The 56,898-nt window shown below is 63.6% G+C and carries 52 protein-coding genes (2 of these 52 cut by a window edge); 33 read left to right on the top strand and 19 right to left on the bottom strand.

All coding sequences use genetic code 11. The annotated features are described in order from the left end of the window. From urtD to ureG, 13 genes are all read left to right on the top strand, one after another. Positions 1 to 358: the end of an urea ABC transporter ATP-binding protein UrtD gene (urtD, locus tag NOV72_RS15580; RefSeq protein ID WP_245933060.1), read on the top strand. Its footprint begins 527 nt before the window's first position; the window shows 358 of its 885 coding nt (coding positions 528-885); its start codon lies off the left edge, out of view; it ends in the stop codon at positions 356 to 358. Between the two features lie 746 nt (positions 359 to 1,104). Then, on the top strand, positions 1,105 to 1,797 hold the full coding sequence (gene urtE / locus NOV72_RS15575) for an urea ABC transporter ATP-binding subunit UrtE (RefSeq protein WP_106855492.1): 693 nt from the start codon (positions 1,105 to 1,107) through the stop codon (positions 1,795 to 1,797). A gap of 29 nt (positions 1,798 to 1,826) precedes the next feature. After that, the gene (locus NOV72_RS15570) at positions 1,827 to 2,687 is read left to right on the top strand and encodes an urease accessory protein UreD (RefSeq protein ID WP_106855491.1); all 861 of its coding nucleotides are present in this window, start codon (positions 1,827 to 1,829) and stop codon (positions 2,685 to 2,687) included. Between the two features lie 172 nt (positions 2,688 to 2,859). Continuing rightward, the gene (locus tag NOV72_RS15565; protein ID WP_106855490.1) at positions 2,860 to 3,657 is read left to right on the top strand and encodes a transporter substrate-binding domain-containing protein; all 798 of its coding nucleotides are present in this window, start codon (positions 2,860 to 2,862) and stop codon (positions 3,655 to 3,657) included. A 15-nt stretch (positions 3,658 to 3,672) separates the two neighbouring features. Next, complete coding sequence (locus tag NOV72_RS15560; protein WP_106855489.1) at positions 3,673 to 4,350, top strand: amino acid ABC transporter permease; 678 nt, start codon at positions 3,673 to 3,675, stop codon at positions 4,348 to 4,350. Next, positions 4,347 to 4,997, top strand: a complete 651-nt coding sequence (locus NOV72_RS15555) for an amino acid ABC transporter permease (RefSeq protein WP_106855488.1) — start codon at positions 4,347 to 4,349, stop codon at positions 4,995 to 4,997. The genes NOV72_RS15560 and NOV72_RS15555 overlap by 4 nt, the downstream gene beginning before the upstream one ends. Beyond that, positions 4,984 to 5,703, top strand: a complete 720-nt coding sequence (locus NOV72_RS15550; RefSeq protein WP_106855487.1) for an amino acid ABC transporter ATP-binding protein — start codon at positions 4,984 to 4,986, stop codon at positions 5,701 to 5,703. The genes NOV72_RS15555 and NOV72_RS15550 overlap by 14 nt, the downstream gene beginning before the upstream one ends. A 75-nt stretch (positions 5,704 to 5,778) precedes the next feature. Then, the gene (locus NOV72_RS15545) at positions 5,779 to 6,081 is read left to right on the top strand and encodes an urease subunit gamma (RefSeq protein WP_008342482.1); all 303 of its coding nucleotides are present in this window, start codon (positions 5,779 to 5,781) and stop codon (positions 6,079 to 6,081) included. A 4-nt stretch (positions 6,082 to 6,085) separates the two neighbouring features. After that, positions 6,086 to 6,391: an urease subunit beta gene (locus NOV72_RS15540; RefSeq protein ID WP_061121130.1), complete on the top strand. Its 306-nt coding sequence runs from the start codon at positions 6,086 to 6,088 to the stop codon at positions 6,389 to 6,391. Positions 6,392 to 6,407: 16 nt separating this feature from the next. Next, positions 6,408 to 8,114 carry an urease subunit alpha gene (gene ureC / locus NOV72_RS15535; protein WP_106855486.1) on the top strand — a complete coding sequence of 569 codons (1,707 nt, stop codon included), beginning with the start codon at positions 6,408 to 6,410 and terminating at the stop codon, positions 8,112 to 8,114. 6 nt (positions 8,115 to 8,120) lie between these two features. Next, positions 8,121 to 8,699, top strand: coding sequence for an urease accessory protein UreE (gene ureE / locus NOV72_RS15530; RefSeq protein ID WP_106855485.1), 579 nt, complete (start codon positions 8,121 to 8,123; stop codon positions 8,697 to 8,699). Continuing rightward, positions 8,686 to 9,366: an urease accessory protein UreF gene (locus NOV72_RS15525; RefSeq protein ID WP_106855484.1), complete on the top strand. Its 681-nt coding sequence runs from the start codon at positions 8,686 to 8,688 to the stop codon at positions 9,364 to 9,366. Before ureE ends, NOV72_RS15525 begins: the two co-directional genes overlap by 14 nt. An 11-nt stretch (positions 9,367 to 9,377) precedes the next feature. Next, entirely contained in the window at positions 9,378 to 10,028 is a 651-nt protein-coding gene (gene ureG / locus NOV72_RS15520; RefSeq protein WP_034472760.1) for an urease accessory protein UreG, read from the top strand. A gap of 4 nt (positions 10,029 to 10,032) precedes the next feature. Here ureG and NOV72_RS15515 read toward each other — a convergent pair whose 3' ends face one another. From NOV72_RS15515 to NOV72_RS15490, 5 genes are all read right to left on the bottom strand, one after another. Then, positions 10,033 to 10,836 (bottom strand): FkbM family methyltransferase, encoded by an 804-nt coding sequence (locus NOV72_RS15515; protein ID WP_106855483.1) that lies wholly within the window; start codon positions 10,834 to 10,836, stop codon positions 10,033 to 10,035. A 197-nt stretch (positions 10,837 to 11,033) separates the two neighbouring features. After that, positions 11,034 to 12,356: a lipid IV(A) 3-deoxy-D-manno-octulosonic acid transferase gene (waaA, locus tag NOV72_RS15510; protein ID WP_106855544.1), complete on the bottom strand. Its 1,323-nt coding sequence runs from the start codon at positions 12,354 to 12,356 to the stop codon at positions 11,034 to 11,036. Between the two features lie 32 nt (positions 12,357 to 12,388). After that, the gene (kdoO, locus tag NOV72_RS15505; protein WP_106855482.1) at positions 12,389 to 13,273 is read right to left on the bottom strand and encodes a Kdo hydroxylase KdoO; all 885 of its coding nucleotides are present in this window, start codon (positions 13,271 to 13,273) and stop codon (positions 12,389 to 12,391) included. 61 nt (positions 13,274 to 13,334) lie between these two features. Then, a complete protein-coding gene (gene waaC / locus NOV72_RS15500) occupies positions 13,335 to 14,330 on the bottom strand; it encodes a lipopolysaccharide heptosyltransferase I (RefSeq protein ID WP_106855481.1) in 996 nt (331 codons plus the stop codon). A 1,201-nt stretch (positions 14,331 to 15,531) separates the two neighbouring features. After that, positions 15,532 to 16,932 carry a phosphomannomutase/phosphoglucomutase gene (locus NOV72_RS15490; RefSeq protein ID WP_106855479.1) on the bottom strand — a complete coding sequence of 467 codons (1,401 nt, stop codon included), beginning with the start codon at positions 16,930 to 16,932 and terminating at the stop codon, positions 15,532 to 15,534. Between the two features lie 431 nt (positions 16,933 to 17,363). Between NOV72_RS15490 and NOV72_RS15485 the strand changes: the two genes are divergently transcribed. The 5 genes from NOV72_RS15485 (at position 17,364) to NOV72_RS15465 (ending at position 22,855) form a co-directional block, all read left to right on the top strand. Beyond that, positions 17,364 to 18,626, top strand: a complete 1,263-nt coding sequence (locus NOV72_RS15485) for an oligosaccharide flippase family protein (RefSeq protein ID WP_106855478.1) — start codon at positions 17,364 to 17,366, stop codon at positions 18,624 to 18,626. After that, positions 18,623 to 19,429: a glycosyltransferase gene (locus NOV72_RS15480; RefSeq protein ID WP_106855477.1), complete on the top strand. Its 807-nt coding sequence runs from the start codon at positions 18,623 to 18,625 to the stop codon at positions 19,427 to 19,429. Before NOV72_RS15485 ends, NOV72_RS15480 begins: the two co-directional genes overlap by 4 nt. A gap of 48 nt (positions 19,430 to 19,477) precedes the next feature. Next, positions 19,478 to 20,617 (top strand): glycosyltransferase family 4 protein, encoded by a 1,140-nt coding sequence (locus tag NOV72_RS15475; RefSeq protein WP_106855476.1) that lies wholly within the window; start codon positions 19,478 to 19,480, stop codon positions 20,615 to 20,617. 24 nt (positions 20,618 to 20,641) lie between these two features. Then, on the top strand, positions 20,642 to 21,676 hold the full coding sequence (gene galE, locus NOV72_RS15470; protein WP_106855475.1) for a UDP-glucose 4-epimerase GalE: 1,035 nt from the start codon (positions 20,642 to 20,644) through the stop codon (positions 21,674 to 21,676). A gap of 69 nt (positions 21,677 to 21,745) precedes the next feature. Continuing rightward, positions 21,746 to 22,855 carry an MraY family glycosyltransferase gene (locus tag NOV72_RS15465; RefSeq protein ID WP_106855474.1) on the top strand — a complete coding sequence of 370 codons (1,110 nt, stop codon included), beginning with the start codon at positions 21,746 to 21,748 and terminating at the stop codon, positions 22,853 to 22,855. A gap of 52 nt (positions 22,856 to 22,907) precedes the next feature. Here NOV72_RS15465 and NOV72_RS15460 read toward each other — a convergent pair whose 3' ends face one another. Beyond that, positions 22,908 to 23,603: a dienelactone hydrolase family protein gene (locus NOV72_RS15460; RefSeq protein ID WP_106855543.1), complete on the bottom strand. Its 696-nt coding sequence runs from the start codon at positions 23,601 to 23,603 to the stop codon at positions 22,908 to 22,910. 659 nt (positions 23,604 to 24,262) lie between these two features. Between NOV72_RS15460 and NOV72_RS15455 the strand changes: the two genes are divergently transcribed. Next, complete coding sequence (locus tag NOV72_RS15455) at positions 24,263 to 25,669, top strand: hypothetical protein (RefSeq protein WP_106855473.1); 1,407 nt, start codon at positions 24,263 to 24,265, stop codon at positions 25,667 to 25,669. Between the two features lie 10 nt (positions 25,670 to 25,679). On the opposite strand, the gene NOV72_RS15450 is transcribed toward NOV72_RS15455, so the two are convergent. Further along, positions 25,680 to 26,138, bottom strand: a complete 459-nt coding sequence (locus NOV72_RS15450) for a hypothetical protein (RefSeq protein WP_106855542.1) — start codon at positions 26,136 to 26,138, stop codon at positions 25,680 to 25,682. A 184-nt stretch (positions 26,139 to 26,322) separates the two neighbouring features. Here NOV72_RS15450 and NOV72_RS15445 point away from each other — a divergent pair, with 184 nt between their 5' ends. Then, entirely contained in the window at positions 26,323 to 26,613 is a 291-nt protein-coding gene (locus tag NOV72_RS15445) for a hypothetical protein (protein WP_106855472.1), read from the top strand. A gap of 16 nt (positions 26,614 to 26,629) precedes the next feature. Here the strand turns inward: NOV72_RS15445 and NOV72_RS15440 are convergent, their stop codons facing one another. The 5 genes from NOV72_RS15440 to NOV72_RS15420 form a co-directional block, all read right to left on the bottom strand. Then, a complete protein-coding gene (locus NOV72_RS15440; protein ID WP_106855471.1) occupies positions 26,630 to 28,858 on the bottom strand; it encodes a polysaccharide biosynthesis tyrosine autokinase in 2,229 nt (742 codons plus the stop codon). Between the two features lie 88 nt (positions 28,859 to 28,946). Beyond that, positions 28,947 to 30,101 (bottom strand): polysaccharide biosynthesis/export family protein, encoded by a 1,155-nt coding sequence (locus NOV72_RS15435; protein WP_106855470.1) that lies wholly within the window; start codon positions 30,099 to 30,101, stop codon positions 28,947 to 28,949. 50 nt (positions 30,102 to 30,151) lie between these two features. Next, positions 30,152 to 31,531: an undecaprenyl-phosphate glucose phosphotransferase gene (locus NOV72_RS15430; protein ID WP_106855469.1), complete on the bottom strand. Its 1,380-nt coding sequence runs from the start codon at positions 31,529 to 31,531 to the stop codon at positions 30,152 to 30,154. Between the two features lie 136 nt (positions 31,532 to 31,667). Beyond that, positions 31,668 to 33,197: a mannose-1-phosphate guanylyltransferase/mannose-6-phosphate isomerase gene (locus tag NOV72_RS15425; RefSeq protein WP_106855468.1), complete on the bottom strand. Its 1,530-nt coding sequence runs from the start codon at positions 33,195 to 33,197 to the stop codon at positions 31,668 to 31,670. A gap of 142 nt (positions 33,198 to 33,339) precedes the next feature. Then, positions 33,340 to 34,338: a GlxA family transcriptional regulator gene (locus NOV72_RS15420; protein ID WP_106855541.1), complete on the bottom strand. Its 999-nt coding sequence runs from the start codon at positions 34,336 to 34,338 to the stop codon at positions 33,340 to 33,342. Positions 34,339 to 35,435: 1,097 nt separating this feature from the next. Here NOV72_RS15420 and NOV72_RS15415 point away from each other — a divergent pair. The 4 genes from NOV72_RS15415 (at position 35,436) to NOV72_RS15400 (ending at position 38,912) form a co-directional block, all read left to right on the top strand. Further along, positions 35,436 to 35,888 carry a GDP-mannose mannosyl hydrolase gene (locus NOV72_RS15415; RefSeq protein ID WP_106855467.1) on the top strand — a complete coding sequence of 151 codons (453 nt, stop codon included), beginning with the start codon at positions 35,436 to 35,438 and terminating at the stop codon, positions 35,886 to 35,888. 289 nt (positions 35,889 to 36,177) lie between these two features. Next, positions 36,178 to 37,236: a GlxA family transcriptional regulator gene (locus tag NOV72_RS15410; RefSeq protein WP_106855466.1), complete on the top strand. Its 1,059-nt coding sequence runs from the start codon at positions 36,178 to 36,180 to the stop codon at positions 37,234 to 37,236. Positions 37,237 to 37,275: 39 nt separating this feature from the next. Continuing rightward, positions 37,276 to 37,863 carry a phosphatase PAP2 family protein gene (locus NOV72_RS15405; protein ID WP_106855465.1) on the top strand — a complete coding sequence of 196 codons (588 nt, stop codon included), beginning with the start codon at positions 37,276 to 37,278 and terminating at the stop codon, positions 37,861 to 37,863. A 125-nt stretch (positions 37,864 to 37,988) separates the two neighbouring features. After that, positions 37,989 to 38,912, top strand: coding sequence for a LysR family transcriptional regulator (locus tag NOV72_RS15400; protein ID WP_106855464.1), 924 nt, complete (start codon positions 37,989 to 37,991; stop codon positions 38,910 to 38,912). On the opposite strand, the gene NOV72_RS15395 is transcribed toward NOV72_RS15400, so the two are convergent. The 5 genes from NOV72_RS15395 to NOV72_RS15375 all read right to left on the bottom strand — a co-directional run bounded on the left by NOV72_RS15395 (position 38,845) and on the right by NOV72_RS15375 (position 44,892). After that, on the bottom strand, positions 38,845 to 39,939 hold the full coding sequence (locus tag NOV72_RS15395; protein ID WP_106855463.1) for a glycosyltransferase family 9 protein: 1,095 nt from the start codon (positions 39,937 to 39,939) through the stop codon (positions 38,845 to 38,847). The genes NOV72_RS15400 and NOV72_RS15395 overlap by 68 nt on opposite strands. A 15-nt stretch (positions 39,940 to 39,954) precedes the next feature. Continuing rightward, positions 39,955 to 41,850 (bottom strand): polysaccharide biosynthesis protein, encoded by a 1,896-nt coding sequence (locus tag NOV72_RS15390; RefSeq protein ID WP_106855540.1) that lies wholly within the window; start codon positions 41,848 to 41,850, stop codon positions 39,955 to 39,957. 12 nt (positions 41,851 to 41,862) lie between these two features. After that, on the bottom strand, positions 41,863 to 42,888 hold the full coding sequence (locus NOV72_RS15385; protein WP_106855462.1) for an MraY family glycosyltransferase: 1,026 nt from the start codon (positions 42,886 to 42,888) through the stop codon (positions 41,863 to 41,865). A gap of 181 nt (positions 42,889 to 43,069) precedes the next feature. Continuing rightward, positions 43,070 to 44,041, bottom strand: a complete 972-nt coding sequence (locus tag NOV72_RS15380; protein ID WP_106855461.1) for a UDP-glucose 4-epimerase family protein — start codon at positions 44,039 to 44,041, stop codon at positions 43,070 to 43,072. Further along, positions 44,038 to 44,892 carry a glycosyltransferase family 2 protein gene (locus NOV72_RS15375; protein WP_106855460.1) on the bottom strand — a complete coding sequence of 285 codons (855 nt, stop codon included), beginning with the start codon at positions 44,890 to 44,892 and terminating at the stop codon, positions 44,038 to 44,040. The genes NOV72_RS15380 and NOV72_RS15375 overlap by 4 nt, the downstream gene beginning before the upstream one ends. A 256-nt stretch (positions 44,893 to 45,148) precedes the next feature. Here NOV72_RS15375 and NOV72_RS15370 point away from each other — a divergent pair, with 256 nt between their 5' ends. The 3 genes from NOV72_RS15370 to NOV72_RS15360 are packed head-to-tail and all read left to right on the top strand — an operon-like array spanning position 45,149 to position 48,627. After that, positions 45,149 to 46,570, top strand: coding sequence for a UbiA family prenyltransferase (locus NOV72_RS15370; protein WP_106855459.1), 1,422 nt, complete (start codon positions 45,149 to 45,151; stop codon positions 46,568 to 46,570). A gap of 3 nt (positions 46,571 to 46,573) precedes the next feature. Further along, a complete protein-coding gene (locus NOV72_RS15365; protein WP_106855458.1) occupies positions 46,574 to 47,890 on the top strand; it encodes an FAD-binding oxidoreductase in 1,317 nt (438 codons plus the stop codon). Next, a complete protein-coding gene (locus tag NOV72_RS15360; RefSeq protein WP_106855457.1) occupies positions 47,887 to 48,627 on the top strand; it encodes an SDR family oxidoreductase in 741 nt (246 codons plus the stop codon). Before NOV72_RS15365 ends, NOV72_RS15360 begins: the two co-directional genes overlap by 4 nt. Here NOV72_RS15360 and NOV72_RS15355 read toward each other — a convergent pair. Further along, positions 48,608 to 49,021 carry a GtrA family protein gene (locus tag NOV72_RS15355; protein WP_106855456.1) on the bottom strand — a complete coding sequence of 138 codons (414 nt, stop codon included), beginning with the start codon at positions 49,019 to 49,021 and terminating at the stop codon, positions 48,608 to 48,610. The genes NOV72_RS15360 and NOV72_RS15355 overlap by 20 nt on opposite strands. 448 nt (positions 49,022 to 49,469) lie before the next feature. Between NOV72_RS15355 and NOV72_RS15350 the strand changes: the two genes are divergently transcribed. Beyond that, positions 49,470 to 50,324: a methyltransferase domain-containing protein gene (locus NOV72_RS15350; protein WP_106855455.1), complete on the top strand. Its 855-nt coding sequence runs from the start codon at positions 49,470 to 49,472 to the stop codon at positions 50,322 to 50,324. A gap of 5 nt (positions 50,325 to 50,329) precedes the next feature. Here the strand turns inward: NOV72_RS15350 and NOV72_RS15345 are convergent, their stop codons facing one another. Beyond that, positions 50,330 to 51,802: a hypothetical protein gene (locus tag NOV72_RS15345; RefSeq protein WP_146150008.1), complete on the bottom strand. Its 1,473-nt coding sequence runs from the start codon at positions 51,800 to 51,802 to the stop codon at positions 50,330 to 50,332. Between the two features lie 590 nt (positions 51,803 to 52,392). On the opposite strand from NOV72_RS15345, the gene NOV72_RS15340 reads away from it, so the two are divergent. The 5 genes from NOV72_RS15340 to NOV72_RS15320 form a co-directional block, all read left to right on the top strand. Then, positions 52,393 to 53,220: an ABC transporter permease gene (locus NOV72_RS15340; protein ID WP_106855453.1), complete on the top strand. Its 828-nt coding sequence runs from the start codon at positions 52,393 to 52,395 to the stop codon at positions 53,218 to 53,220. A gap of 103 nt (positions 53,221 to 53,323) precedes the next feature. Further along, positions 53,324 to 54,745: a mannose-1-phosphate guanylyltransferase/mannose-6-phosphate isomerase gene (locus tag NOV72_RS15335; RefSeq protein WP_106855452.1), complete on the top strand. Its 1,422-nt coding sequence runs from the start codon at positions 53,324 to 53,326 to the stop codon at positions 54,743 to 54,745. Between the two features lie 3 nt (positions 54,746 to 54,748). Then, positions 54,749 to 55,384: an acyltransferase gene (locus tag NOV72_RS15330; RefSeq protein WP_281261814.1), complete on the top strand. Its 636-nt coding sequence runs from the start codon at positions 54,749 to 54,751 to the stop codon at positions 55,382 to 55,384. A gap of 43 nt (positions 55,385 to 55,427) precedes the next feature. After that, complete coding sequence (locus NOV72_RS15325) at positions 55,428 to 56,660, top strand: glycosyltransferase family 4 protein (protein WP_245933059.1); 1,233 nt, start codon at positions 55,428 to 55,430, stop codon at positions 56,658 to 56,660. A gap of 110 nt (positions 56,661 to 56,770) precedes the next feature. After that, positions 56,771 to 56,898, top strand: the 5' portion of a protein-coding gene (locus NOV72_RS15320) for an ABC transporter ATP-binding protein (protein WP_106855450.1). 1,183 nt of this gene lie beyond the right edge of the window; only the first 128 of its 1,311 coding nucleotides appear in the window; its start codon is at positions 56,771 to 56,773; the stop codon falls past the right edge of the window.

The raw sequence follows: 56,898 nt of genomic DNA, 5'->3' as shown, positions 1-56,898 counted from the left end.
GCTGGAGCTGATTCGTTTGCAGCATCATGCGACGCGACTGGCGGGCGAGCTATCGCATGGACAGAAGCAGCGGCTCGAGATCGGCATGTTGCTGATGCAGCAGCCGGCACTTTTGCTGCTCGACGAGCCTGCGGCTGGCATGACCGATCACGAAACGATGGAGCTCGCGGAGCTTTTGAACAAGCTGCGTGGATCGTGTTCGATGATGGTCGTCGAGCATGATATGGAATTCGTTGCCGCGCTTGCCGGCGATAGCGGCAAGGTTACGGTGATGGCTGAAGGAAGTGTTCTTGCCGAAGGCACGCTGGATGACGTCAAACGGGACGAGGCCGTTATTGAGTCTTATCTGGGGCGGTGACGGTTTTTTTTGGTGTTTGGATGTTCGTGGAATCCTGTTTTCTTAGTGGTCTATTAGCACTGCCCCTGTGCGGGGCGGCAGTCACTTTCTTTGCTGCTGCAAAGAAAGTAACCAAAGAAACAGCTTTCCCCATCCTAAGCACTTCACACCGGCCGCGGCACAGGCGATTGGCTGAATGGAACGGCAGTAGTGAGTGCCTCCACAAAACTCGCGCGGCTTGGACCGCACACGGTCCGCCGCACCATACGTTTTAGGGCACGGGTTCAGCACGAAAGAGTTCCGGCACAGCGCTACGCGCTGCCGTCGGGTATGCAAGGGAAGCCAACGAAAGACGAACGCAGTGAGATGGAGCTGTTAGCAAGAAAGCACACGCGGACCCGATTGACCCGTCGGCCGCGAAGCGGGCTGGAGCTATTGGTGCTGAACCAGTTCGTTATGTGGCGAGTGATGGCGGACCGTGCGCGGTCCAAGCCCCGTGAGTTTTGTGAGGGCACTCGCTACTCTGCGGGCCATTAGGCCAATCGCCTGTGCCGCGGCCGGCGTGAAGCACTTTGGATGGGAGAAGCTGCTTTCTTTGGTTACTTTCTTTGCAGCAGCAAAGAAAGTGACTGCCGCCCCGCACAGGGGCAGTGCTAATAAACCACTAAGAAAACGGGATCCGGCGAAAAACCCTGGCAAGTGACCGCCGCCCCGCACAGGGGCAACACCAATAGACCGAAACGACCACACGATTCCACGAAAAAAGAATGCTACAAGTCGAAAACCTGAACCAATACTACGGCGGCAGCCACATCCTCCGCGATGTGAAGATGACCGTCCCCGACGGTGAGCTAACCGTCCTGCTCGGCCGCAACGGCGTCGGCAAAACGACGCTCCTGCGCTGCCTGATGGGCGTCGTCCCGACCAAAAGCGGCACGATCAACTGGCGCGGCAACAAGATATCCTCGATGCCAACCCACGCAAGAGTCGCAAACGGCCTCGCTTACGTGCCACAAGGCCGCGACATCTTCGGCCGTCTCACCGTCGAAGAAAACCTGCTGGTCGGCGCGGCGAGCCGCAAGGCGCCTTCCAAGATTCCGGACCACATCTACGCGCTGTTCCCGGTCCTCAAGGACATGAAAAACCGCCGAGGCGGCGACCTGTCCGGCGGTCAGCAACAGCAACTCGCCATCGGCCGCGCGCTGATGAGCGAGCCGCAACTGCTCATCCTCGATGAACCGACCGAAGGCATCCAGCCATCGATCATTCGCGACATCGGCCGCACGCTCCGGCAACTCGTCGATGAAATGGGCATGACGGTGCTGCTCGTCGAGCAGTATTACGACTTCGCGCGCGAGCTCGCCGACCGCTACTGGGTCATGAGCCGCGGTGAAATCGTCGCGGGCGGCGCGGGCTCGGAAATGGACGCGCATGGAGTGCGCGAACTGATCGCCGTATGATCTAGGCTCCGCTCCGAAACGCATCGCTCATGCACCACGAATCGCACGCAACACTCGCCGATCCACACATCTGGCGCGGCTCGCTCGAACTCGGCTATGCGCGTCAGCATGGCCGCACCGTGTGCGTTCATCGCAAGCACGAAGGGCCGTTGAGGCTGCAGCGGCCGCTCTATCCCGAGGGCGATATCTGTCACTCGGTGATCGTGCATCCGCCAGGCGGCGTGGCGGGCGGCGATCGACTGTCCATCGACGTTCGTCTGCAGGAACATACGCACGCCGTCATCACGACGCCCGGCGCGACCAAGTGGTACAAAGCCAACGGCAAGCTCGCGACACAACGCATCGACATCGGTCTCGCGGCGCACGCGAAGCTCGACTGGCTTCCGCAGAACAACATCGTGTTCGAGTCGTCGAATATCGAACTCGAATTCAATCTCACGCTCGACGAAGGCGCGAGCGCGATCGGCTGGGACGCGATGCTGCTCGGCCGCGCCGCCGCGGGCGAGAAATGGACGCAAGGACACATCAAGGCGATATCGCGCATCGCCCGGCGCGACGGCGCGACGCTCTGGTTCGAGCGCACGCTGCTCGATGCCACCGATCCGCTGCGCGACGCCGCGCAAGGACTCGCAGGCTTCCCCGCCTACGGCACGCTCTGGGCGATCGGGCCCGCGTGCGATGACGCACTCGCCGAAGCCCTCACCGCGCAACTGCCCTTCGACGATGAACTGCGCGCCGGCGCGTCGTGCGTCGCGCCGGGCGTGCTGATCGTGCGCGCAATCAGCCGCTCGATGGAGCCGCTGCAAAACACGCTCGCCGATTGCTGGTCGCGTCTTCGTCCCGTCGTGCATGGCGTCGATGCGCGGCCTTTGCGTTTGTGGACTACCTAGTACGCACCAGCGGAGCGCATTCGTCTGCACTTCCGTTGTGCGCGATGAACCGCGCGAAACCGGCAAACGCAGGCGATACAACGAAAAGACATCGGTGGCACGACTCTCGCTTTAAGCCTCGGCTCAAGAGCCGCGCCGTCCAACGCGGCCGCCCAAGACCGAAGGATCATCGATGTTCACCACGCTCACCGCTTTCTCCCGCGCGCGACGCACCGCGCTCGTCGCGCTGCTGTTTTCCCTGACGCCGTTCGCCGCGCACGCCGACGCCCTCGACACCATCGCGAAGAACGGCACGCTGCGCGTGGCCGTGCCGGAGGACTATCCGCCCTTCGGCTCGGTCGGCGCCGACATGAAGCCGCAAGGCTACGACGTCGACATGGCCGCGCTGCTCGCCAAGTCGATGAACGTGAAGCTCGAACTCGTGCCCGTCAACAGCGCGAACCGCATTCCGTATCTCACGACCAACAAGGTCGATCTCGTGATCTCGTCGCTCGGCAAGACGCCGGAACGCGAGAAGGTGCTCGATTTCTCGACCGCTTATGCGCCGTATTTCCAGGGCGTGTTCGGCCCCGCCGACATCAAGGTGGGCGGTCCCGCCGATCTCGCCGGCAAGACCGTCGGCGCGACGCGCGGCGCGCTGGAAGAAATCGCGCTGTCGCAGATGGCGCCGAACGCGACCATCAAGCGCTTCGAGGACAACAACGCGACCATCTCCGCGTTTCTCTCGGGACAGGTGCAACTGATCGCGGCGGGCAACATCGTCGCGGCCGCGATCCTCGCGAAGAATCCGCCGCGCCGGCCCGAAGCGAAGTTCATCATCAAGGATTCGCCGTGCTTCGTCGGCTTGAACAAGAACGAGCCGCGCCTGATGACCAAGGTCGACGACGCCATCGCGCAGGCGAAGAAGGACGGCACGCTCAACACGATGTCGAAGAAGTGGTTCAACCAGCCGCTGCCCGCGAGCCTTTGAAGAGCGCGGCAACGTATGGCCTATGAACTTCAATTCGCCGATCTCGCGCAATACGCGGGCATGTTCGCGAGCGGCGCGGCGACGACGCTCGCCTTGACCGCCGTTTCGACGGCGCTCGGGGTGTCGGTCGGCGTGCTCGGCGCCGCCGCGCGCGACAGCCGGCGTGCGTGGCTGAGCGCGATCGTCGGCGGCTATGTCGAGGCGGTCCGCAACACGCCGTTCATCGTGCAACTGTTCTTCGTGTTCTTCGGCCTGCCCGCGCTCGGCATTCATTTGAGCGAATACGTCGCGGCCATTCTCGCGATGACGCTCAACCTCGGCGCGTATTCGATCGAGATCATCCGCGCGGGCATCGCCGCCGTGCCGAAGGGACATCACGAAGCGGCGGCTTCGCTCGCGATGTCGCGCGGCGAGACGTTTCGCCATGTCGTGCTGCCGCAAGCGCTCGCGAAAGTGTTTCCCGCGCTCACGAGCCAGATCGTCATCACGATGCTCGGCTCGGCCGTGGTATCGCAGATTTCCGTGCCCGACCTCACGTATGCCGCGAGCTATATCCAGTCGCGCAACTTCCGCGCATTCGAAACGTGCTTCTTCATCACCGCGGCCTATCTCGCGATGGCGCTCGTGCTGCGCACCGCGTTGAACGCGGCGGGCAAGCGCTTTCTGATGAACAGCCGGAGCGCCGCGCGATGATCGAATTCACGCTCGCGCAGATCTTCGAGAACCTGTTGCTCGCGGCGCGCTGGACCGTCGTGCTGTCGATCGTATCGTTCGTGCTGGGCGGCATCGCCGGCTTTCTGCTGCTCGTGATGCGCGTGTCGAAATCGCACGCGCTGCGTACGCTCGTGAAGCTCTATATCCAGATCTTTCAGGGCACGCCGCTCCTGATGCAACTGTTCCTCGTGTTCTTCGGCTTGCCGCTGCTCGGTATCGACGTCTCGCCGTGGCTCGCGGCGACCGTCGGTCTCACGCTCTTCACCAGCGCCTATCTCGCGGAAATCTGGCGCGGCTCGGTCGAAGCGGTGCCGAAGGGGCAATGGGAAGCATCGTCGAGTCTTGCGATGAGCTACTTCGAGCAGCTTCGACACGTGATCCTGCCGCAGGCAACGCGCATCGCCGTCGGTCCGACGGTCGGCTTCGCGGTGCAGGCGGTGAAGGACACGGCGCTCGTATCGATCATCGGCTTCACGGAACTCACGAAAGCCGGCACGATGATTTCGAATGCAACTTTCCGGCCCTTCCTCGTGTACGGGCTCGTCGCCGTCATCTACTTCGTGCTTTGCTATCCGTTGACGCGCTATGCGCGCACGCTCGAAAGGAAATGGAATGCCGCTCGTTGAAACCCGCAATCTTCAGAAGCAGTTCGGCGCGAATCAGGTGCTGAAGGGAATCGACTTCGCCGTCGAGCAAGGACAGGTCGTATCGATCATCGGACGCAGCGGCTCGGGCAAGAGCACGTTGCTGCGCACGTTGAACGGGCTGGAGAGCATCGACGAAGGCTCGATCGAAATCGACGGCGAGCATATCGACGCGCGTCATGCCGACCTGCGCGCGCTGCGTCTCAAGGTTGGCATGGTGTTTCAGCAATACAACCTCTTCCCGCATCTCACCGCGGGCGAGAACGTGATGCTCGCGCAAACCGTCGTCAGGAAGATCCACAAGGCGAAGGCGCGCGCGACCGCGCATACGGTGCTCGAACGCGTCGGTCTCGGCGACAAGTTCGACGCGTATCCCGACCAGCTGTCCGGCGGCCAGCAGCAGCGCGTGGCGATTGCACGCGCGCTCGCGATGAAGCCGACCGTGCTGCTCTGCGACGAGATCACGTCGGCGCTCGATCCGGAGCTCGTCGGCGAAGTGCTCGCGGTCGTCGAAGATCTCGCGCGCGACGGCATGACGCTCATCATGGTCACGCACGAGATGCGCTTCGCACGCAAGGTGAGCGACAAGGTCGTGTTCATGCATCAGGGCCGCGTGTGGGAATCGGGTGCGCCGGAGGAGATTTTCGAACGGCCTTCGACGGTCGAGCTGCAACGCTTTATCCAGTGAAATGCAAGCTCGTCGAAAGCCCGTCCGATGCTAGCATTGCAAGGCCCGAAACGCTTTTCTCCGTAAAAGAAGCTCATGAAACTCACGCCCCGAGAAAAGGACAAGCTGCTGATCTTCACCGCAGCATTGCTCGCCGAACGCCGCCGCGCGCGCGGCCTCAAGCTCAATCATCCCGAAGCCGTCGCGTTCATATCGGCCGCACTGATGGAAGCGGCGCGCGACGGCAAGACCGTCGCGGAAGTCATGCACTACGGCACCACGCTGCTCACCCGCGACGACGTGATGGAAGGCGTGCCCGAGATGATCCCCGACATTCAGATCGAAGCGACCTTTCCCGACGGCACGAAGCTCGTGACGGTTCATCATCCGATCCCTTAAGAACATGATCCCCGGCGAATATTTCATCGACGATGGCGAGCACGAGCTCAACGCGGGACGCGAGACCGTGACGGTCGTCGTCGCGAATCATGGCGACCGGCCCGTGCAGGTCGGCTCGCATTTCCATTTCTACGAAGTCAACGCGGCGCTCAAGTTCGAACGCGAGAAGGCGCGCGGCTTTCGCCTGAACATCGCGGCGGGCACGGCCGTGCGCTTCGAGCCGGGACAGGAACGCACCGTCGAACTCGTCGCGCTCGCGGGCGACCGGCACGTCTACGGCTTCAATGGCCTTGTGATGGGCCCACTCTGAACAGGACATCGAAAACATGACGCTACGCATCGGCCGCCGCGCTTATGCGGAAATGTTCGGCCCGACCACCGGCGACCGCGTGCGCCTCGCCGACACCGATCTCATCATCGAAGTCGAGCGCGACTTCACCACCTACGGCGAAGAAGTGAAGTTCGGCGGCGGCAAGGTGATTCGCGACGGCATGGGCCAGTCGCAACGTTCCTCGGCGGATGTCGTCGATACGGTCGTGACCAACGCGCTGATCCTCGATCACTGGGGCATCGTGAAAGCGGATATCGGCATCAAGGGCGGACGCATCTTCGCGGTCGGCAAGGCGGGCAATCCGGACATCCAGCCGAACGTGAACATCGCGATCGGCGCGGCGACCGAAGTGATCGCGGGCGAAGGCCTGATCGTCACGGCGGGCGGCGTCGATACGCACATCCACTTCATCAGCCCGCAGCAGATCGACGAAGCGCTCGCGAGCGGCGTCACGACGATGCTGGGCGGCGGCACCGGTCCCGCGACCGGCACCAACGCGACGACCTGCACGCCGGGCCCCTGGCACATCGAGCGCATGCTGCAGGCCGCCGATGGCTGGCCGATGAATCTCGGCTTTCTCGGCAAGGGCAACGCGAGCCTGCCCGAGCCGCTGATCGAGCAGGTGAAGGCCGGCGCGATCGGGCTGAAGCTGCACGAGGACTGGGGCACGACGCCCGCCGCGATCGACAATTGCCTTTCCGTCGCGGACGACACCGACACGCAAGTCGCCATCCACACGGACACGCTCAACGAAGCGGGCTTCGTCGAGACGACCATTGCCGCGTTCAAGGGCCGCACGATCCACACGTATCACACGGAAGGCGCGGGCGGCGGTCACGCGCCGGACATCATCAAGGTGGCGGGCGAATCGAACGTGCTGCCCTCGTCCACGAATCCGACGCGCCCGTACACCGTCAACACGCTCGACGAGCATCTCGACATGCTGATGGTGTGCCATCACCTCGATCCGTCGATTGCGGAGGACATCGCGTTCGCGGAATCGCGCATTCGCCGCGAGACCATCGCCGCCGAAGACATCCTGCACGATCTCGGCGCGCTGTCGATGTTGTCGTCCGATTCGCAGGCGATGGGCCGTGTCGGCGAAGTCATCATCCGCACCTGGCAGACGGCGCACAAGATGAAGGTGCAGCGCGGCGCGCTCAAGGAAGACAGCACGCGCAACGACAATTTCCGCGCGAAGCGCTATGTCGCGAAGTACACGATCAATCCGGCGATCACGCATGGCATCGCGCATGAAGTCGGGTCCATCGAGCCGGGCAAGTGGGCCGATCTCGTGTTCTGGGAACCGGCGTTCTTCGGCGTGAAGCCGTCGCTCATCGTGAAAGGCGGCATGATCGCGCTGGCGCAGATGGGCGACCCGAACGCATCGATTCCGACGCCGCAGCCTGTGCATTACCGCGAGATGTTCGCCACACGCGGCGGTGCGCTCGGCAAGACGTCGCTCACGTTCGTGTCGCAAATGGCGATGGAAGCGCGCATCGCGGATCGCTACGGACTCGGCAAGCAAGTGGTCGCGGTGAAAAACTGCCGCAACGTGACGAAGGCCGACATGATTCACAATGCATGGCAGCCGTCCATCAGCGTCGATCCGCAGACCTATCAGGTGATCGCCGATGGCCAATTGCTCACATGCGATCCCGCCACCGTTCTGCCGATGGCGCAGCGCTATTTTCTGTTCTGAGTCGCCATGCGTACCATCGACAAACGTCTGACCGCCACGCTCGCGCCCGTGCTCGTGAAGCGCGCGCCCACCCTGACCCTGCCTTTCGATGCGCGCTGCAAGAGCCGTCTCGCCGCCACGCTCGACAACGGCGAGGAAGTCGCCCTCGTGATGCCGCGCGGCACCGTGCTCGCCGACGGCGACATGCTCGTCGCCGATGACGGCGGCCTCGTGCGCGTGATCGCGGCGGCGGAGGACGTGCTCGTCGTGCGCGCGCCGAGCGTGCGGCTATTGACGCGCGCCGCGTATCACCTCGGCAACCGGCATACGCCCGTGGAAGTCGGCGCGGAGTATCTGAAGCTCGAAGCCGATCCCGTGCTCGAAGACATGCTGAAGCGTCTCTCCGTGCTCGTCGCGCACGAATCGCAGCCGTTCCAGCCCGAAACCGGCGCATACGGCGGCGGCCACAAGCACGGCCACGACGACACCTTCAGCGAAGACTACGCACTGGCGCAGAAGGTTTTCGACGAGCATCACGGTCATGACCACGATCACTCGTCGTGCGGTCACGATCATCACCATCACCACGATCATGCGCATCGCTGAGCTCACTGCGCTGCTGCATCTCGCGTCGCCGGCGCTGCCGATCGGCGCGTTCAGCTATTCGCAGGGACTCGAAGCGGCGATCGAGCACGGCCTGATTCACGACGGCGACAGCGCCCGCGACTGGATCGCGAACGGTCTGAGCAGCGTGCTCGCGCGCGGCGAACTGCCGTTGCTCGCGCATCAGATCGCGCATTGGCGTGCGCACGACGAAGCCGCGTTGCGCGCCGCGAACGACGAATACATCGCGAGCCGCGAATCGGCGGAACTCAGACGTGAAACCGAGCAGATGGGCTGGTCGCTCGCGCAGTTGTGCGCATCGCTCGAATGGGGCGACGCATCGCGCCGCGCGACGCTTGCCGCGATCAAACCCATCGCGCAGCCGAGCGCGTTCGCCTTCGCCGCGTTCGCCCACGATGCGGCGACGGAAGCGGCGCTCGCGGCCTACGCGTTCAGTTGGGTCGAGAATCAGGCGGCCGCCGCGCTCAAGGCCGTGCCGCTCGGCCAGCTTGCGGGGCAGCGCATCATCGTCGCGTTGCGTGCGCCGATCGACGCCGCCGTGCGCCGCGCACTCGATACATCGCCCGAACGGGTCAACACTTTCGCGCCGCAGCTCGGCGTTTTGTCCGCGCGGCACGAATCGCAATACTCGCGGCTTTTCCGCTCCTGAACCGAGATTCCATGAACGCTCCCGCTTACTCTTCCGCCGCTCGCCGAACCAAGAAACTGCCGCCGTTGCGTGTCGGCGTCGGCGGGCCGGTCGGCTCCGGCAAGACCACGCTGCTCGAAATGCTCTGCAAGGCGATGCGCGAGAAATACGATCTCGTCGCCATCACCAACGATATCTATACGAAGGAAGATCAGCGCCTTCTGACCGTCGCGGGCGCGCTGCCGGCCGAGCGCATCATGGGCGTCGAGACGGGCGGCTGCCCGCATACGGCGATCCGCGAAGATGCGTCGATCAATCTCGAAGCCGTCGATCGCATGGTGTCGAAGTTTCCGGATGCCGATATCGTGTTCATCGAATCCGGCGGCGACAACCTCGCGGCGACGTTCAGCCCCGAACTCTCCGATCTGACCATCTACGTGATCGATGTCGCGGGCGGCGAGAAGATTCCGCGCAAAGGCGGGCCGGGCATCACGAAGTCGGATCTGCTCGTGATCAACAAGACCGATCTCGCGCCTCACGTCGGCGCGAATCTCGACATCATGGCAAGCGACGCGAAGAAAATGCGCGGCGAGCGGCCCTTCGTGATGTGCAACCTGAAGGCGCTCGACGGGCTCGATGAAGTCATTCGCTTCATCGAGAAGAAGGGACTGCTGCTCGCCTGAGACGCTAGTTCAGCGCGATCGAATTCGATATCGATACCGAGTTCTCGCCGACCTGCACGAAATCGCGCTTCATCTCGACGTGCCATTGCAGGAAATTGCGGCTGTTCGATTCGCCGGGCAGCATCCAGTCGTGCAGCTCGATCATGACGACCGGGAACGCGTTCAGCGCATCGCAATGGCGCGAAAACAGGTCCGACTCCGCGCCTTCGATATCGATCTTCAGAATGAACGGCGTCACGCCGGACGGCGGCATCACGTCTTCGAGCGTGAGTGCGTCGACGGCATAACCTTTCTCGAGGGGCTGCTCGGCCGTGCGAAAGCCCCATTCGCCCGCCCCCGGATCGTTGAGATAGAGCGTGCCGCGCTTGGCCGCGATCGCGGCGTTGAGCGGCGTGATGTGCGGAAAGGACTCCGCGTTTTTCTTGAGCAGCGAGAAATTCGATACATCCGGCTCGATGGCGACGATCTTCGCCTTCGGATACGTCAGCGCATACCACACCGCGGCGGCGCCGATATTCGCGCCCGCATCGACGATCAGCGGATTCTCGCAAGCCTCGTAAAACGCCGCGATTTCCTTTGCGCGCACCAGATGATCCGTGGCGTATTCGCGATGAAAGAAAATCTGTTTGCAAACCGACCGATCCGCCGTGCAAGGCCGATATTCGAAGCGCCGGTTGCCCGGAAGCACGAGACCGTGCGCGCCGTAGCGGACGGTGCCCCACGAATCGGGTTCAGGGTGTGGCCGCAGAAGGCGCAGAAGGCCGGGCGGCATCATGTCTTTGACGACGGACTTGATGAGATCTTGCATGCGCGTCCTCGAAGGAAGATTGGCAGCACGTTCGCAGGCATCCGGCCTTTTGTCCGTTCAAGGGGCCGGGCGGGCGTTCAGTATCCCCCTAACCTTGTTACCGTTCAACCCTCGATTTTTCCGCAATAACAACGGTTTAGATCAGACGATTCGCCGGAAAAAAAGGGAAGGGCGTGCGAATCGGGCGGACGCGCGGATCACTTCGCCGCGTCGCTTTCCTCTTCGAGCAACGCGCTCAGCACGCTCACCGTTCGCTCCGTCGCGCCGCGATGCCGCGCCGCGAACGCCGAAGCCGCCGCGCTCATCGCAAGCCGCCGCGCCTTGTCGCTGAAGATTTCGCGCAGCCCGCGCGCAAGCGCCTGCGGGTCCTGCACGCGCAATGCGGCGCCTGCCGCGATGGCATCGTTGGTGGCCTGCGTGAAGTTGAACGTATGCGGCCCGATCAGCACCGGCACGCCCGCCGCGCACGCTTCGATCAGATTCTGTCCGCCGAGCGGCAACAGGCTTCCGCCGATGAACGCCAGATCCGCCGCCGCGTAATACGCGCCGAGCTCGCCCATCGAATCACCGAGCAAGACCTGCACGTTCGACGGCAACGGTTCCGGCACGTCCGCGCCCGATCCCGCCGCGGCCGGCTTCGGCGCCCACACCGAACGGCGCGCGCTCGTCAGCCCGAGGCTCGCGATCAGCGCCGACACTTCGTCGAAACGCTGCGGATGACGCGGCACCAGAATCAGCAACGCATCGGGCACGTTGAGCGCCGCGAACGCGCGCAGCACCAGCGCCTCCTCGCCTTCGCGCGTGCTCGCCGCAACCCACACCGGCCGGTCGCCGATGGCCGCGCGCCACGCCTGACCGCGCGCGACCAGTTCGGGCGGCGCGGTCATATCGAACTTGAGATTGCCGAGCACGGCGACATTGCGCGCGCCGAGCGCGGTCAGCCGTTCGGCGTCGGACGGCGTCTGCGCGAGCACGCGCGAAAAGCCGCCGAACACTTCGCGCACCGCGCGCCCGAACTTCGCCGCGCGCCGGTACGAACGCGCCGACATGCGCGCGTTGGTCAGGACGAGCGGCACGTCGCCGCGCTTGCATTCGTCGATGAGCGTCGGCCAGACTTCCGTTTCCATCACGATGCCGAGCGACGGACGCCATGCGCGCAGGAAACGCCGCACGAGAATGGGCAGATCGTAGGGCAGATAGCCGCGCCACACGCGATCGCCGAAGAGTTCGAGGCCCGTCGCGCGGCCGCTCGGCGTCATGTGCGTGAGCAGCACGCGCGCTTCGGGATGCGCCTTCAGCAATGCGTCGATGAGCGGTTGCGCCGCGCGCGTCTCGCCGACCGATACCGCGTGCACCCAGATGAGCGGCGCGAGATCGTCGGCACGGCGGGGCGGGATGTGTCCGAAGCGCTCGCCGATATGCTCGCGGTAGCCGCGCTCCTTGCGCGAGCGGATAAAGAGCCGCAGCACCGCGAGCGGCGCGACGATCCACCAGAGCGCCCGGTAGACGAGCCTCAGCACGGCAGCCGATGCGCCCGGAGAAGCGGCGCCGCTCAAACGAGCGCCCTGCCCTTCAGGCGTTCGAGAATGCCGAGCGGCGCGCAATCGGGACGCGCCATCGCCTTGACGGGCAAAAAGAACGTCTGCTCCATCATGAACTGGCCGGACATCACTGCGTGCGACGTGTGATCGGAAAAACAGACCCACACGGAGCCGGGCGGAAACGGCATCGTTTCCTGCGGCGACGTTTTTTGGTAATCGAGGTCGGCCTTCATCGCGTCATGCAGATGCAGCATCAGATGGTCGTACTCGCTGCGCGGCGATTTCGTGATGTGCAGCAGATTCATGAGCCACGCCGAGCCGGGCATCTGCGTCTTGATGCCGGGCAGGAAGCGCTTCGCCATGTCCTCGAACGGTTCGCCGACGCGCCACACGCGCGGCGCGCCTTTCGGGTTGACGTTCGTGAACACGCGCAGGATGCGCTCGCCGTAGTTCGGGCGCGACGGGAAAGCATCGACGTGCAAGCGGCTGTCGTCCTTGCGCCAGGAGGTCTCGCGCGTTTCGACCTGATGCAGCCGGAGGCTCGTCGGCGCGACGCGCAGCTTGCCGTCGTATTCGGGAAAGAGACCGTCGACGAGCGAGCGCGCGTGATCCTGATAGCGCTTGATGAGCGAGCGCACCGCCGTCTGCGTGACGTTCTCGCCGAGCACGCCGTTCAGCGCGCCGCCGTTGGGCGCGAGGCTGATGTTCTTGCGGCTGGGGTCCGCGATTTTCGGGTCGAGCAGCGCGAGTTCGCCGCCTTCGATCGGAAAACGCAGATTGGGGAAATACAGCACCTTGCCGTTTTCGACGCCGGCAAGGAGCGTCTCGCGCGGCACGGAAAGATTCTTTCCCTGCCAATCGCCCGACGCGACTTCGATGATTTGAGATTCCGTCATGTGTCTACGACCTTGAGTTGCAAGCGCACGGCGCAGCGCACGATGAAAACATCACGGCAGGCTACAGCAGGCCGAAGCCCGCGAGCGCGGTCTTGACTTCGGAAAGCGTCGGATGCCGGCTTGCGTCGCCGAGATTGACCACCTGCGGCGACCAGTAGCCGCCGGTGCGCCACGCGGTCGAGAAATTGTACAACTCGACGGTCGGACGCTTCAGCGCCGCGGCAATATGCACCAGACCCGTATCGACGCCGACGGTCGCCGCCGCGCCGTCGATCAGCCCGACCACCGCGGGCAGCGACAGCTTCGGCGGCACGATCGCGGCCGCGCCGAATTCCTTCGCGAGCTTTTCGCTCGTCGCGCGCTCGGCGTCGCTGCCCCACGGCAGCACGATCGACGCGCCGCGCGTCACGAGCGCCTGCCCGAGTTCGATCCACGCGGCTTCGGGCCATTGCTTGTCGGCGCGCGAGGTGGCGTGCGCGAACACGACGTACGGCACCGGCAGATTCAGCCCGAGTTCGGAGACCGCGAGCGTCGCGCGCTGCGTGTCGATGCCGAAGTCGATATCGTCGGTCATTTGCGGCTTCGGCAGATCGAGCGCCGCCGCCACGAGTTGCCGCGTGCGCTCGACGACGTGCGTGCGCGGCTCGATCGGCACGCGCCGGTCGTAGAAGAAGCGCACCGGCCATTCGTAGCCCGCGCCGTCGGTGCGATTGCCGAGACCGACGAGCGGCCCGCGCGCCCAGCTCGCGACCCACGCGGTCTTGATGAGCCCCTGACAGTCGATCACGAGATCGTATTTTTCGGCGGCGAGTTCACGCTTGAACGTGCCGATCTCGCGCCAGTTCGCGGGCGATGTGAACGCCTTGCGCCAGCGCCTGAGCGAGAACGGAATCGCGCGGCGCACGCCGTGCACCAGCTCGACGAGACCGGCGAAACTTTCCTCGACGAGCCAGTCGATGCACGCGTCGGGATAGCGGCGGCGGATGTCGGCAATGGCCGGCATGTTGTGAACGACGTCGCCGAGCGACGACACGCGGACGATCAGGATCTTTTGCACGCTGGGGTGGGGAGGCGCGGACGGCGCGGCGGAGTGAGCGGGAAAGGGGTGATTTTAGAGCCTGTCAGGTGGTTTCGCTGAGAAATGCTCATCGGGAGGGGGGCCCGCTCGGGTGGGCCAGGGTGGTCGCAAACCAATGCCAGGGTTTTCGCCGGATCCCGTTTTGTTATTGGTCTATTAGCGTTGCCCCTGTGCGGGGCGGCAGTCACTTGCCAGGGTTTTCCGCCGGATCCCGTTTTGTTATTGGTCTATTAGCACTGCCCCTGTGCGGGGCGGCAGTCACTTGCCAGGGTTTTTTGCCGGATCCCGTTTTGTTATTGGTCTATTAGCGTTGCCCCTGTGCGGGGCGGCGGTCACTTGCCAGGGTTTTCCGCCGGATCCCGTTTTGTTATTGGTCTATTAGCGCTGCCCCTGTGCGGGGCGGCAGTCACTTGCCAAAGTTTTTCGCCGGATCCCGTATTTGCGTCGGTCTATTAGCACTGCCCCTGTGCGGGGCGGCAGTCACTTTCTTTGCTGCTGCAAAGAAAGTAACCAAAGAAAGCAGCTTCTCCCATCCAAAGTGCTTCACGCCGGCCGCGGCACAGGCGATTGGCTGAATGGCCCCCAGAGTAGCGAGTGCCCTCAAAGGTCTTATCGGGCTTGGTTCGCGCACGGTCTGGCGCACCACATGTTTTAGGGCGCTGGTTCAGCACGAAAAAGCTTCGGCACAGCGCTACGCGCTGCCGCAGGGTATGCAAGGGAAACCAACGGTATGCATGTGCGTTGCGTTGCGTTGCGATGAAGGTATGAACAAAGAAGCACACGCAAACCCGATTAACCGATCGGCCGCGAAGCGGGCCGGAGCTATTTGGTGCTGAACCAGTTCGTTATGTGGCGAGTGATGGCGGACCGTGCGCGAGCCAAGCCGCGCGAGTTTTGTGGGGGCACTCACTACTGCCGTTCCATTCAGCCAATCGCCTGTGCCGCGGCCGGCATGAGGCACTTTGGATGGGGAAAGCTGCTTTCTTTGGTTACTTTCTTTGCAGCAGCAAAGAAAGTGACTGCCGCCCCGCACAGGGGCAACGCTAATAAACCAAAAACAAATCGGGCCATTCATAGAAGCCCAAGCACAAAAAACCCACACCGCGTCAAGCACTACGAAATGCCGGCCCGCAAAACCTTCGGGCCAGCCGCCCGTAGAGTCATCTACCGCCGAATCCGCTCAGAACGGCAGCTTCGCATCCGCCTTCTCAGCCAGAATCACGCGACGAAAATCTTCCTGAATCCGCTTCAGCGCCGCGTCGTTATCCGCCTCGAAGCGCATCACGACAACCGGCGTCGTGTTCGACGAGCGCGCGAGCCCGAATCCGTCCGGATATTCCACACGCAAGCCGTCGATGGTCAGCACGTCGTCCGCGCCGGTGAACTTCGCCGATTTCTGCAGCCGCGCGATCAGTTCGAAATTCTCGCCCTCTTGCAGCTTCAATTGCAGTTCGGGCGTCGACAGCGAATTCGGCAGATCGTTGAGCAGCTTGCTCGGGTCCGCCACGCGCGACAGGATTTCGAGCATGCGCGCGCCGGTGTACAAGCCGTCGTCGAAGCCGTACCAGCGGTCCTTGAAGAACACGTGGCCGCTCATCTCGCCCGCGAGCGGCGCGCCGGTTTCGCGCAGTTTCGCCTTCACGAGCGAGTGGCCGGTCTTCCACATCACCGGCTCGCCGCCCTGCTCGCGCACCCACTTCGCGAGATTGCGCGTGCACTTCACGTCATAAATGATCTGGCCGCCCTTGTTGCGCGACAGCACTTCCTGCGCGAACAGCATCAACTGACGATCCGGATAGATCACCTGCCCGTCCTTCGTGACGACGCCGAGACGGTCGCCGTCGCCATCGAATGCGAAGCCGATTTCGGCGTCCGTTTCCTTGAGCGCCTTGATCACATCCTGCAGATTTTCCGGATGCGCGGGGTCCGGGTGATGGTTCGGGAAATTGCCGTCGATCTCCGTGAAAAGCTCAACCAGCTCGCAGCCGAGCGCCTTGAACAGTTTCGGCGCGAGACCGCCCGCGACGCCGTTGCCCGTATCGACGACGATCTTCATCGGGCGCACCGGCTTCACGTCCGACACGATGCGATCAAGATACATCTGCGACACGTCGAACTCGGTGTACGTGCCTTCGCCCGTCGTGAAGTCGCTGTCGACGATGCGCTTGTACAAGCCCTGAATCTGCTCGCCGTAGATGGCCGCGCCGCGCAGCACCATCTTGAAGCCGTTGTAATCCGGCGGATTGTGGCTGCCCGTCACGACGATGCACGAGTCCACGCGACGCTCGCCCGAAGGCAACGGCAGCGGCACGCTCGCCGCGTAGTAACCGACGGGCGTCGGCACCATGCCGATATCGACGACATCGACGCCCGCCGCGCGCAGGCCGTCCGCGAGCGCGCCGACGAGTTCGGGACCGGAGAGTCGACCGTCGCGCGCGACCACGACCGAGTCGCCGCCCTGCTTTTTGATCTCGCTGCCGAAAGCCTGGCCGATGCTCTTCGCGACATCCTTGTCGACCGTCTTGCCGACGATCCCGCGAATGTCGTAGGCCTTGAAGATGGATTGGGATACTTGGCTCATGAGATGGCTACCTCTTCTCTATTAATTGATGGTTTCTCGGCGATGCAGCCATGAGGGCATGCAGGTCGTGACGATTGGCGCGCCGGCGCTGCGAGCGCAGCGCGAACGACTGCCGGATGACGTATCGAATTCTGCCTACGCGTTTGTGAAAGCAATGCGAATGAAACAATTCGAAGCAAAAAAACCGGGCAGCGGGCCGACCCTGGATCGCACTTATAATCGCTGTCTTTCGGCGCTCTCGTGGTCGCGCGCGGCGGTCAAAGCATGCGCGTTCATTCTAATCCAATGCTCAAACGCTCTTTCGCCTCGATGCCTTCGAATGAGGCGCGTCTGCGTGCAAACACACAAAACTTGACCGATCACGCGCGCGCACAGGGCGTTCAGGCTCAGGTAGCACGCGGCGTGCCCGCTTGCGCGGCAGGATGCATCGCATGAAGGCGCTGACGCGTTCCGGCAATCCGGACGTCGCCCGCGCGCTCGCCAATATCGTCTGGCTCGGGCTGGAGCGGCTCACGCAGATCGCCGTCGCGATCGTCATTTCGGGACTGCTCGCGCGCTATCTCGGCCCGGACGTCTTCGGCAAATGGCAATACGCGAACACGCTGCTGCTCGTGATCGCGCCGATCACCTGGGTCTGCGGCGCGGAAATTCTCGTGCCGACGATCGTCCACCGCCCGCCCGCCGAAACCGGCGCGGTGCTCGGCAGCGCGTTCGTGCTGCGCATGGGCGTGTCGATCATCGCGCTGATCGTCACATGGATCTGGATCGCGGCGGGCGGCACCGACCCGATGGTCGGCCTGATGCTCGCCGGCCTCGCCGTCACGATGCTCTTTCGCGAGCCGTTCATCGGCGTCGTCAATTCGTGGCTGCAAAGTCTCACTTACAGCAAGCCGCAGCTCATCGCGAGCATGGCGGCGGCCATCGTCAAGGCGGCGCTCGTGTTCGCGCTCGTGCGCACGATGGCCGCGCCGTCGAGCTTCGGCTGGCTCTGGGCGCTCGAAGCCGCGGCGATCAGCGCCGCGCTCGTCGCGTATTACGTGCGGCGTCACGGCGGCACGCTCGGCTGGCGCTTCGATCGCGCACTGTTCAGACATTTCGCGAGCGCCGGCACGGTGTTCTGGCTCGGGCTCATCTGCATGTATCTGTTTCTGAAGCTCGACCGGCTGATGCTCGCGCATCGCGTGTCGTTCGCGGAACTCGGCCTGTATTCCGCCGCGCAGCAGTTGAACGAAAACTGGATCGCGCTCGCGCTGATGCTCTCGCAGACGATTGCGCCGGCGTTCGTCTATCGCGTGCAGGAAACCGCGCGCCTCAAACGCAACCTCGTGCGCCTCTTCGCGATGACCGCCGTGCTGATGATCGCGGGCGCCGCCGTCCTCGATGCGCTCGCGGGCTTCATCATCGCGCGCGTGTTCGGGCCGCACTACGCCGGCGCCGCCGATATCTTCCGCTGGGCCGTGTGGCTTTCCGTGCCGGCGGGCATCGAGGCGATCGGCAATCTCGTCGTGCTGAAATATCAGGCGAAGTACGTGCTGTTGTCGAAATGGCTGTTCGCGCTGGCGGTCGCGTTCGCGGTGAACTGGTTCACGATTCCACGCATCGAAGGCTTCGGCGCGCTGATCGGCCTCGCGGCGGGTTATGTGGCGGCGGCGTCGGTGAACTTCTACTACATCCGTTTCCGGCTGCGCGCATGAACGATCTCTCCGATGTCGCCGTGCTGATGCCCGCGTTCAACGGCCAGGCCGATGTCGAACGCACGCTCGCGTCGTTCAGCGAAGCCGCGACGGTGAACGTGCTGATCGTCGACGACGGCAGCGCGCCGCCGATCGTCGCGCCTGTCATCGGCGGCATGTGCATCGAGATTCTGCAGATGCCCCAAAACGGCGGCATCGAGCGCGCGCTCGAAGCGGGCGTCGCGGCGCTCGCCGCGCGTGGCGTGCGTTACGCGGCGCGCATCGACGCGGGCGATCTGGCAACGCCGAACCGTCTCGCGAAGCAGCGCGCGTACATGGAGGCGCATCCGCGCGTCGCGGTGCTGGGCATGTGGACGCATGTGGTGTCGACGAAAGGCGCGCCGCTCTTCGACCTGATGCCGCCGGCCGAACCCGCCGCGATCCGCCGCATGATGCTCGCGCGCACGTGCTTCACGCATCCGTCGCTGATGCTGCGTGTGGATGCCGTGATCGAAGCGGGCAACTATCGCGCGCAGTATCGCGCGGCGGAAGACCTCGATCTGATCCTGCGCCTGCTGCAACAGCACGACGGCGCGAACCTGCCCGAGTTCGGGCTCTTCTATGAACTGAACGAAAGCGGCATCAGCGCGACGAAACGGCGCGCGCAGGTCATGTCGACGCTGCGTCTGCAACTGCGTCATCTGCGCGTAACGCATCCGCTCGACTGGGCGGGCGTCGCGAAAAGCGTCGCGCATCTCGTTTTGCCGTATCGCGCGCTGCGGGGTTTGAAGGCGCGCTTGCTGAAGCGTGCGTCCTCCGCGTGAACATTCGCGCGATCGATGCCGTCGAACCATGACTTCCATGACTTCCGGATGACGAAAGAAAAACCGAGTCTTCGCATCGCCCTCGTCTGCAACACGGCGTGGGCGATCTACACCTACCGGCAGGGCGTGCTGCGCATGCTGACCGCGCGCGGCGCGCAAGTGACGATCATCGCGCCGCGCGACCGCACTTTCGAGCCGCTCACGGAAATGGGCTGCCGTTGCGTCGAGCTGCCGGTCGCATCGAAGGGAACGGACCCGCGCCAGGATTTGAGAACGCTCGCCGCGCTCTATCGCGAATATCGCGCGACGCGTCCGCATATCGTGTTTCACTACACGATCAAGCCGAATATCTACGGCTCGCTCGCCGCGATGCTCGCGCGCGTGCCGTCGATCGCGGTGACGACGGGCCTGGGCTACGTCTTCATCCAGAAGAGCCGCACGGCGCAGGTTGCGAAGCGGCTGTACCGTTTCGCGTTCCGCTTTCCGCGCGAAATCTGGTTCCTGAATCGCGACGATCACGAAGCCTTCCTGCACGAGAATCTGCTCGCGCATCCGGATCGCGCGCGGCGTCTGCACGGCGAAGGCGTCGATCTCGATGAATTCGCGTTGCAGCCGCTGCCCGCGCGCGAGGACTTCGTGTTCATCCTGATTGGACGGCTTTTGTGGGACAAGGGCGTGGCGGAATACGTCGAGGCCGCGCGCAGGATTCGCGCGAAATATCCGCGCGCGCGTTTTCAGTTGCTCGGGCCGGTCGGCGTCGACAATCCGAGCGCGATCAGCCGCACCGACGTGCAGCAGTGGGAAGCGGAGAATATCGTCGAATATCTGGGCGAAGCGAACGACGTGCGCCCGCTCGTGGCCGCGGCGGACTGCGTCGTGCTGCCCTCGTATCGCGAAGGCGTGCCGCGCACGCTGATGGAGGCGTCGGCGATGGGCCGCCCGATCGTCGCCACCGACGTGCCCGGCTGCCGCGAGGTCGTCGAGCACGGCGTGAACGGCCTGCTCTGCGAAGTGAAGAGCGCCGACAGCCTGACGGCAGCGCTAGAACGCATGCTGACGCTCTCACGCGCCGAACGCGAAGCGATGGCGCAGCGCGGCCGCGAAAAGGTCACGAGCGAATTCGACGAAAAAAATGTCGTCGAACGCTACAAGGGCACAATACTTGCCATTACCGGCATTTCACTTTGATTCACGCAATCGGGAGAGCACAAGATGAATGGCAATCAGCCGACGAAGGGCACGATTCTCGTCACCGGCGGCGCGGGCTTCATCGGATCGCATACGTGCGTCGAACTGCTCGACGCGGGCTACGGCGTCGTGGTCATCGACAATCTCGTCAACAGCCGCGCCGAATCGCTGAAGCGCGTGGAGCGCATCACCGGCAAGGGCCTCGTGTTTCATGAAGCCGACGCGCGCGACGAAGCCGCGCTCAACCGCATCTTCGATTCGCACGACATCACCGGCGCGATCCACTTCGCGGCGCTGAAAGCGGTGGGCGAATCGGTCGAGAAGCCGGTCGAGTACTACAACAACAACATCGGCAGCCTGCTCGCCGTGCTGAAGGTCATGAAAGAGCGCAACGTGCGCAACTTCGTGTTCAGCTCGTCCGCGACGGTCTACGGCATGCCGAAGAGCGTGCCCATCGACGAATCGTTTCCGCTTTCGGCGACCAATCCGTACGGCCAGTCGAAGCTCATCGCCGAACAGATCCTGCGCGATCTCGAAGTCTCCGATTCGTCATGGCGCATCGCGACGCTGCGCTATTTCAATCCGGTCGGCGCGCATGAGAGCGGTTTGATCGGCGAAGATCCGGCGGGCATTCCGAACAACCTGATGCCGTATGTCGCGCAGGTGGCCGTCGGCAAGCTCGCGCGCCTGCGCGTGTTCGGCAGCGATTACGCGACCCACGACGGCACCGGCGTGCGCGATTACATTCACGTGGTGGATCTGGCGCGCGGGCACATCGCGGCCATCGACGCACTCCAGACGCTCGATCGCAGCTTCGTCGTGAATCTCGGCACGGGCCAGGGCTACAGCGTGCTCGATGTCGTGAAGGCGTTCGAGGCGGCGTCGGGCAGGCCCGTGCCGTATGAGCTCGTGCCGCGCCGCCCTGGCGACATCGCCGCCTGCTACGCCGATCCGGCCGCCGCCGCCGAGCTGATCGGCTGGCGCGCGGAGCATGGCATCGAACGGATGTGCGCGGATCACTGGCGCTGGCAGTCGCAAAATCCGCAAGGGTTCGCGTAAAGTCTCGCTGCGCCCCGCTTGGCCGTTCGGAGCGATGCGGGGCGGCTTCTCTCAACCGGTTCTATTTTCATGCTTAGTTTCGCGCTTGCTTTTCTGGTCTCGCTGCTCGTGACCTTGTTCATCGTGCGTTTCGCGCATCTGCAGGAAGGCGTGCTCGGCGACACCGATCTCGCCGGCGTGCAGAAGTTTCACGCGCGTCCGGTGCCGCGCATCGGCGGCGTGGGCATCATTTGCGGGTTGACCGCGTCGGCCGTGCAGTTGCGATGGAGCTATCCGGCCGTGTCGGCCGGCATTCTCGGCATCGTCGCGTGCGGCTTGCCGGCGTTTCTTTCCGGGCTGACCGAAGACCTGACCAAGCGCGTCTCGCCGCTCGCCCGCCTCGTCTGCACGATGGCCGCCGCCGGTCTCGCATACGCATTCCTGAATATCGCAGTCACGCGCATCAGCGTGCCGCCGCTCGATTTCCTGCTGTCCTACGCGGTCATTTCCTGCGCGGTGACGGTGCTCGCCGTCGCGGCGCTCGCGAACGCGGTGAATATCATCGACGGCTTCAACGGCCTCGCGTCGATGGTCAGCTTCATGATGTTCGCGTCGCTCGCTTACGTGGCGTTCCAGGTGCACGATCCCGTCGTGCTGTCGGGCTCGCTCATCATGATGGGCGCGGTGATGGGCTTCTTCATCTGGAATTTTCCCGCCGGCCTGATCTTTCTCGGCGACGGCGGCGCGTACTTCGTCGGCTTCATGCTGGGCGAACTTTCCATCCTGCTCGTGATGCGCAACCGCGACGTCTCCGCGTGGTATCCGGTGCTGCTCTTCATGTACCCGATCTTCGAGACGTGTTTCTCGATCTATCGCAAGAAGTTCATTCGCGGCATCTCGCCCGGCATTCCGGACGGCGTGCATTTGCACATGCTCGTCTACAAGCGGCTGATGCGCTGGGCCGTCGGCGCGAAGAACGCGCACGAACTCACGCGGCGCAACTCGCTCACGTCGCCGTATCTGTGGCTGCTGTGCCTGATCGCTGTGATTCCCGCGACGCTCTTCTGGCGGCACACGGTGCATCTGTTCTGCTTCGTCGTCGTGTTCGCGGCGACGTATGTGTGGCTCTACATGAGCATCGTGCGCTTCAAGTCGCCGCGCTGGCTCGTGGTTCGACGGCCGCATACGGTGAAGAAATAACGTGACGACAACGCCGCCCCGCTCCGGGCGGCGTTTTTATTTGCGGCGTCGCTTACGTCAGATTCTTCTTGAAGAATTCCGCGGTGCGGCCATTCGCGAGTTGCGCCGACGCAGCGTCGTAGTGCGCGCCCTGGTTGCGCGCGAACGCGTGATGACAGCCGGGATACGTGAACGCCTCGACGTTCGCGTGCCCCTGCACCGCCGCGAGCACGCGACTGCGCGCGTCGGCGGGAATGAACTCGTCTTCTTCCGCGAGATGCAGCATGAGCGGCACCTTGATCTTCGGCAATTCGCCGAGGTATTGATCGGTGCCGCCGCCGTAATAGGAAACCGATGCATCGACATCGGTGCGCGCGGCCGTCAGGAAGGACAGCAGTCCGCCGAGACAGAATCCGACCGAGCCGATCTTGCCCTTCACCTGCGAGAGCCCGCGCGCAAAGCCGATGGTCGCCGCGATGTCCTCGACGCCCGTGTTCACGTCGAACGCGTTGTAGTACTTCAACGCCTGTTGCCATTCGGCTTCGGTCCGGTCGGTGAGCTCGACGTTCGGTTCGAGCCGCCAGAAGAGGTCCGGACACAGTGCGACGTAGCCCTGGCGCGCGTACTCGTCGCAGGTTTCGCGCATGTCGGCGTTGATGCCGAATATCTCCTGAATCACGACGACGGCCGGCGCGGGCGTCTGCGCGGGATATGCGACGTAGGCGTCGAAATTGCCATCGGGCGTGGAAATGCTGAGCCTGTCGGACATGGGAGTCTCCTGAATGATGGTGTGGATCGAGAACGCGCGCAGGCCCGGCCGCGTGAGCGCGTGGCCGGTCATCGAAGTGTGAGTCGCGTGTGTGACGGTGAGACAAGGGCGATCGTATAGATACGCGAAAATCGGCGCGCGCGCCAGCATTGAATGGCGCGGTTGTGACGTGCGAATCGGACCACTCTTCTCCGCGATGCTCGCAAGTCCCGGATGAAATCGAATCGTATCGATCGATCGGGTTTCTGCATGCGTGTCGTGCCGAACAAGCCCATGCCGTTCCCTTCTGCGAGGGTCGCTTGTTGTCGAGTGGCTTGCGCGGCAAAAGCCGCGCGTCCTCGTGGGCCTGCTTGCCCCGGAGCCGGGGTTACCTCGTATCGGCACGAGCACGCACATCGCACGTATCGAGTGGTCTCGGGCCGGAGCATGTCGCTTCCGGCCATTGCATCTTCGGTCCGGAAATCGGGGACGATCCGCCAGAATCGCGTGCTTTGCGGCCATGCATCGCAGCGAAAGCAACGTGCCGCGCGATGCGTGGTGCGGCGCACATGCGCGTCCGTCGTTTCGCGCCGAACAATAGTCGGCTGACGCCGTTGCGACGGCGCGCGTCGAAAGCCGCTGATATATTCGACGCAAAAAATGGGGTTCCCGGGGCCGTCATGCGCAACAAGTTCGCCGTCGTCTGGATCTGGCTTTGCCTGCTTCCGCTCGCGTTCGACTTCAAGAGCGTGGAGACGGCGAGCCGCGCCGTGGACATCGTGCTCACCGTGACGTCGATGGGCGCCGCCTGCGCGATCCTGCTCATCGCGCCGCGCTTCGCACGCCGCTCGCGCATGCGCGCGCTCGTCACCTCGCTCTTCCTGCTCACCATTTTCGGCAGCGTCGCCACGCAATTGCTGCAGGGCAACGAAGCGGGCAACTACGCACGCGTGATCCTGCCGTTCCTGCTGATGCTGCTCGGCTACTTCGTCGGCTGCCGTCCGTGGGATGCGCAGCGTCTCGAACAGATCGAACGCGCGCTGATCGGCGCGATGATCGCCTCGCTCGTGTCCGGCATCGGCTACGACCTGCTCATGTCCGACGGCGCCGCGAACATGAGCATGCACGTCATGCCGGTCACGTTCCTCTGTCTGCAAGGACTGTTGCTGCACGAATTCGTCTTCGCGCAACGCATCGCGAAGTTCGCCGCGCTGCTCTTTCTCGCGACGATCGTCATCGAGATTTTCTGCGCCACGCCGAGCCTGCTCGCCGGCACGGCGCTGCTCATCGCGTACGCGACGTGGCTCGCCTCGCCGTCGATCCGGCCTTTCTTCACCACCGGCCTGCGCGCGGTCGTGATTCTGGCGCTGCTCGGCGCGATGGCGGCGGCATCGGCTTCGTTCTTCCCGAGCGTCGCGCAAGCCTGGTTGCGGCACATGCCGTTCGCGACGGATGCGCAACCCGCACGCGATCCGGTCGCGATCGCGCGTCTCGCGGAAATGAAGGATCAGGTCGATCAGACGACGTCCTCGACGCTATCGACGCTGGTGGGCATGGGCTACGGACACGACTATCGCTATTCGCCGTCGTACTTGCCCGATCTCGCCGGCATGATCGGCGAGAAGGACTTCTACGCGATCAGAATGTGGGCGGCCGGCCACGACTTCTGGGTCTATCAGTTTTTCGCGGGCGGTCTGCTCTTCGGCCTCGCGCTGCCGCTCGCCGTGCTGTGGGCGCTCTGGCGCGGCTCGATGGCGTACCGCGCGTGGCGGCAACGCGTGCCCGACGCGCCGCATCTGCCCGTGCTCGGACGCGCGCTCTTCGTGCTTGCGGCGCTGCCCGCGACGTCGATCGGCGGCAATCCGCTCGGCGATCGCTTTTCGGGTGTGGTGTTCGGTGTCGCGCTCGGGCTCGTCGTCGCGTCGTACGCGCGCATCGCGCACACGATGCTGATGCGCGCCGCCGAAGCGTCCGGGCACGAGCCGCCGCCGCGACCGCCCTGGTTTGGCGCGGCCCCTGAAGAGCCGCTGACGGAATTCCTGCCTGCGCAACCGCCGCGCGCGCCGGGCACGCTGCCCGCGCGCTGACGCGCTCGCTTCACTGCGCGGGCAGATGCTTCCTCAGATACGGCGCGAAGCCGTTCTGCACGGAGATGATCTTCGTCGCGCAGTCGTCGAAATCGGAGCCGCGCGCGCGTTCGTCGCCATACATGTCTTTGCATTGCGCGAAGAGCGAGATCGTCGCGCCGTTGCCGTTCGCGACGCGCGTCGCCGAGAACACCGGCTTGCCTGAACCCGACGGAACATCGGTTTCGATGGCGGCATCGTCGGCGCGGGTCAGGCGTTCCTTCGAATTCTGCTCGACGTAGGTCTTCGTCAGTTTCCAGGCCGCATCGCACTGCGCGGTGTCGCGGCACGCGACGGTCGCATTGCGCTGCGCGGTATCGAGCGAATCCTGCGAGAGCAGGAACGTGCGCTCCTTCTGCTGCTCCTTCTCGACGGACGAGCAGGCGGTGAGGACAACCGAAGCGAATGCAAGAACGATGAGCTTTTTCACGGACGGACAGCCTAAAAACCAGGTCGGACGGCGATTATAACGACGCCCGCTTTCGTCGCGCGTAAAACGCCGCGGCATCGCGTGCGGGACGGCGCAGATGGCCGCTCGTGCATGATTTTTGGCGTGAGCGGGTCACTGCGCGCAATATCCTGTTCAGATGCACCCGACAAGCCCGGAGGAGACGATGAAACATCAGCTAGGCGCGGCGCTTCTGTCGCTGGCCATGACTGCGGCCGCGCATGCCGGCGACCTTACCGACGCATCGTCGACCGACAAACTGCTTGCGCAGCAGAACGGATATGTGGGAAATCCCGCGGGCGGTGCGCGGCTGCGTCCGAGCGGACACAAGGCCGACGCCCGCGCGATGATGGCGCCGAAAAGCGCGGCGGCGGCGCTCTATCCGGCGCCGCCGGGCCTGAACCCGCCGGCGCCGACCGCTGCGCGCTCGCGCGACATCTACAAGTCGCCGTATTGAAAGCCCGGCGGCTTTTTTACTCCGCGATGCTTTCGTAGCCGTAGTAACCGGCGTACGTGTTGCCCATCAACACCTTGGATTGCGGAACATCGGTGAGCAGCACGCCCTTCATGTGCACGCCGCCGTGATACAGGCGCTTCATCGTCTCTCCGATCTCCTGCACCTGATTCTTGCCGTGCCGCACGACGAGCAGGCTCGTGCCCGCATGCCTTCCGATCACCGTCGCGTCGGTCACGGCGAGCACCGGCGGCGTATCGATGACGACGAGATCGTAGTGCTGCTTCAGCTCGGCGAGCATTTCACCGAAGCGGTCGCTTGCGAGAAGCTCCGCCGGATGAGACGGCAGCGAGCCCTTCGGGATGAGATCGACGCCGGGCAGCACGTCGTGAAGGATCGTGTCCAGCACGTCGGCGCCCATCAGCACCTCGGAAAGGCCGGGCGAATGGCGCACGCCGAAGTGCGAATGAATGTCGCCGCGGCGCATGTCGGCGTCGATCAGCAGCACGCGCTTTCTCGTCGAAGCGACGAGCGTCGCGAGATTCGCCGACAGGAACGACTTGCCCGCTTCCGGACGCGAACCGGTCAGCATGACGACGTTGTTGCGCGCGTCGGAAAGCTGCAGTTGCAGCGAAGTGCGCAGGCTGCGGATGCCTTCGACCGCCGCATCTTCCGGCGCTTGAGCGGCGAGCACGTGCAGCCCTTCGCGGCGCATCCCGACCTGACGTTGCAGACGAAGCTGCTGCGTGCTGCGCGGCACGATCGCGAAGACGCGCGTGCCCAGTTGGCGTTCGATGTCTTCCGGCCGCTCGACGCCGCCATACAGCGCCTTGCGGATGAACGCGACGACGATGCCGAGCACGAGCCCGATGGCCGCCGAGATCAGGATCACGAGCGCGCGCCTCGGACGCACGGGATCGTCGGGGACTTGCGCGAGATCGACGATGCGCACGTTGCTCACCTGCCCCGCCTTCGCGATGCGCAGTTGCTGCGTGCTGTTCAGCAGGTTCGTGTAGAGCTCGCTACTCGAGCGCACGTCGCGCATGTAGCGCAGCGCGGTCTGCTCGGTATCGGGCAGCGTCGATACGTTCTTGCCGAGGCGCGTCTGCGCGGCGGTGAGCGCGGCGATCTGTGCATCGAGCGCCTGCACCGACGGGTGATTCGCCGTGAAGCGCAGCGAAAGCTCCGCGCGCTGTTGTTGCAGGTCCGTGAGCTTCGTCTTGTTATCGACGACCTGTTGCAGCAAAAGACGGCTTTCCTCGGAGAGATCCACCGAGCCCTGCTTGTTGCGAAATGAGCTGTAGCGCTGCTCGGCTTCGTCGAGCTGCTTCTTCACGGCCGGCAGTTGCTGCTCCAGAAACGCGAGCGTATGTTCGGCTTCGGCCGAGCGCTTCTGCGTGTCCTGCTGCACATAGCGATTCGCGATGTTATTGACGATCGCCGCAATTTGCTTCGGATTACTACCTTCCAGCGATACGCCGATAATGCCCGATTGCAGCGCGGTCTCCGCCACGGTGAGCCGCTTTTGCAAGCGATCGATGGTCGAGAGCGTCGAGAAGCGTTGCAGGTCGAACTGCACGCCCGGCTGGCCGACGAGCTTGTCCACCTTGAGCGTGACGAGACCTTGCGGCGTCATGGCCGACGCTTCCTGTCCGACGTGGCCGGTGAGAATGCCGAGACCGTCGGGGTCTTTCAGCATGTAGGTGCCGCGTTCGGCGGCGACGAGCGTGAACTTCCTGTCGTAGAGCGCTTTCGGCGTGTCGAAGAGCGGCACGTCGATCGCTTCGTCGCCCCAGGCGAAGCGCGACAGATATCCCGGCGGAACCGGCCTGTTCAGCATCGAAAACACGTTGCCGACGAGCTTGCCGACGACCGGCAACGTACGCGGCGACGCGTTGATGTCGAGATGCAGGCGCCGCACCGTATCGTCGATGACGAGGCGCGAGCGCAGGAGTTCGATCTGCGCGGCGGTCACGGACTTCGTGTCGGTCAACTGCGGAACGACCGCCTGCACCGCGTTGGCGCCGGCGGTCGGAGTGTTGGCGCTGGCCTCGTCCACCTGGATCATCGCGTCCGCTCTGAAGGTTGGCGGCGCAAGGTAGGCGTAGAGGGTTCCGAGCGCGACCACGGCGAGCGTGACGAGCGTCACGAGCTTCCAGTTGCGCATCACCGCGGCCAGATAATCGGACAGCCGCAACTCGTCGGCTGTCGATACGTCCGTGTACCGCGTATCAAAGTTCATCGCCATGATCTCGCTCGCTTGTATTTTTTGAGTCGAACAACGATGCTCCGGCGCGCCCCCGCGCGCGCCGGTCAAACACCTGCTTTCAAGCCAGTTACTTCGTCAGCACGGCCGCCGTCAGACCCGCGTTGATCGCCGGCAACAGCAGGTTCAGCACGCGCGAGAAGCGGACCAGCCCGTTGTTGTCCACGTACACGACGTCATGCGGCTGCAGCTCGAAGTTGTTCGCGAGCAGCATCGACACCGGCGAGCGAGCGTCGAGCTTGTAGACCTCCGGGTTGTCCGTCTGGCCGTTGCGGATCACGTACAGCTCGCGCGGGTCCGACGTTTCCGGATTGAAGCTGCCCGCCTGCGAAATCGCGTCCGACAGCGTGAGCTTGCCGTTGCGCATCGGAATCACGGTGGCGGGCTTGGTCACTTCACCCATCACGTAGACGCCGTTTTCGTCGCGCGAATCGACACGCAGCGCATCGCCCGGACGGAGCATGATGTCCGACGGGCTGCGGCCCTTCGCCGTCATGCCGGCCATGTTGATGTTGTACGTGACGCCATCGCGGATGAGCGTCACGCGGCTCTGGTCCGCCGTCGTCGCGAAGCCGCCCGCGCGGCCGATCGCCTCGGTGAGCGTCATCGGAATGTCGTTGATCTGCTGCGAGCCCGGCGTGCGCACGTCGCCGTCGATATACACCTGCGACGCACGGAACGACGCGACGCGCACCGTCACCTGCGGCTTCACGAAAACCTTCGAGAGTTCCGAATACAGCTCGCGCTGAACCTGCGTCTCGGTCTTGCCCGCGACGTGCAGCGAACGCGTCACGTACGGGAATTGCAGATTGCCGTCCGCATCGACGACGAAGCCCGGCGCGGCATCCGACGTGCGCGTCTGGTTCGCCGGCTGGCCGAGCGCCGCGACGAGTTCGGGGTGATCCCACACCGTGATCTGCAGCACGTCGCCGACGCCCAGCTTGTACGGCGCCGGCTTGCCGTAGAGCGACGCGTTCGGATCGGTCGCCGCGGAAGGCTGCGTGGTGCGCATCTTCTTCACGAGCGCGGCGTCGATCGTCGTGATCGGAATGTTGGTCGTGGTGGCCGGATCGCCTTGATCGTTCGACGTCTCGACGAGCGCGGCCGGCTTTTCCATGTGCATGCCCGGCGCGAGCCCGCAACCCGTCAGGATCACGGAGATGGAAGCTGCCGCAGCCAGGCTCGTGAGGCGGAAGATACGCGACACGTTGGTGTTGGCGGCCATGGAGGTGGTGCCCGGTTGTTGTTGGTTGTGCATAATGGTCGTCCCCTGCATCAGTAAGCGTTGGTGTGGCGTAGTCCCTTGAAGATCGTTGCGGCGATGATTCTCATATCGAGTCCGAACGACCAGTTACCCAGGTAGTACAAATCGTGAGCGACGCGTCCTTCCATCTTTTCGATCCGATCCGTTTCTCCACGAAAACCGTTGACCTGAGCCCAGCCGGTGATGCCCGGCTTGATCCGGTAACGATGGATGTACCCCGATACGACCTTCTGATACAGGTCGTCATGTTCGAGCGCGTGTGGACGCGGGCCCACGACCGACATGTCGCCACGCAGAACGTTGAAGAACTGCGGTAGCTCATCGAGGCTGGTGCGGCGCAGGAACGCTCCGACTCGGGTCACGCGCGGATCGTCGCGCGTGGCCTGGCGAAGCACTCCGGCCTGTTCCGTGTGCATGCGCATCGAACGGAACTTGTAGATGGTGAAGACGCGGCCATCCGCGCCCTTGCGGCGTTGCCGGAAGAACACGGGCCCGCGCGAAGTGAGCTTGATCGCGAGCGCGATACAGATCAGCGCCGGCGAAACGGCGATGATCGCGCCGAGCGCGAACACGCGGTCGAAGAGTTCCTTCTGCAACTGCGCGGACGCCGACAGCGGCGACGCGACGAGATTGATCGCCGGCTGACCGAGCAGATCGGTCACGCCGCTTTCGAAGAGCGCGAGGCTGCGCACGTCGGGAATGAAGCGCACGTTGAGCAGATCGTCGCGGAATTCGTTCACGAAGCGCAGGATCGTGCGCTCTTCGGAAAGCGGCAACGCGAGCCAGACCTCGTGAACGTTCTGCGTGCGCACGAAGCTCACGAAGGCGTCGAAGTCGTCGTACACGGGCACGCGCGTGTTGAGCCGCGCCTTCGACGGCGCCGCGTTGAACGCCGCGCGCATGCGAAAGCCCGAGTCCTTCGAGCGCTCGATCTTGCGCAGGATCGCATCGCAATGTCGGCCGCAACCGGCGATCGCCACTTGCTGCAGGTTCAGGCCGGCGTGGCGCATGTGCGCGAGGATCGCGTGCGTGATGAGACGCCCGGCGATCATGAGGCCGCCGGACATCGCGGTCCAGTAGGCGAACCAGAGGCGCGACACGTAGTCGAGCCGATGCAGCGAGAACATCAGCGCGAGCGCGCAGCCCTGCACGACGAGCCAGCCGAGCGAGACCTGACAGGCAAGCTGGAGCTTGCTGCGGCCGCGCCACGACTGATAGACGCCGAAGCCCGGAAAGAGTGCAAGCGAGAACGCCGCCGCGAACGCGACGAACGCCACCGAATAGGCATGAGCCTCGATGTACTCGAACCTGATTTGCGACGCCACTGCCGCACCGCCGACGATCATCACGACGTCGAACAGGCGCGCGAGCAATCCCTGTAAATCGCGCATGTTTTTTTCCCCGAACGCAATCAGCCCTTTACCGCACGCTTCAGTCTCCTCCTCGCGTTAGCCCGTCTTTTTCGAATGAAAGCGGTTGCAAAGAAGTCAGTTGCCACAAACCGTCATGCCGTTGCCCTGCAAGCGCTCAATGACGCCCGTAGGTGTCGTCGAAGCGCACGATGTCGTCTTCGCCGAGATAACTGCCCGACTGCACCTCGATGATCTCGAGCGGCACCTTGCCCGGGTTCTCCAGGCGGTGCCGCACGCCGAGCGGAATGAACGTCGATTCGTTTTCGCTCAAAAGGAACTGCTCTTCGCCGCGCGTGACGAGCGCCGTGCCGCACACGACGACCCAGTGCTCCGCGCGATGGTGATGCATCTGCAGCGACAGCTTCGAGCCCGGCGACACCACGATGCGCTTCACCTGGAAACGCTCGCCATGCTCGATCGAATCGTAGAAACCCCACGGACGGCGCACCTTGCGATGCGCGTCCGCTTCGGGCGCATGCTGCTCGCGGATGCGCGCAACGAGCCCCTTGATGTCCTGCACGCGCGAACGGTCCGCGACGAGCACGGCGTCGTCCGTCTCGACGACGATCACGTTGGTCGTGCCGACGCACGCGACGAGCCGTCCGCCTTCGGAGCGTGCATAGCTCGACGTCGCGCCTTCGAACACGACGCGGCCGCTCGCGACGTTGCCGGACTCGTCCTTGTCCATCGCGTCCCACACGGCGTCCCACGAGCCGAGATCCGACCAGCCCGCGACGAGCGGCACGACGATGCCGTCGCACGGCTTGCTCGGCGTGCCGATGTGCTCCATCACGGCATAATCGATCGAATCCGACGGCGCGCGGCCGAATTGCGCGGCCTCCGGGCGGAAGAACTTGCCGTCGTCGGCGCCTTCGTTCGCGGCGGCCGAGCAGGCCGCGTGCATGTCGGCGTTGAGCTGCTTCAGCGCCGCGAGCCACACGCTCGCGCGCACGATGAAGATGCCGCTGTTCCACCAGTACGTGCCTGCCGCAACGTATTGCGCAGCGAGTTCGGCGGCCGGCTTCTCGACGAAACGGTCGATCTCGTGCGCGCCGTCGCCGAGCGCGCCGCCCAGACGGATGTAGCCGAAGCCGGTGTCGGGGCGCGTCGGCGGAATGCCGAGCGTCGCGATCACGCCGCGTTCCGCGTGTTCCGCCGCGATCGCGATCGCGCGATGCAGCGCGGGAATGTCGGCGATGGAGTGATCCGCCGGCATCGCGACCATGATCGCGTCCTCGCCGTCCTTCACCGCCGCGAGCGCCGCGAGCGTGAGCGCGGGCGCGGTGTCGCGGCGCGCCGGCTCGACGATGATGCGCGCGGCCACGCCGCTCTCGCGCGTCTGCTCTTCCGTCGTGAAACGATGCTCCTCGCCGCACACGATGATCGGCTCGCCATCCACCTTGAAGTCGCCCGCAAAGTCTTTCAGCCGCGCCACCGTCGCCTGCAACAACGAGTCATGACCGATGACGCCGATCAGTTGCTTCGGGAACTGTTCACGCGACATCGGCCACAGGCGCGTGCCCGAGCCGCCGGCGAGGATCACGGGGACGAGGCGGCGGCACGGCCCGGCCAACCTGGCCGGGCCCGCCTCCACACCTGCTGCTCCCTGCTCCACTCCACCTTTCGTGCGTGCTTCATTCGTCATAGAGGACTCCTGCCTGCAATTCTTTCGAACGCTGTTGCCGTCCGGGAAATGATTAAGTGCCGGACCGATCAGGTCCGGCCAAAGGTCCGACGTTTTACGCCATAGTCGGCGCCACAGCGGCCCACGTCACACTTCGCGCGGGTCAGCCGTTCGCCTCGCGCCTGCTCTGCATCCGGTACTCCGTCGGCGAGATCAGCAGACGCTTGCGGAAAATCTTCGCGAGCCGGTCGCCGTTGCCCATGCCGCTTCTGCGCGCGATCTTGTCGACCGGCAATTCCGAATCCGTCAGAAGCGCGCAGGTCACGGCGAGGCGCGCCTGCAGCAAATAATCGGATGGCGTGATGCCCATCTCGATCTTGAAGCGGCGCAAAAAGTTGCGCTCGCTCATCGCGGCCACCTGCGCCGCATCGACGACCGAAATCGGCCGTTCGCAGTTGTCCTGCAACCAGCGCGCCGCCGCGCGGATCTTGTCGCCCGCGGACGCCGCGCCGCTGTCGCCGAGAATCGACACGAGTTTCGCGGCGGAGCCGGGCATCAGGCGCTCGGCCACGCTGCGCGACACGTCGATGCCCAGATCGCGCTTCACGATCAGAAGCGCGCCCTTCATGGACTCGTAGCGGTCGCCCCCGTCGCCCTGCTGCTCGTCGCGCACGAGATGCATCGCGTTGCCGAGGCGCGCCTGCGCGTCCTGCGACTGGCCGATGCCGGCGGCGTCGAGCACCTTGCGGCCTTCGGAGATCCCGCGCACGACCGCCGTCTTCGTCTGCACGCGGCGCAGCCATTCGATGATGCGATCGTCCTTCGCGGCATCGTCGGCGCCGCGGCCGCCCGCGACGAAAAGCGCGTCGAAGCCGCCGTAGTGGCGCGCGTCCAGTCCGTCCGTCCATACGCGCACCGACGACGAGCACGCCACGTTGCCGCCCTCGACGGACAGAAAACGCACGTCGTAGCTGCAGTCCGGCCGCGACTTCGCCGACGCGAACTCGTTCGCCATGTGGAAAACCTCTGCGACGATTCCCGCGCCGAGCAGGGAAAAACCGTCGAACAGCAGGATCGCGATCTGGCGGACCTCGGTCTGCGAGGCTTTCGTCGTCGGAGGGGTCCACCCCATGACGGCGGGTTCTAGCGTGGCGTAAGGCATGGTCATCCTCTGCAGCTTTGCATCCTGGAAGGCGCGGAGAGTTTCTCGGCCATTGCGGCGCATCAATGGACTTTCCCGAACTTCGCCGGGTTGCCGTGACCGATTGGAACGAAGTGTTGGCGGAATCGATCCGCTGGTTTGAATAATAAGCAGACAATCTTTTTTGCGCTGTAGATTTTCGCGCTTAAACCACAGAATCTGTTCCGATGTGAGGGTGAGCGCACATTGAAATCCCTCCCCAATTCAGGATAGCCGTTTTCAAAGCGGAGATAAGAGAAATTTATTTGTCATACAAACCTGGTTCGACTGTGTTAGTGCAAATCGAATGCCGTGCCGCCAGATCGGACATTCACCCGCCCGCGGCGCCCCGCGCGGCGGTCCCGCACGGTCCAAGGGAGCCTCGCTGGTTATGTCAGATCAAATAAATTGATTCAAATTTGAAACATCGAACGATGCAAAAGCGGACGTTCGTATCCGTTAAATCGGAAAAATTTGGGTTTGCAGTTACATTTGGGAACCGGCTGTAATCGGCATTCCGGCAATCGATTTAAAAGTTCGATTAGATCGTTCGTTATATCGCGCTGATTTTCAGTTAATCCGATTTCAGGCAATCGCGCCATTTTCAATTAACCGATTCTGATTTTATTCAAGGACATAATGCGATATTTTCATATGAGGTTAATTGCTGTGCCGCAATATGCGATGCGCGGCGCCCAACCCGCGTGCGCGCGGGAGATGGCGACTGTCCCGGTCCGCCATCGATTAGTCATTTTGCGGCGGCGCACGCTGTGACACTAATTGTCGAATTGACCAAACGGACTATTGCATTCTTCGGTCGAATGCCGGCCATTTCGCGCGCACGTTCGCAATTTTCGTCGCGATGATTTTCTCGCGCGGGACGGACTTCCAAACCGGTCAAGTTTGCCGTCGATGCGGCGGCATGTGACGGCCGAGGTTGTCAGCCTTGCTTGTTTCAGTCGTGAGAATCGGCGTGCGCCGACCTTCGGACAATGCACCTCGGCGCGTGGCCGCGCGCACGGTCATGCGATGACGCAGGCGGCATCGTTTGCGTTGCCGATGGCCAACACGGAGCAACGATGCTGAGCAACGCGGATTTTCTGACGGTCGTGCGGCTCGCGCCGCTCGTGGCGATCGACCTGATCGTCACCGACGGCAACCGGCGCATTCTCGTGGGACATCGGCGCAACCGGCCGGCGCAGGGCACGTGGTTCGTGCCGGGCGGACGCATCACCAAGAACGAATCGCTCGACGCCGCGTTCAGGCGCGTTGTGCATAACGAGCTCGGCGTCGCGAGCGCGCAGCGATCGGCCTCGCGTTTCTTCGGCGTGTACGAGCATCTGTACGACGACAACTTCGCGGGCGCCGAGGACATCGGCACGCATTACATCGTGCTCGCCTACGCGATGACGCTGAGCGGCAAAGTGCCGATCGGCCGCTTCGATCAGCACAGCGACTATCGATGGCTCCTGCCCGACGAATTGCTCGCCCGCGACGACGTGCACGAGAACACCAAAGCCTATTTCCGCTGATCCGCGCAAAAACGGGCGCGGATTGGACAAACGGCGCGCGATCGCCGCAGTTTCTGTCGAAGACACATCGCCCGATTTCATCGGAAGACGGGGCGCGCGTGAGCCTCTTGCTCGCGTACCGAGATCATCTGCCAACAGTTCGTCAATTTCGGACTCGGGGCGCGGCGACTGTCGGGCGCCGCGTATAGTTCGAGCCATGTAAGCTCACTTTCCCGCTACTTGCGTTCCTTCATGGACCGGCCCGGAAAAGGCGCGACAACGCCCGCCGGTCCGCACAGGGGAGAAGTCGATGGTGTACGCCAATGGTTCGGGAAGGCTTCAGGTCGTGCGCGACGTTGCGTCCGACACGCCGCCCGCCGATATGGCCAGCGCGGCAAAACGGATCGGCATTCTGATCTTCGAGGACTTTTCGCTCGTCGAAGTCAGTTCGATCTCCGAGGTCTTCTCGGTCGCGAATCAGGTTCGCTTGCCCGCCGACGCCGGCGAGCACGCCGAAGCGCCGAACTATTCGCTGCGGTTTCTATCGAGTGAAGGCGGCAGCGTGGCGAGCACGTGCTCGATGCGCATCTGGACGGAAGGGCTCGAAACGCGCTGGATGAACGAGTGCGACGCGCTCTTCATCGCCGGCGGCGTGGGCGCGCGTCATGCACGCAACGACGCCGTGCTGAGAAAGCGGCTCGGCCGCGTCGCGCCGAAGATTCCGTTCATCAAGGCGATCGGCGAAGGCGCGCACATTCTCGCCGCGGCCAATCTCGGCGTGCAAAACCGCTCGCTCGATTTCAGCGAGGAGTCCGGGCAGCGCGCGCAAGCGTCCGCGTTGGCGAACCCGCTTTTCATCGCCGAGCAAACGCTCACGCTCGACGATCCGAAAGGACCGATCGCGGCGGCGCTGTCGATCATCAAGCGCGATCACGGCGCGGCGCTCGCGCGTGAAGTCTCGGAGCGCTCGATTCCCGGCGCGTGGCAAAGACTCGCCACCGTGCTCGACGACACCGAAACCGGCGGCGTGCGCCAGAAGATCGACGCGGCCGCGCGCTGGATTCGCGAGAACTACGTGCGGCAGATTTCGATCACCGACGCCGCACGCGTCGCGGCGATGAGCGAGCGCAATTTCCTGCGCCGCTTCAAGGCGCAGATCGGGCTGACGCCGTCGGAGTATCTGTTGCGCGCGCGGCTCGACGCGAGCTGCATGTTGCTCGCCGCGACCGATCTCCCTGTCGACAAGATCGCGCGGCGTTGCGGCGCGGGCAGCGGCGATGGCCTCGCGAAGATTTTCCGCAAGCGGCTGTCGATATCGCCGACCGAATACCGGATGGCCGGCCGCCGAAAGCTGGGCGACACGTCATAGCGGGATCGAAAAAGCCCGCGAGACCTATAACGGACACGCATGCAATCAAAGGTACTCTGGACGCTTTCGAATCTCGGCGACGCGGCTTTCTTGCTGCCGCTCGCGCTCGTCTGCGCGCTGTGGCTGCGCACCGTGGACGCGCGTCTCGCGTTGCGCTGGGCGATCCTGCTCGCGATCGGCATGGCGCTCGTCGGTCTCTCGAAGATTCTCTATGCCGGCTGCGGCGTCGAACTCGCGGCCATTCAGTTGCGCATGATCAGCGGTCACACGATGCTCGCCGCATCGATCTATACGGTCGCGGGCGGACTGCTGTTCGGCGCGCTCGGCGGCGGCTGGTATCGGCTGGGCGCGGCGGGCGGACTCGCGCTCGCGGCGGCGATCGGCGCGAGCCGCATCATGCAGGACGCGCACACGCCCGCGGAAGTCGTCGCGGGCTGGGTGCTCGGCGCGGTCATCGCCGCCTTCTTTCTCGCGCGCGTGTTCGACCCGCCGCGCACGATGCCGCGCGCGTACGCCGCGGGATGCGGGCTGCTCGCCGTGTCGTCCATCGCTTACGGTCATCACGCGCCGTTTCAGCGCATGATCGAGCACTACTCGGGCTGGCTCTGTCAGGGGCTCGGGCTCTGAGTCACAGGCGTGCCCGGTTTGGACGCGCGCGCAGGCGTTCCCAAGTATGATCGTCGCTTGAAAACTCACGCTCTCCTTTCGCGCGCGCCGCCGCAGGCGCGCGATCACGTTTCCGGAACCCGAGCATGGACCGCTTTCTTGCAATGAAAGTCTTCGCGCGGGTCGTCGAGGCGGGCAGTTTCTCCAAAGCCGCCGACGCCCTGCGCCTGCCTCCCGCGAGCGTCTCGCGCACGCTTCAGGCGCTCGAAGCGCATCTCGGCGCGCGCCTCATCAATCGCACGACGCGCAGCATCAGCATCACCGAAGACGGCGAAGCCTATTACGACCGCTGCGTGCGCGTGCTCGGCGAAGTGGACGACATGGAAGCGTCGCTCTCGCATTCGAAGCTCAGTCCCAAGGGCAACGTCAAAGTGAGCCTGCCGCAGGTGATGGCGAAGAACACGATCATTCCCGCGCTGCCGGACTTCTTCGCGGCGTATCCGGATATCGGCGTCGAACTGGTGCTCACGGACCGGCAGGTGGATCTCGTCGAGGAAGCGGTCGATTGCGTCGTGCGCGTGGGCGCGGTCGGCGACGTCGGGCTGGTCGCGAAACGCGTCGGCGCTTATACGCAGATCACGTGCGCGTCGCCGGGATACATCGAGAAGCATGGCGAGCCGACATCGCTCGATGACCTCGACCAGCACCTCGCCGTCGGCTACGTGCTCAACAACTCGGGACGCGTGCGCAACTGGGAATTCGTGGTCGATGGCGAAACGCGCATTGTCTCGATGAAGCACAAGATCGCCGTGAACGATGGCGATTCGTACATCGCCGCGGGCGTGACGGGACTCGGCCTGATCCAGAGTTCGAGTTATACGCTCGATCCGCTCATCAGGAGCGGCGCGCTCACGGAAGTGCTGCGGGAATATCCGTCGTATCCGCGCGTGGTGTCGGTGCTGTATGCGGCGAACCGGCATCAGCCGCGCCGCGTGCGCGTGTTCATCGACTGGGTCGCGGAGTTGTATGGGCGATTGCCTTCGTTTCAGGTGAACGGCAAGCCGAACTAAGCGACGCCTCGCGCGCAAAAGGCATCGCGCGCCAGTCGTAATCGCGATACACGCGTTCGAGCGCTTCGAGATCGGCGGGACGCGCGCTCGCGTGCACGCCTTGCAGATGCGGCAAGTCGAATTCGACCGCGACGCAGTGCGCGTAATCCCGCGCGCGCATGACGGCGGGAATCGTCGTGAAAAACGCGGTCGTCGGCACGTCGAAGCCGGCCGCGATGTGCAGCGCGGCCGTATCCGCCGTGACCAGATAGCGCGCGTGTCCGATCCACGCGAGGAAATCGTCCGTGTCGATGCAAAGCGGCGCGATGTCGCGATAGCGCGGATGATCCACCGCGCCGAATCCGAGCACCGGCAAGCCGGTTTCCTCCGCGATCCGCGCGACGATCTGCGCGCGCATCGACGCGGGAATGCTGCGCACCGGCGTGCTCGCGTCCGGACAGAACAGCGCGTAAGGCTCGCTTTCGATTTTTTTCAGCGGAATTTCGGCGAGCCATCGGTTGCGCTTGCCGGCGGCGGCGATGCGCTCGGGCGCGACGCCCATCGCCCAGAGGAAGAAATCGATCATCGGCATCGACGCGAAGCGCGGCCAGAAAAGCTGATTGCCGATGTCGATCCTGAGCGCGTTCGCGGGCAGGCTCGCGAGCGGCGCGGGTAAATCGGCGATATCGCCGAGAGCCGGCGCGGCGAGCGCGTAAAGCCGCTGCACGTAGCGTGGCGCGCGCGCCGGACGCCAGATCGTGAACCGAAGATGCGGATGAAGCCGCTTCACCGCGAAGAGCGCGGAAAGCCCGATGATCGAATCGCCGAGCGTGACGCCGAATGCGTTGACGAGATGCACGCGGTTCGCGCGCGCATAGTCCGCATCGAAGGGCGAGCGGCCCGCGTTCAAAATCTCGGCGGGCAAGGCGGAGAAACCGGAAACGTGGGCGTGCGCGACTTCGAGATCGTACGGCGCGACGATCTCGCCGCCCGGCGACAACAGCGAGCCCGCGTGGGTCAGCGCATGGACTTCGTCGAGCGTCGTCATGCGTGACCGGCCGCGTCAGCCCGCCGCGCCGCGCTCGCGCGCCGTCTGTACGGCCGTGACGCTCTGCAGCACGGGCAGCGTCGCCGTTTGATATTCCGGCACCCAGCGGCGCAGGTCGCGGCGCACTTCTTCATCCGAGAGCACGCGATGCTGCATGAGCCAGGGCAGCAATTCGTCGATGAAACTGTCCGGCACGCCACGCGCCTGCGCGATGCGCAGCTTCGGATGCGGCGTGCGCGTGGTGGTTTCGTCGTCGGCGAGCAGTTCTTCGTAGAGCTTCTCGCCGGGACGCAGGCCCGTGAACACGATACGAATCTGCTCTTCCGAGAAACCGTAGAGACGAATCAGGTCGCGCGCGAGATCGACGATCTTCACGGGCTGGCCCATGTCGAGAATGAAAATCTCGCCGCCGCGCCCCATGCTCGACGCCTGCAACACGAGCTGCGCGGCTTCCGGAATCGTCATGAAGAAGCGCGTGATTTCCGGATGCGTGACGGTGACCGGCCCGCCCTTCGCGATCTGCTGCTGGAACTTCGGAATCACGCTGCCCGCGCTGCCGAGCACGTTGCCGAAGCGCACCGTCTCGAACTGCGTGCGCGGCGCGGATTGCTGCAACGCCTGGCACGCCATCTCGGCGAGACGCTTGCTCGCGCCCATCACGTTGGTCGGGTTGACGGCCTTGTCGGTGGAAATCAGCACGAAATGGCGCACGTCGTGGCGCATCGCCGCACGCGCGACGCGCAGCGTGCCGAGCACGTTATTGCGCACCGCCTGCCACGCGTTCTGCTCTTCCATCAGCGGCACGTGCTTGTAGGCGGCCGCATGGAAGACGATGTGCGGCGTGAAGCGCGCCATGGTCTGATCGAGCAGCAGCGAATCCTTCGCGTCGCCCACGACCGGAATCACCGAGCATTCCGGAAACCGCTCGTGCAGTTCCTCGATGAGGCGATACATCGCGTATTCGGAGAGATCGTACGCGACCAGTTGCGCCGGCGAGAAACGCAGAATCTGACGGCACAGTTCCGAGCCGATCGAACCGCCCGCGCCCGTGACCATCACGACGCGCCCGTGCAGCAGTTGCTCGACGTGCGGCATGTCGATCTTCACGGGCTCGCGGCCGAGCAGGTCTTCGAGGTCGATCTGCCGCACGCGCGACAGGAAGTTCTGGCCTTGCGTGAGCGGCGTGAGCGCGGGCAGGACCATCACCTTCACGCCGGCGCGCACGCACAACGTGGCGACACGCCGCTGCTCCTCGACCGACGCCGACGGAATCGCGATGATCACGTAATCGACCTTCAGTTGCTCGGCCACGCGCGCCAGATCGCCGAACGAGCCGAGCACCTTGTGTCCGAGCACTTCGCGGCCTTGCTTGCCGGGATCGTCGTCGAGCAGGCCGACGAGACGCCACTCGCTCGAACGCGACAGCTCGCGTGCGAGCATCGCGCCCGCCGTGCCCGCGCCGAGCACGATCACCGGCTTGCCCTGCCCGACGAGCCCGCCGTACAGATAGAACTCCTTGCCCGCGCGATAGAGCGCGCGCGCGCCGCCCATCGACAGGAACAGCAGGAGCGGCGAAACGATGAGCACCGACCGGGGGATGATGGGTATCGGCTGCGACATCACCGCGCCCACCATCACGACGAGCGCGCCCACGACGACGGACTTGGAGATGCGCATCAGATCCGGCAGGCTTGCGAACACCCACATGCCGCGATACAGCCCGAAGACGCGGAACACGACGGCATAGACCGGCACGACCCAGACGAGCGCGGCGAGCGCGCCGTGTCGGAAGTCATGCGGAATGGCGCCATTGAAGCGCAACAAATAAGCGAAGAGCCAGGATCCGACGACGGCCACGAGATCGAAGCCGAACGCCCCCGCCGATAGCCATGTAGCTTTTATTCGATTCATCAGCATGGACCCTCAAGATTGTCCGGAATGGCGCGCCTCGTGACGCCGCCAATGCGCGTCGACCGCCGCGCCCGCTGCCACAACCACGACTGCCCAGCCCGCAACGGCCGCCCACTGCCCCGCGAAAGAGAATCGCAGCGCCCAGTTCGCGAGCATTATGCCCGCCAGCATGAGCAGATACCACGTGAGCGCGGTGCGCGCGTGCCCCATTCCGAGGCGCACCATGCGCTGATAGTAATGCTCCCGGTGCGCCTGCCAAAATTTTTCGCCGCGCGCGAGGCGGCGCAGCAACGTGACCGTGGCGTCCGCGATGAACGGCGAAAACACGAGCGCCGGAAACCACACCGGCCACGCGCCCCGCTGCCAGCCCCAATAGCCGAGTGCGCCCGCGAGAAAACCTAACGGAATAGACCCGGCATCGCCCAGAAAAATCCGGGCCGGATGGAAATTGAGGGTCAGGAATCCCGCCGCCGCGCCCGCGATCGCCACGCTCGCGAGGCCGAGATCGGCGTGCGGTGCGGGACCGGCGAGCGCCGCGAGGGCGTAACCGCCGAAGCCGAACAGCGCCATGCCGCCGGCGAGCCCGTCCGAGCCGTCCATGAAGTTGTAGAGGTTGACGAGCCACAGCATCAGAAAGCCGACGACGGCGAGCGCCCACCACGGCACGTCCGCCGGATGCACGACGATGACGAGCGCCACGGCCACGATATGCGCCGCGAAGCGCACGCGCGCGGGCAGGCCGCGGCGATCGTCGATTTGCGATACGGCGGCGAGGAAGATTGCGCAAGCCGCGACGAGCCACATCGACGGCGCCGCGACGAGGAGCGCGATCGCCGCGACCGGCACGATGCCCCAGCCGCCGACGCGCGGCGTGGGCCGCTCGTGCAGCGAGCGCTCGTTGGGGATATCGGTGGCGAGGCGCCACGCGAGGCCGGTGCGGATGAGCGTACGGAGGATCAGCGCGCACGCGGCGAACGCCAGAACCGCAACCGCCAGCGCGGTCAGCAGCGGCGAAGCTTCAAAATACGAATGCAGCATGCAATGTTATTGAGTTGTCGAAAACGAGGCCCTGGTCGTTCTGGCAAGTCTTTTTTTGGGGAAAACCCTTAAGGATACGCGAACGATCGCCGCGTTTAGCCGCAAACACCTGACAAATAGCGAAAATCGCGCTGAGCCGAGGCAGCGCGTATTTTAACGTTCGCGACTGCGCCCGAACCGCTTAATGACCGTGCGTCGAGCGAAACCACGCGGCCGTGGCGGCCAGCCCTTCGTCGAGCGATTGCGGCGCCTGCCAGCCGAGCGTCTCGCGGATACGCCGCGAATCGACCCGCAAACTGCCCGTCAGCCGGTCGATCTGCGCGGACTTGCCGGCAAGCCGCGCGACGCCGCGCAGAAGTCCCGCCGGCACCGGCACGAGCCGCGCGGGCTTGCCGAGATGCTCGCCGAGCTTGCGCGCGAGTTCGGCGACGCTCGGATCATAGCCGTCGGTGACATGGAACAGGCGGCCCGCCGCTGCGGGATTGAGCGCGCATTCGATGGTCGCGCTCGCGAGATTGTCGACGGAAACGAGACTGCGGCGCGCATCGATCGCGCCGAGCGGCAACGGCAAGCCGCGCGCGATGGCACGCATCATCGCCAGAAAATTGGCGCGCACGCCGGGGCCGTAGACGAGCGGCGGCCGCACGATCGCGACTTCGAGTCCCGTGCGGCTGCCGAATTCGAGCAATTTCACTTCGGCTTCGGCTTTCGAGACGCCATAGGCATCGGGCGGATGGCGTTCGTCGTCTTCGGTGAACGGGCGGCCAGGATCGCTTTCGCCGAGCGCCTTGATGCTGCTCATCAGCACGAAACGCGTGACGCCCGCGCGCCGCGCGGCTTCGGCGGCGGCGAGCGTGCCGTCGACGTTGGTCGCCCGGTACGCATCGAGCAGCGTTTCTGCCGGCGACGCCGCATCGCGCATCACGTGGACGCGCGCGGCGAGATGAATCACCGCGTCGCAGCCGGCGAATGCGTCCGGCGCGATCGATTCGAGGCCGTCGATATGCCGGACGTCGACGCCCGGCTCGCACTGCGCGCCGCGCCGCACGAGCCCGGTCGCGCCGATGCCGCGCGCGAGCAGCGCCCGGCTCACCGCGCGGCCGACGAAGCCGTTGGCGCCGGTGATCGCGATGCGTCGGCCGGTGTCGCTCATAGCCATTTCCAGCCGAAGCGATTGAAAAACCGGCACGCCGACGTGACGAAGAGCTTGATGTGCACCGAGCCTTTTTTCGCCGCGCCGCCGCCGTGATGCAGGATGCGCACCGACGGCACATACGCGATGCGCGCGACGCGGCGCGTGCGCAGGCTCAGGTCGTAGTCTTCAAAGTAGAGGAAATAGCGCGGATCGAAGCCGCCGAGCGACGTGAGCACGTCGGTGCGAAAGAGCATGAAGCAGCCGCTCACGATCGGCGGATCCCACACGATGTTGCGCTCACCGATGACGTCGCGCATTTCGTAGCGCGCAAGGCGCGCAGCGAACGGCTTGCGCAGCGCGGACGGCAGGAAGCCGCGCACGAAGAGATCGAGCACTGTCGGATAGCGGCGGCAGAGAAACTGCTGACGGCCGTCGTCGCCGCCGATCCACGGTGCGAGCAATCCGGTTTCCGGCGAGTCGCGCAGAAAGGCGAGCGCGCGGCGCAGGCCGTCGGCGTTGAGTTCGACGTCCGGGTTCAGGATCAGGTGATAGCGGCTCTGCGCCCGCGCGATCGCGAGATTGTGGCCGCGTCCGTAACCGACGTTGCCGTGCCCTTTCAGGACGACGGTGTCGAATTCCGCGTCGGTGGGCGTGGGCAAGTCGGCGAGTTCGCCTGGATTACCGTTGTCGATCAGATACAGACACGGGCGCCCTGCAACGTCGTGCAATTGCGCGAGCGCCGTTTCGAGCGTTTCGACGGTGCGCGCGAGCAGCGCGGCATCGGGCCGGTAGACCACGATCGAAATGCTGAGCGTGATGGCGGGATCGGACTGCGGCGCTGGTCGGTCTTGCGGGGCGTTGGCGTTCATCGGACAAAGGGGGTGTCCGCGCCACAAAAGGAAAACGGACCGCATCGACGAGTGGAAGACGCCAAGATTGTCCTCAATGTGGGGGGATTCGGCAACCGGGGCGATATGGCGCACAGCGCGGGAAGCCGAACGGTTCTTCTTACAGATTGTGCTAAATTCCGCGTGCACGTGGAATATGCTGCCGCGCCCGTTTTGCCCTTCCCTCGATTCGAACCGGGCGCGCTGTGGGCTTAACCGATCACCTGACGTGAACCGTATGAACAAGCCCATTGTCGTCGATCTCGACGGTACGCTGATTCACTCCGACATTCTTGTCGAGAGTGGTTTCGCCTTTCTGAGATCGTTCCCGCAGAAGTTCTACAAGCCGCTGCAATGGCTTTCGAGCGGCGGCAAGCCCGGACTGAAGTCGCGGCTCGCGGAGCACGTGAACATCGACGTCACGACGCTGCCCTACAACACGCAAGTCGTGAACTGGCTGCGGGACATGCGCGCCGCGGGCCGCACGATCGCGCTCGCCACGGCGAGCCACGAGACGTTCGCGCATCGGATCGCGGAGCATCTCGGCATCTTCGATCGCGTGTTCGCCACCGACGAGCACGTGAATCTTTCCGCGCACCGCAAGCGCGACCGGCTCGTCGAAGAATATGGCGAGAAGGGCTTCGACTACGTCGGCAATTCGCACGACGACCTCGCCGTCTGGGCCGCCGCCGATCGCGCGTACGTGGTCAATCCGCATACGGGCGTCATGCGCGCGGCGTCGAAGCACGACAACATCGAACAGGTTTTCGAGAATCGCCAGCCGTCGCTCAAAGTTTGGGCGAAGTCGCTGCGCCTGCATCAGTGGCTGAAGAACGTGCTGATCTTCGTGCCGCTGCTCGCCGGACATCAGTTGAAATCGCCCGCGGCGATCGGGTTTGCCGTGCTCGCGTTTTTCGCGTTCGGGCTGTGCGCGTCGAGCGTGTATCTGCTCAACGATCTGCTCGATCTGCAGGACGACCGGCAACATCCGGTGAAACGCAAGCGCCCGCTCGCCGCCGGCACGATGCCGCTCGCTTGGGGCGTCGCGCTCTGCCCTGTCCTGCTCGTCGCCTCGTTCTCGATTGCGCTGACGTTCTTGTCGTGGAAGTTCAATGCGGTGCTGCTCGGCTATTACGTGCTGACGCTCGCGTATTCGCTGGCGCTCAAGCGCCAGGTGATGATCGACGTCGTCGTGCTCGCCGCGCTCTACACGACCCGAATCGTCGCCGGGGCGGCGGCGATCCACGTGCCGCTCACCTTCTGGCTGCTGGCCTTTTCGATGTTCGCGTTTCTGAGCCTCGCGCTCGTGAAGCGCTACACCGAGCTTCACGCGATGATGAAAGCCGGACGCGACAGCGCGCGCGGGCGCGGCTACGTGGCGGGCGATCTTTCCATCGTGTCGTCGCTCGGGACGTCGTCGGGCTATATCTCGGTGCTCGTGCTGGCGCTGTATATCCAGGACGAGCGCACCACGATGCTTTACCGGCATCCGCAATACATCTGGATCGTGTGTCCGCTGATGCTCTACTGGTTCAGCCGGACATGGGTCATCACGCATCGCGGCAGAATGAACGACGACCCCATCGTGTTCGCGGCGCGCGATCGCATCAGTTTGCTCGTCGTCGCGCTGTGCGGCTTCGCGTTCTGGCTCGCGATCTGACCGATGAGCGACTTGCTCTCCTGGGGCCGCTACCCGCGCCTGCCGCAGACGGCGCACGCCGCGCACTGGCGCGACGAAGCGCAGGCGCAATGGCACGAGGTGCAGAGCGCGCACGGCACGACGCTCGCCTTCGGCAACGGCCGCAGTTACGGCGATGTCTGCCTCGCCAGTTCGAATCACGTGTTCCAGACGCTCGCGCTCGATCGCATCATTTGCGCCGACTGGACGCGCGGCGTCGTGCGCGCCGAACCGGGCATCACGTTCGAGCAGATTCTCGCGCTCGCGGTGCCGCGCGGCTGGATGCTGCCGGTCACGCCGGGCACGAAGTACGTGACGTTGGGCGGCGCCATCGCCAACGATGTGCACGGCAAGAATCATCACGTGCGCGGCACGTTCGGGCGGCATGTGCGCGCGTTCGGACTCGCGCGCAGCGACGGCACGCTGATCGAATGCTCGCCGGAAACGAACGCCGAACTCTTCAACGCGACGATCGGCGGTCTCGGGCTCACCGGTCTCATTCTGTGGGCCGAGTTTTCGCTGATGCCGATACGCACGAGTCTCATCGACGTGACGAGCATTCGCTTCGGCAAGCTCGACGAGTTCTTCGACCTCTCCGAAGAGTACGACGCGAAGCATGAGTACTGCGTCGCGTGGGTCGATTGCGCGATTCGCGGACCCGCGCTCGGGCGCGGCATTTTCATGGCAGGCGATCACGCGATTCACGGCTCGCTCGATGTCGAGCAACGCGAGAAGCGCCGCGTGCCATTCACACCGCCCGTGTCGCTCATCAACGGCCTCACGCTGCGCGCGTTCAACGAACTGTATTACCGCAAGCAGCGCAAACCCGTCGAGCTTTCGCGCGTCGGTTACGACGGCTATTTTTATCCGCTGGACAGCCTTCTGGAATGGAACCGCATCTACGGGCCGCCGGGGTTTCAGCAGTATCAGTGCGTCGTGCCGGCGGCGAACGCGCGCGATGCGGTGCGCGCGATGCTCCAACGCATTTCATCGAGCGGCACGGGTTCGTTTCTCGCGGTGCTGAAGCGTTGCGGGGACATTCCATCGCCGGGACTGTTGTCGTTTCCGATGGAAGGAACGTCGCTCGCGCTCGATTTTCCGCAACACGAGATGCGCAATTCGCACCTCTTCACTGCGCTCGATACGATCGTGCGCGAAGCCGGCGGACGCATTTATCCGGCCAAGGACGCGCACATGTCGGGCGCCGATTTTCGCGCCGCCTACCCTCAATGGCAGCAGCTCGAGTCGCTTCGCGATCCGGCCATGCTGTCGCATTTCTGGAAACGAATGACCGGCCTATGAAGAACATCGTCATCGTGGGCGCCACGTCCGCCATTGCCATCGCCTGCGCGCGCGAATGGGCCGCGAAAGGCGCGCGCTTCTTTCTCGTCGCGCGCAATCAGGATCGCATGGAACAGGTCGCCGCCGATCTGAGCGCGCGCGGGGCTGCGTCGGCGGTGGTGCATCGGCTCGATGTCGACAAGCTCGACGATCACGCCGCCATGCTCGCCGATTGCGCCGCGCACATGGATTCGATCGATATCGTGCTGGTGGCGTCGGGCACGCTGCCGGATCAGGCCGTCTGTCAGAACGATCCGGCCGTCGCGGTGCGCGAGTTTCATACCAACGCGCTTTCGCTGATCGCCCTGCTCACGCCGATCGCCAATCGGCTCGAAGCGCAGCGGCACGGCACGCTCGCGGTGATTTCATCGGTGGCGGGCGATCGCGGGCGGCCGTCGAATTATCTGTATGGCAGCGCGAAGGCCGCGTTGCAGGCGTTTCTCGAAGGTTTGCGCGCGCGGCTTTTCAAGGTCGGCGTGCATGTCGTCGATATCAAACCGGGATTCGTCGCCACCCCGATGACCGCGGGCCTGCCGCTGCCAGGGCCGCTCGTCGCGACGCCGGAGAAGGTCGCGAAGGATATCGTGCGGGGCATCGAAAGAAAGAAGGACGTGGTTTATACGCCGTGGTTCTGGTGGGGCATCATGCTGATCATTCGTAACGTGCCGCGGTTTGTTTTCAAGCGCGCGTCGCTGTAGTGAACGTGCGGAACACGTAGCGCTTGTCGAGGCGGTACTTGATCACGTAGCCGATCGCCAGGCCGATGCACGCGCCGATGTAGCGCGCCTCCGCCGTGCCGAAGATGTGGTTGAAGCCGAATTCGACGCCCCAGAAGATGGCAGTCGTGACGAGGCCCATCGTCACGTAGAGCGTGAACATGGTGGCGTCGTGGCGCGCGTTTTCAGCCTTGAAGCGGAAGATCCATTTTTTGTCGAGCACGTATTTCACGACGAGGCCGACGCCCGTGCCGATGAATACCGATAGAAGGATGTGGTACGGGCCGGTGTAGAGGCGCGTCGTGAGGTCCTGGGCGCCGATGTTGGCGGCGGTGGCTATGGCGGCGAAGAAGGTGTAGAGGAGGGCTAGGTGCATTTATCTGGGACCGGGACAATTGTTCAGCGTTTTTGGCGCCCGTTCGGCGCTGCTGGATTCGGAATCACTCCCCTTTCTCGCATAAGGATCCGAGCCGAGGCGAAAACAGTTCCGACGCAGGAATCGACGCAATATACATTGCTGTCCAGTCGATTGCCGCGACAGGCATCGTGGCATTGGTGACGATGCATCAGGCAACGGATACGGCGTGCAGCGTCATCGGCGCGTCGAAACGCGGACCTCGGCCGTATTGAGGTGCTTTTTGACGACTGCAAGCGACACGCGAATTCGCGTCACATCAGTCATTGAATATTTGAAGAAATCGGGCATCGCGCCTGAAGCAAATGTTGGCGAGTTGTCTACAAAAACATCGCCGCGTCATGCATTCTCGGGTAGATTCGTGGTCGTATCTCGAAAATTTGCCATATCAACGAGAGGAGCACCCAGTTTGGATACGACGGCGGATATCGATCTCTTCCATTCGATTTATGCGCAGCAAAGCGCAATTGACGAGGTCAATAAACTCATCGACTCTTCGGAGGCGGGGCTTGGTATCGGCGGCGGTGGCAGTCATTTTGACGCCCGGCGCATGGCCATCTCAGTGGGCTATATGAAGGCATTCGGTCTTCATAAGGGCTACTGCGTCGAGATCGGCAGCTTGGACTATCTGACAGCCAAGGTCGTCTGGTCCTTCTTCCCGCAGGCGCAGGTGGTCGGCACGGGCCACGACCTGCGCAACACGCCGATGCCCTTCCCCGACGGTTCCGTCGACAATGTGGTGTGTCTCGAAGTCATCGAGCACATCTCCGATATTCGGTACAGGCAGGCTACCACGCTCGACGGCATATTTTACTTCCTGGAAGAAGTGTTTCGAGTTCTGCGCGTCGGCGGCCGTGCACTGATTTCTACGCCCAACGCCGCGAGCCTCTGGTCGATGATGCAGGTCCTTCGCGGGCAACCGCCGATGATGTACGAATGGCACTTCCGCGAATTCACGATGAGCGAACTGCGGCAGATCGTCGAGCACTGCGGCTTCCAGGTGGTCGAACACAATTCCGAGTACGCGTGGCATCTGTGGGACTTTTCGTTTCTTACGCGCTTCATGGAAGAAGCGAACTTCAGTTGCGTCCATCGCGGCGACGACCAGTTCATCGTCATCGAAAAGCCGGCGGTTAGCGAGCGTAAGCCGCATTCGCTGAACCTGCCATCCAGTATCCGGGATTATCCCCGGCAACTTGGCCTGAAGACGTTCGCGCGCAAACTCAAATGGAAGCTGGGCGTGCGCCCGGTGCCAACGCGCTAAAGCCTTTATGCGTCCCACGGCGTGGTATCACGCGATACCACGCCGCCGTGGGCGGGTTCCACACTGTCGCGCTTTCCCCCATCGCGTTGCCCGTCCCCGCGTCGGTAGAAAAGTGCGACCACGCCCGGCACAAAGAACACCGCAGACAGCGACAGCGAATAATTTGCACCGATCAAATGCCGCGTAGTGTCTGTCAATCCGTCGCCGAGCGACGTGGCGTAGCCTACGAACCCAAACACGGCCAGGAAGCATGAAACCTTCAATAGCGCGAGCCGCCTTGAAAGTCCCGATCGCCGCAAACGCACGATCAGCGTGGTCGAAATCGCGAGCGACGCCAGTATCCAGTAGTTCGCGTGGTGCTGAAACAGGTTGCGCCACACGGAAAACACCGGAAGGTACATGAAGTTCGACGCGTGTTCCATCGTCGTGCCCAGATAGCCGATGCGAAGCTCCCGCCCGTACTCGAACACCGTGACTACGATGCGCGGCAGGACCTCGGGTTTCATCAGCGCGAGACGCAGCACGTCGAAGTACCCGGCGTGGGCGCGGGCGACGCAAGAGCTGCCCGCTGGATCGAAGGCGAGTACGTTGATGCAATCGTGCAGGACGGGCTTCGAGCCGATGTGATCGATAGTCGCGGCCTCCTGCGGAGTCAGCACCGTGAGCGCGCCCGCATAGACGGCGTGATATTGATTGATGCCCTTGAAAGCCCCGAAAAAGACCGGCAGCAGCGTAACGAGCACGCAGACGGCGATCATACAGGCCGTTTTCGCACCGGCTATCCTGCCGCTGAAAAGCGGAAGCAGGAAAGGCCAGACGATGAGCGGTAGCGGAAAGAATGATGTCTTGGCAGCGCCGATGAACGTTGCAAGACCGAGCACCCACCAGCGCGCCGCACCCGCCGACGGTGCGCCTTGCTCGATGCGGTAAATGAAGAGTGCGACCAACGGCAGGAAGATGATGGCCAGTTGATCTTCGAAGAAGCTATTGAAGTAAGCGGAAAACTCCGAGCAAAGAACAAGCGCGCCTGCCATCAGCATGAAAACCCATGTCGCAAGCAGATTTTCTGACCGACGCGCGCGGACGAACAACGCCAGAAACGTACCCAGATAAATGGCCCTGGAGACCAGCGAACCGACGATGATTGAGTATTCCTGCGACGATCCGTTCAATGCGCGGACAAACAACGACTGCACGAAAAGGTAGATCTTGTAAGTCGACAGCGTGACAAGTCCTCCCCTTCCAACGAAATGCGGCTTCAGCACCCATTTGTCGTGCCAGAAGGTAATGAATAGCCGGTGTGCCTCGTCGGTGCCAGCGGCCGGGAAGAGCGAGCTGAACCCTGCCGGACGATCAATGACGAAGGCGATGCTTCGATTGAAGTCCATGTTATCGGCGATTCCGCTGAACAAATGCAGCGCGCCAAGCGCGACCATCAATGCGGCGAATCCGCAAAACAGCCCTTTGGAACTCAGCACGCATCTCAGGTGATCTCGCATAAGTCTGGGGTCGAATGGGGCTGAGAAGAGCGACGTCTTGATCGCCAGGGAAGAAAGACCGCGAAGAATATGCACGTCAACTTCGAATGCGCGTACTCATTTTCTGATGGCAAGGACTGAGCGCCCGGAAGGGCGCAGCAAGGCCGGTTACGAGTGCGTGGACAAGTGTAACGGACGTTTCAAACTACAAGAAGCCTTGCCTCGAAATCAAGGAACCGGTCATCATGCTGGGCTGACTCGAAAGCTGGCGGAGGTCGCCGGCCATTTCCTGCTGTCACTCCGGACCGTGCGGTGCACGTGGGCTATGGCGCCATGCAGTATAATTCGCCGCTTGCGTTTTGGCGTGATATGGCGCGTATTTGCGCACGCTGTTCGAGAAGATCGACATCCGACCGTGAGTCAAGAGTACAGAAAACGGCCGAATCGAGCTAACGAAAGTCATTTTGCGGATGACCCGCATCCGATCCGGGGCCCGCAATTCGAGGTATCGGTCGATCGCGGCCGGAATGACAACGTGCATTCCCGCAAGAAGACGCTCTGTCAGATTTCAAAAGCATTCGCAAAATTTGATGAATCCACATTCGAAGCATCCTGCGTCTCTCGCCGCCATTTTGAAAAGTGTGTGGAGAAATCGAGAACTGATTCTCCAAATGACGCAGCGTGAAGTCATCGGACGTTACCGCGGCTCGGTGATGGGTCTCGCGTGGTCTTTCTTCAATCCGGTGCTGATGCTCGTCGTCTACACGTTCTTTTTCTCGGTCGTGTTCAAGGCGCGCTGGGGCACGCTCGACGACAACAAGGGTGCGTTCGCCGTCGTCCTGTTCGTCGGCCTGATCCTGCATAGTCTCCTTGCCGAGTGCATCAATCGCGCGCCGACGCTCATTCTCGCGAACGTCAACTACGTCAAGAAGGTCATCTTTCCGTTGGAGATCCTGCCAATCGTCGCGCTTGGTTCGGCGCTATTTCACAGCGCCATCAGCCTCGTCGTGTTGATCATCGCGGAGGTGATACTGCTGCACGCGCTGCCCTGGACCGCCATTCTGTTCCCGCTGATTCTTGCGCCGCTGATCATCGGTGCCATGGGCTTTGCGTGGTTTCTTTCGGCGTTCGGCGTGTACGTGCGCGACATCGCCCAGATCACGGGCATCATCACCTCGGTGCTGATGTTCCTGTCGCCCGTGTTCTATCCGGTGTCAAACCTGCCCGCGCAATACCAGTCCTGGATAAAACTAAACCCGCTCACCTTCATCATCGAGGAGGGGCGCAACACGCTCATCTTCGGCAAGCAGCCCGACTGGACGAGTTGGCTTATCTGTATGGCCGGCGCGGTCGTCGTCTGCTGGTTCGGTTTCTGGTGGTTCCAGCGCACGCGCAAAGGCTTCGCCGATGTGCTGTAAGCTTGACGGCAGCGTGCGGAAACCCGTTGAGATATGACAGATCGAGCGCGCGGCTTTGTTCGTGCGCCGGAAATTTAGAGGTTACCCGGAGGTTAGCAAGACCATGTCGGTTCAACTCGTCCCCACCATTCTTTGCGGCGGCGCTGGATCTCGCCTGTGGCCCGTGTCACGCGAATCGCACCCGAAGCCGTTCATCCGGCTGGAAGACGGTGAAAGTCTGCTACAGAAAGCTTTCAAGCGCGGCGCACACCTTCCGGGCGTGGCCCAGATGTTGACGGTCACGAATCGCGAACTGTTCTTCAAGACCAGCGACGAGTATCGCGAGGTGAACAAGGAGGGCTTGGCCGCCTCGTTCATTCTGGAGCCGTTCGGGCGCAATACCGCCGTTGCCGTCGCGGCCGCCGCGGTGCACGTTTCGGCCACCTTCGGCGACGATGCGCAGTTGCTCGTCCTGCCCGCCGATCATCTCGTGAGCGATCACGCAGCTTTCGCGGAAGCGGTGAAGCAGGCCGTGATGCTCGCGCAAACGGGCGCGCTCGTGACGTTCGGCATCACGCCGACGTTTCCTGAAACGGCTTACGGCTATATCGAAGCCGAGGGCACGAAGGTGCGCCGCTTCGTCGAAAAGCCGAACGCCGAGACCGCGCAGACGTATCTCGATTCCGGCGACTTCCTGTGGAACGCCGGCATGTTCTGCTTCAGCGCGGGCACGGTGCTCGCAGAAATGAAGAAGCACTGCCCGGACGTGCTCGACACCACGCGAAGATGCCTCGAGGCGGCGCGTCGCGCATCGGGTGCGAGCGGAACACAGATCGAACTCGACGCCGACACGCTCGGCCTCGCGCCGGACATCTCCATCGACTATGCGCTGATGGAGCGCTCGGCGAACGTGGCGGTCGTGCGCTGCGACATCGGCTGGAGCGACATCGGCTCATGGAACGCGATGGGTGATCTCGCCCAACCAGACGCGAGCGGCAACCGCGTGGAAGGCGAAGCCCTTCTGCATGACGTGTCCAACTGCTACGTGCGCAGCGAAAGCCGCCTTGTGGGCGTGGTCGGCGTGGAAGACCTGCTGATCGTCGATACCGCCGATGCGCTGCTCGTCGCCAACCGCAACCGCGCGCAGGACGTGCGTCACGTGTATGCCGCGCTCAAGGCGAGCGGGCACGAGGCGTATAAGGTGCATCGCAGCGTGCATCGGCCGTGGGGCGTCTATACGGTGCTCGAAGAAGGCCCGCGCTTCAAGATCAAGCGTATCGAGGTAAAGCCCGGCGCGAGCCTCTCGCTGCAACTGCATCACCATCGCAGCGAGCACTGGATCGTGGTGAGCGGCATGGCGCTCGTCGTCAATGGCGAGAACGAGTTTTACGTGCGCACCAACGAATCGACTTATATTCCCGCCGGACACAAGCACCGGCTGACGAACCCGGGCGTCACGGATCTCGTAATGATCGAAGTGCAGAGCGGCGAGTATCTGGGAGAGGACGACATCGTCCGTTTCGACGACAACTACGGACGCAGTTGACCCATGAGCCAAGCCAGTGCGCGCCCGAGCCTGAAACATCGTATCAAGGCGAAACTTCTGCGTTCGTCGACCTACTACTTTCTGGCCGCGCTGAGGTACTACGTCGGTAATAACGTGATTGCGCACGTGCCGTTTGAGCGCGTCCGCAACGCGTATTACCGGCGCATTCTCGGTGTGCGTATCGGGCAGCACACGCATGTCAGCATGCGTCAGTTCTTCACGGGCTATCATTCGCGCTGCAACGTGAGCATCGGAAACAACTGCGTGCTCAATCGTGAAATCTATCTCGACGGGCGTACCGGCGTGGTCATCGGCAACAATGTGAACGTTTCGTTCCAGTGCTGCATTCTCACGCTGCATCACGACCACAATCATCCCGGATTCGCGTCGATCGGCGGCGTGGTTGAGATCAAGGACCACGCGTGGCTCGGCGCGCGCGCGACCATTCTGCCCGGCGTGACCATTGGCGAAGGCGCGGTCGTCGCGGCCGGCGCGGTCGTGACCAAGGATGTCGCACCGTATATGGTCGTCGGCGGCGTGCCCGCGAAGCCGATCGCCGAGCGCAACCGCGAGATCGCGTATCTGACCGATTTCTCGCCTTTTTTTGACACCGACGTATTCGACGAATCTCATGGTTAGCATGCGTAAAAAGAACGTTCTCGTTTTCACTCTCGCGCCCCCCTTGCCGGCCAATGCTGGTGGCGCGATCTACACGATGAACACGCTCGCGCCGCTCGTCGACGAATACGACTTCCATCTATTCACGATCGGCGGCGAGGACGAGCAGAAGAAAGTCGAGCAGCATCGCGATCTTTACGCGCGCCATTTCAAGTCGGTTCATGTCGAACCGCGCGCGCCAATGCCCGCCGACAAAACCACCGCCGGCCGCGCGCTGCATTCGCTCGTTCATTCACTGCACGGCCTGCCCTTCATGGATGCGAGCTATTTCAGCCGCAGCGCCGTGCGCAACGCGCGCCGCATCATCCGCGACCAGAAAATCGACATGCTGGAGGTGCACACCACGCACCTCGCCTTCTTCCGCAAGTTCGCGCGCGATTTGCCCGCGGTGCTCGTGAGCCACAACATAGAGTCCGACCTGTTTCCGTTCTGGATTCCCAGCGGTCTCGGCGGCTGGCAAAAGCTTGCTGTGTCGAAAGTCGCGGAAATCAGCCGGCGCAACGCGAGGAAGGTGGAGATCGACAATGCATGGAACTTCGACGCGATGACCTTCATCTCGCGCGAAGACATGGATCGAGTCACCGCGCCGGTAGAGAAGCACTACATACCGCTTTGCTTTCCGGTGAAGGAATCGGATTACGGCCAGAAGCCGAAAGACGTCGTCAATATGCTGTGGATGGGTGGCTTCTGGTGGTACCCGAACGCGGAAGGCGTCTCCTGGTTCGTGCGCGATATCCTGCCGCTCGTGAAGGACCGGCTTGCGGAAAACAACATCAAGCTGCACTTCCTCGGCGCGAATCCGCCGGACGATCTGAAGGCGCTACATGACAGCAAGCACATCTTCGTGTATGGCTTCGTGCCTTCGATCGAGCCGATTCTCGACGACGCCCATCTGCTCTTCGTGCCGCTCCTGTCGGGCAGCGGCGTGCGCGTGAAGATTCTCGAATCGATGAGCAATGGCATCCCGATTCTCTCCACCGCGAAGGGTTGCGAAGGACTTGGCGCGGTCGATGGCCGCGATCTTGTAATCGCCAACGCCGCCGACGAATTCGCCGAACAAATGATCCGCCTGGCGAACGACCCGGACAAGCGCGCCGAGATGGCGCGTAACGCGCACGCGCTGCTCGAATCGCGCTACAACCTCGATGCGTGCGTCGACATCAAGCGCCGCCTGTACAACAAGCTGTTGGGCCTCTCGCCTGGTGCCGCGGCACAACTCGCACCGGCCTCTCACTGACCCGACGCATGGCCGCCCCCACGCGGCCGCGTTCAAGGACAGTGATCAACCTCGTCGCCGGGGAACTCGCCAAACACGCTAGAAACCGATTTAGCCGTCCATCAAAGCCCATGCAAACCGTCGCGAACAATCAGCCGGAATCGACGGACGACCTGCTCGTCAACGTCGGGCATCTGTCCAAATTTTTCCGGATCTACGACAAGCCAGCCGATCGCCTGCGGCAATCCTTTGCCTCGCG

This window comes from Caballeronia novacaledonica, assembly GCF_900258035.1.
GTDB classification, from domain to species: domain Bacteria; phylum Pseudomonadota; class Gammaproteobacteria; order Burkholderiales; family Burkholderiaceae; genus Caballeronia; species Caballeronia novacaledonica.
The sequence above is the reverse complement of the archived record's forward strand: the minus strand, read 5'-3'. Positions and strand labels throughout refer to the sequence as shown.

Coding starts and splice junctions, on each gene's coding strand:
- NOV72_RS15340 (WP_106855453.1), top strand. CDS start 52,393: ATGAATCCACATTCGAAGCATCCTGCGTCTCTCGCCGCCATTTTGAAA.
- NOV72_RS15405 (WP_106855465.1), top strand. CDS start 37,276: ATGCAATCAAAGGTACTCTGGACGCTTTCGAATCTCGGCGACGCGGCT.
- NOV72_RS15415 (WP_106855467.1), top strand. CDS start 35,436: ATGCTGAGCAACGCGGATTTTCTGACGGTCGTGCGGCTCGCGCCGCTC.
- NOV72_RS15485 (WP_106855478.1), top strand. CDS start 17,364: ATGAAGGCGCTGACGCGTTCCGGCAATCCGGACGTCGCCCGCGCGCTC.
- NOV72_RS15560 (WP_106855489.1), top strand. CDS start 3,673: ATGGCCTATGAACTTCAATTCGCCGATCTCGCGCAATACGCGGGCATG.
- NOV72_RS15475 (WP_106855476.1), top strand. CDS start 19,478: ATGACGAAAGAAAAACCGAGTCTTCGCATCGCCCTCGTCTGCAACACG.
- NOV72_RS15360 (WP_106855457.1), top strand. CDS start 47,887: ATGAAGAACATCGTCATCGTGGGCGCCACGTCCGCCATTGCCATCGCC.
- NOV72_RS15330 (WP_281261814.1), top strand. CDS start 54,749: ATGAGCCAAGCCAGTGCGCGCCCGAGCCTGAAACATCGTATCAAGGCG.
- NOV72_RS15435 (WP_106855470.1), bottom strand. CDS start 30,101: ATGGCCGCCAACACCAACGTGTCGCGTATCTTCCGCCTCACGAGCCTG.
- NOV72_RS15395 (WP_106855463.1), bottom strand. CDS start 39,939: ATGACGACGCTCGACGAAGTCCATGCGCTGACCCACGCGGGCTCGCTG.
- urtE (WP_106855492.1), top strand. CDS start 1,105: ATGCTACAAGTCGAAAACCTGAACCAATACTACGGCGGCAGCCACATC.
- NOV72_RS15390 (WP_106855540.1), bottom strand. CDS start 41,850: ATGAATCGAATAAAAGCTACATGGCTATCGGCGGGGGCGTTCGGCTTC.
- ureC (WP_106855486.1), top strand. CDS start 6,408: ATGACGCTACGCATCGGCCGCCGCGCTTATGCGGAAATGTTCGGCCCG.
- NOV72_RS15460 (WP_106855543.1), bottom strand. CDS start 23,603: ATGTCCGACAGGCTCAGCATTTCCACGCCCGATGGCAATTTCGACGCC.
- NOV72_RS15400 (WP_106855464.1), top strand. CDS start 37,989: ATGGACCGCTTTCTTGCAATGAAAGTCTTCGCGCGGGTCGTCGAGGCG.
- NOV72_RS15570 (WP_106855491.1), top strand. CDS start 1,827: ATGCACCACGAATCGCACGCAACACTCGCCGATCCACACATCTGGCGC.
- NOV72_RS15565 (WP_106855490.1), top strand. CDS start 2,860: ATGTTCACCACGCTCACCGCTTTCTCCCGCGCGCGACGCACCGCGCTC.
- NOV72_RS15440 (WP_106855471.1), bottom strand. CDS start 28,858: ATGGCGATGAACTTTGATACGCGGTACACGGACGTATCGACAGCCGAC.
- NOV72_RS15335 (WP_106855452.1), top strand. CDS start 53,324: ATGTCGGTTCAACTCGTCCCCACCATTCTTTGCGGCGGCGCTGGATCT.
- NOV72_RS15430 (WP_106855469.1), bottom strand. CDS start 31,531: ATGCGCGATTTACAGGGATTGCTCGCGCGCCTGTTCGACGTCGTGATG.
- NOV72_RS15555 (WP_106855488.1), top strand. CDS start 4,347: ATGATCGAATTCACGCTCGCGCAGATCTTCGAGAACCTGTTGCTCGCG.
- NOV72_RS15465 (WP_106855474.1), top strand. CDS start 21,746: ATGCTTAGTTTCGCGCTTGCTTTTCTGGTCTCGCTGCTCGTGACCTTG.
- NOV72_RS15410 (WP_106855466.1), top strand. CDS start 36,178: ATGGTGTACGCCAATGGTTCGGGAAGGCTTCAGGTCGTGCGCGACGTT.
- NOV72_RS15425 (WP_106855468.1), bottom strand. CDS start 33,197: ATGACGAATGAAGCACGCACGAAAGGTGGAGTGGAGCAGGGAGCAGCA.
- NOV72_RS15480 (WP_106855477.1), top strand. CDS start 18,623: ATGAACGATCTCTCCGATGTCGCCGTGCTGATGCCCGCGTTCAACGGC.
- NOV72_RS15490 (WP_106855479.1), bottom strand. CDS start 16,932: ATGAGCCAAGTATCCCAATCCATCTTCAAGGCCTACGACATTCGCGGG.
- galE (WP_106855475.1), top strand. CDS start 20,642: ATGAATGGCAATCAGCCGACGAAGGGCACGATTCTCGTCACCGGCGGC.
- NOV72_RS15385 (WP_106855462.1), bottom strand. CDS start 42,888: ATGCTGCATTCGTATTTTGAAGCTTCGCCGCTGCTGACCGCGCTGGCG.
- NOV72_RS15515 (WP_106855483.1), bottom strand. CDS start 10,836: ATGCAAGATCTCATCAAGTCCGTCGTCAAAGACATGATGCCGCCCGGC.
- NOV72_RS15540 (WP_061121130.1), top strand. CDS start 6,086: ATGATCCCCGGCGAATATTTCATCGACGATGGCGAGCACGAGCTCAAC.
- NOV72_RS15355 (WP_106855456.1), bottom strand. CDS start 49,021: ATGCACCTAGCCCTCCTCTACACCTTCTTCGCCGCCATAGCCACCGCC.
- ureG (WP_034472760.1), top strand. CDS start 9,378: ATGAACGCTCCCGCTTACTCTTCCGCCGCTCGCCGAACCAAGAAACTG.
- NOV72_RS15375 (WP_106855460.1), bottom strand. CDS start 44,892: ATGAACGCCAACGCCCCGCAAGACCGACCAGCGCCGCAGTCCGATCCC.
- ureE (WP_106855485.1), top strand. CDS start 8,121: ATGCGTACCATCGACAAACGTCTGACCGCCACGCTCGCGCCCGTGCTC.
- NOV72_RS15445 (WP_106855472.1), top strand. CDS start 26,323: ATGAAACATCAGCTAGGCGCGGCGCTTCTGTCGCTGGCCATGACTGCG.
- NOV72_RS15525 (WP_106855484.1), top strand. CDS start 8,686: ATGCGCATCGCTGAGCTCACTGCGCTGCTGCATCTCGCGTCGCCGGCG.
- NOV72_RS15380 (WP_106855461.1), bottom strand. CDS start 44,041: ATGAGCGACACCGGCCGACGCATCGCGATCACCGGCGCCAACGGCTTC.
- NOV72_RS15365 (WP_106855458.1), top strand. CDS start 46,574: ATGAGCGACTTGCTCTCCTGGGGCCGCTACCCGCGCCTGCCGCAGACG.
- NOV72_RS15545 (WP_008342482.1), top strand. CDS start 5,779: ATGAAACTCACGCCCCGAGAAAAGGACAAGCTGCTGATCTTCACCGCA.
- NOV72_RS15420 (WP_106855541.1), bottom strand. CDS start 34,338: ATGCCTTACGCCACGCTAGAACCCGCCGTCATGGGGTGGACCCCTCCG.
- kdoO (WP_106855482.1), bottom strand. CDS start 13,273: ATGACGGAATCTCAAATCATCGAAGTCGCGTCGGGCGATTGGCAGGGA.
- NOV72_RS15370 (WP_106855459.1), top strand. CDS start 45,149: ATGAACAAGCCCATTGTCGTCGATCTCGACGGTACGCTGATTCACTCC.
- NOV72_RS15455 (WP_106855473.1), top strand. CDS start 24,263: ATGCGCAACAAGTTCGCCGTCGTCTGGATCTGGCTTTGCCTGCTTCCG.
- NOV72_RS15550 (WP_106855487.1), top strand. CDS start 4,984: ATGCCGCTCGTTGAAACCCGCAATCTTCAGAAGCAGTTCGGCGCGAAT.